The organism is Micromonospora sp. NPDC023869 (assembly GCF_055559695.1).
In genome coordinates this window covers 818,612-876,282 of sequence record NZ_JBVHKD010000001.1, presented here as the reverse complement: position 1 = coordinate 876,282, position 57,671 = coordinate 818,612, and the positions used below count along the sequence as shown (strand labels likewise).

Sequence of the window (57,671 nt, the reverse complement as noted above, 5' to 3'; positions counted from 1 at the left end):
TCACCGTCGATGATGCGGTGGTCGAAGGAGAGGCCGAGCGTGGTGACCAGGCGTGGCTTGACCTTGCCCTTGTGCACCCAGGGCATCTCCCGGACCGCGCCGAAGGCCAGGATCGCCGACTCGCCCGGCGGCAGGATCGGCGTACCGGTGTCCACCCCGAACACTCCGACGTTGGTGATGGTCAGGGTGCCGCCGGACATGTCGGCCGGCGAGGTCTTCCCGGCCTTGGCGGTCTGCACCAGGTCGGTCAACGCGTCGGCCAGCTCGCGCAGCGTGAGTCGACCGGCGTCCTTGACGTTCGGCACGATCAGGCCCCGCTCGGTGGCCGCCGCGATACCGAGGTTGACGTACTCCTTGACGACGATCTCGTCACCGGCCCACGTCGAGTTGACCATCGGGTGACGCTTGACCGCCAGCAGCACCGCCTTGGCGACCAGCAGCAACGGCGAGACGCGTACGTCCCGCCACTCCCGCCGACCGCGCAGCCGGTCCAGCGCCTTCATCGCCCGGGTCACGTCCACGGTCAGGAACTCCGTGACGTGCGGGGCGGTGAAAGCGGACCGGGACATGTTCTCGGCGGTGAGCTTGCGTACCCCCTTGACCGGGATGCGCTGCTCGCGGTCGGCGCCGAAGCTCGCCGCCGCCGGAGCCGAGGCGGTGACCGTGAGCGGCTCCGCCGCCGGGGTCGCCGCCCGCTGCACGTCCTCCCGGGTGATCGAGCCCGATGGCCCGGACCCGGTCAGCGTGCTCAGGTCCACGCCGAGATCCTTGGCGAGCTTGCGCACCGGCGGCTTGGCCAGCACCGCGCCCGCGAGTCGGCCGTTGCCGTTGACCGCCGGGGCGGGCGCGACCGGTGCGGCCGGAGCCGCAGCGGGCGTGACCGGGGCGGGCGTGACCGGAGCCGGGGCGGGCGTGACTGCGGCGGTGGCCTGGGCCGGGACGGCGCCCTTGCGGGGACGGCGCTTCGCCGTGGTGGTCCGTGGGCCGTAGCCGACCAGGACAGCGGTCCGGCCACCCGGTGCCGGGCCGCCGATCAGGCCCGGCTCCACCGCACCCTCGGCCGGCGCCACCTCGACGGCGGCCAACGAGGCCGCCGAGGGAGTGGGCAGGTCACCGGCGGGCGCGCCGGTCGTCGAGGACTCGACCGGCCCGGCGCCCGGGTCGGTGTCGATCGCGATGATCGGCGTACCGACCTCGACCGTGGTGCCCTCCGAGTGAAAGATTGCGTGCACCTGACCGGCCCACTTCGCCGGGATCTCCACCGCCGCCTTGGCGGTCTCCACCTCGACGATCGGCTGGTTCAGCTCGATGGTGTCGCCCACCTTGACCAGCCAGCCGAGGATCTCGCCCTCAGTCAGACCCTCGCCCAGGTCGGGCAGGTTGAACTCCTTGATCCGGGACATGCCGCTCACCAGCCGAAGGAGCGGTCGACGGCGTCGAGCACCCGGTCGAGGTCGGGCAGGAACTCCTCTTCCACCCGGGCCGCCGGGTAGGGGGTGTCGAAGCCGGTCACCCGCAGCACCGGGGACTCCAGTGAGTAGAAGCACTCCTCGGTGATCCGGGCCGCGATCTCCGCGCCGAGGCCCACGTTGGACGGTGCCTCGTGCACCACCACCGCGCGGCCGGTGCGCCGCACCGATTCGTAGACCACGCCGAGGTCCAGCGGGGAGAGCGTGCGCAGGTCGATGACCTCCAGCTCACGGCCGTCCTCGGCGGCGGCGGTCGCCGCGTCCAGGCAGGTCCGGACCATCGGGCCGTACGCGAGCAGGGTGACGTCGCTGCCGGCCCGCACCACCCGCGCCGAGTGCAGCGGGTACGCCTCGGACAGCGGGGCGTCCAGGTCGACCTGCCCCTTCTCCCAGTAGCGCCGCTTCGGCTCCAGGAACACGATCGGATCGTCCGAGGCGACCGCCTGCTGGATCATCACGTACGCGTCCTGCGGGCTGGCACAGGAGACGACCTTCAGCCCGGCGGTGTGCGCGAAGTACGCCTCGGGCGACTCCGAGTGATGCTCCACCGCGCCGATGCCGCCGCCGAACGGGATCCGGATCACCATCGGGATGTTCAGCTTGCCGCGCGAGCGGTAGTGCATCTTCGCCACCTGCGACACGATCTGGTCGTACGCGGGGTAGACGAAGCCGTCGAACTGGATCTCGCAGACCGGGCGGTAGCCGCGGATGGCGAGACCGACCGCGGTGCCGATGATGCCCGACTCGGCCAACGGGGTGTCGATCACCCGCTGGTCGCCGAAGTCCTTCTGCAGGCCGTCGGTGATCCGGAAGACGCCGCCGAGCTTGCCGACGTCCTCGCCCATGATGACGACCTTCGGGTCGTTCTCCAGGGCGCGACGCAGACCGGTGTTGAGGGCCTTGCCGAGGGTGAGCGTCTCCGTGGCCATCAGTGCGCGCTCCCCTCGAACGACTCCAGGTACCGGCTGAACTCCGCTCGCTGCTCGTCCAGCAGCGGCGACCCGTTGGGGTAGACGTGGTCGAAGAGCGTGGTGGGCTCCGGGTTCGGCATGGCCAGCACCCGCTCCCGCAGGTCCACGGCCTCGCGGCGGGCCTGCTCGTCCACCTCGGTGAAGAAGCCGGCGTCGGCGATCTTCTCGCGCTCCAGGAACGCCTTCACCCGGGCGATCGGGTCCTTGGCCTGCCAGGCCTCGACCTCGCTGGCGATCCGGTAGCGGGTCGGGTCGTCGGAGGTGGTGTGCGCCCCCATCCGGTACGTGTACGCCTCGATCAGGCTCGGGCCCTGCCCGTGCCGGGCGTTGTCCAGCGCGTGCCGGGTCACCGCGTACGTGGCCAGCACGTCGTTGCCGTCCACCCGGATGCCGGGGAAGCCGAAGCCGGCGGCGCGGCGGTAGAGGGGGATGCGGGTCTGCCGCTCCAGCGGCTCGGAGATGGCGTACTGGTTGTTCTGGCAAAAGAACACCAGCGGGGCGTTGAACACGCCGGCCCAGACGAACGACTCGTTGACGTCGCCCTGGCTGGTGGCGCCGTCACCGAAGTACGCGATGACCGCCTCGCCGTCGTCGGTGCCGGTCTTGCCGTCCATCGCGACGCCCATGGCGTACCCGGTCGCGTGCAGGGTCTGCGCCCCGATGACGATCGTGTACATGTTGAACTTGAACTCGTTCGGGTCCCAACCGCCCTGGTCGACCCCGCGGAACAGGCCCAGCGGCATGATCGGGTCGATGCCCCGGCAATAGAGCACGCCGTGCTCGCGGTAGGTGGGGAACGCCATGTCCTGGGTCCGCAGCGCCCGGCCGGAACCGACCTGGGCCGCCTCCTGGCCGAGCAGGCTCGCCCAGATGCCCAACTCGCCCTGCCGTTGCAGGGCGGTCGCCTCGGCGTCCAGCTTCCGCACCAGCACGAGGTCGCGATAGAGGCCGCGGTACTCCTCGTCGGTGAAGTCGACGCGGTACTCGACGCCGTCCGGGCCGGTCACGCTGTCGACGCGCGCACCCTCGGGGGTGAGCAGTTGTACGAGTTCCGGGTCGCCGGTCGCGGCTTTCCTGGATCGGGGTGCGGCTCGCCGGCCGCGGGGGCCGGCCCCGGGGTCGCCCTTTGCCATCCGTCTCTCCCTGTCGTGTCTGCGTCGGCACCGGGGGGTCACCCGGCCGCGCGACTCGTGCGCCCGCCCCGGCTGGTGCCGGGATCGGTTCCTGGCGGCCACGCATAGCCCCGGTGGGGGTTGCCGCGCGGCGTGAGCCGGATTCTTGGCCGAACCCGGTTCGGGAGCGCCGACGCCCAGTCGCGCCTACCGCGTGGGTGCGCGGAGGTCCCGGCTGCGCTGCCGTCGTGACTCCATATTCGCATCAGAGGTGAGCCGTCCCACACTCCACCTGCCCCGCGTCCCAGGATGGGCCCGGTTCGTTACCTGAAATACCGGGATGCCGGGTCGTGCGACGCGCGACCGATCCGGTGATGGTTTGCCACCATTCGGCCAGATAAGCGTGTCGACACGCGGTGTGGGGTTGGCCGACGCAGAGTCACTGAACCACGCTGGTCGGGCGGGCCCCCGAACCAGCTCAGGCGGTCCGCCGGGGCCGCGTCGACGGCCCCGGCCAGGGTCGACGACGAGGAGTGCGCGGTGTCCGAACCAGGTGAGGGTCCCGGGGGGCCGTTCCTCGGCCGACACCGGGCACCCGGCGGCTATCGCCGGGTGGTGGGCACCCACCGTGCCGCGCGTACCGCCACGCCGTCGCGGGGCTACCTGCTGACCGTGGCGCTGCTCGCCGGTACGGCCTCGATGCCGGTGCTGGCCGCGATCAGCACCGGGTCGGCGACGGTCGGCAGCACCGCCCTGCCGGGCAGCAGCACGCCGCCGTTCATCCCGACGCCCTCGGTCGGCCCGGTGGTGATCCCGCCGCCGCCCGGCGGTATCCCGACGACCGTGCCACCCGCGCTGCCGTCGGTCGGCCCGGCCGCACCGCCCGCCGACCCCGGTCCGGAGCGGCGTCCGATGCCGGCCGCCCTGCCGTACGCGCCGCCGCCGGGCCACCGCCCGGAGCCGCCGGCCCCGCTGCCCGCGCCCCGGCCGCCCGCCACCACGCCGGCCCCGGTGCCCACCCCGACGCCGAGCCATACGCCGAGGCCCACCCCCTCGCCGAGTCCGTCGCCGCCGACCGCCTCGCCCTCGCCGTCGCCCTCGCCGACCGATCCGCCCTCCTCCCCGACGGCGTCGGTCGACCCGAGCATCTCCACCGACCCGGGCACCACGCCGGACCCGTCGGAGTCCACCGGCCCGACCGCCTCGACCGATCCGACCGCCTCGACCGATCCGACCGCCTCGACCGATCCGACCGCCTCGGACGGACCGACGGAGACGGGTGACCCGCCGTCAGGCGGCCCGACCACCTCGGGTGACCCGGCCGATCCGATCGACCCGCCGTCCAGCCTCCTGCCCGGGCCGGTGCTGCCGCCGTTCGACGGCAACGGCCACGCCCGGTCGCGCGCCCGGTTCCGGCTGCGGAAGCGGGGGTGTGCGTCGGAGTCCACCGGGCCCGCGTCCGGGCGTTGAGGGCCGCCTGAACGGTCGGAGCCACGCGCGCACAAGCGCTGCGGGTCCGGTGCTTCAGCCCTCGCTCGGGCGTGGTGGGTCGGGTCGCAGCATCGGTGGGTGCAGGATCACGGCCGGTCCGCGTCGGAACAGTTGTGCCGGTCGACCCCGTTCGCCCTCGGTGGAGCGGCCGACCGGGTCCAGGAAGCCCGGTGTGCTGGTCACCTTGCGGTGGAAGTTGCGCGGGTCGAGGGACGTCCCCCAGACCGTCTCATAGACCGCCCGGAGCTGGGCCACCGTGAACTCGGGCGGGCAGAACGCGGCGGCCAACGGGGTGTACTCCAGTTTGGCCCGGGCCCGTTCCAGGCCGTCGGCCAGGATCCGCTCGTGGTCGAAGGCGAGCTGACCGGGGACCAGCCGCGCCAGCGGGAGCCAGTCGGCCGAGGCGGCGTCCGTACCGGCCACCGGGTTGGCCTGGTCGGGCAGGAGCGCCAGCCAGGCCACGGTGACGACCCGGCCGCGCGGGTCCCGGTCGGGACGGCCGTACGTGCCGAGTTGCTCCAGGTGCCCGGCCGGCTCGGCCAGGCCGGTCTCCTCGGCCAACTCCCGGGTGGCGGCGTCGGCCAGGTCCTCGTCGATCCCGACGAACCCGCCGGGCAGCGCCCACCTGTTCAGGTACGGCTCGATGCCGCGCCGGACCAGCAGGACGCAGAGCTGCTCCGCGCGCACGGTCAGCACGACCAGGTCGACGGTCACCGCGAACGGCGGGTACTCGGTCATCTCTTTATCACCACCTTGACGACAAAGTAGCAGACCCTTTATCGTCATGGAGACGACAAAGGGAGGCGAGAGTCATGGCCGACGTGACGAGGCGACTGTTCCTGCGCCACCTGCGTGGCACTCCGACCAGTTGGGTGCGCCTGCACGTGGGCGGCCGGATCCGTCGCGAAGGAGTGGGCCAGTCGTTCTGGTACCGCCCACTGCGAGCGGTGCTCAGCGAGGTGCCGGTGGACGACCGCGAGCTGCCGCTGCTCTTCCACGCCCGCACCGGCGACTTCGCCGACATCACCGTGCAGGCCACCGTCACCTACCGCGTCGCCGACCCGGCGCTGGCCGCCGGTCGGCTCGACTTCTCGGTCGACCCGCGCACCGGCAAGGCCCGGGCCCGCCCGCTGGACCAGGTGGCCACCCTGCTGGCCGAGCTGGCCCAGCAACCCGCGCTCGACCTGCTCGCCCGGGTGCCGCTGGCCGAGGCACTGACCACCGTCGCGCCGGTCCGCGAGGCGGTCTCCGACGCGTTGGCCACCGAGGCCCGGCTGGCCGACATCGGGGTGGCCGTGGTCAGCGCCCGGGTGGTGGCGATCCGGCCCGAGCCGGAGCTGGAACGTGCCTTGCAGACCCCCACCCGGGAGGCGGTGCAGGTCCAGGCCGACCGGGCTACGTACGCCCGTCGGGCGCAGGCCGTCGAGCAGGAACGCGCGATCGCCGAGAACGAACTCCAGAACAAGATCGAGCTGGCCCGGCGTGAGCAGCAGCTCGTCGAGCAGCACGGGGCGAACACCCACCGCCGGGCCGAGCTGGAGGCCGCCGCCGAACTGGCCGCCGCCCAGGGCCGGGCCGAGCGGGACAAGGTGACCGACGCCGCTGCCGCCGACCGGGCTCGGGTGCTCGCCGCCGCCGAGGCCGAGAAGGACCGGATGCTGGCCGCCGCGAAGGCCGAAGGCGTACGCGCCGTCGGGCACGCCGAGGCCGAGGCGGAGGCGGCCCGCCTGGCCGCGTACGCCGAGCTACCGCCGGAGGTGCTGCGGGCCCTGACCGTCCAGGAACTCGCCGGTCAGTTGCCGCAGATCGGCCAGCTCACCGTCACGCCGGACATGCTGACCGACCTGCTCGGTCGGCTGGCACCCGGCCGATGAGCGCCGACCGGGGCCCCGACGGGTGGGCCGGACCGGGGCTGGCCCCCCGCGTGGTGGTGGTCAGCCGACGCAGCGAGCTGGACGAGCTGCTGGCCCGGCACGGCACCCGGGCCGCCGCCGAGTGGTACCTGGCCGCCCGGGGACGGTCGCTGACCGAGGTGATCGACCGGCACGAGGCACTGGCGGCGGCGCTGACCACCGTCGGTGCCGCCGTGCCGGCGGACTGGCGACGCGGCGCGGTGGACCGCGACGACCTGCCGCGCTTCCTGTTCGCGCCGGAGGACGTCGTGGTCGCCGTCGGGCCGGACGGTCTGGTCGCGAACGTGGCGAAGTACCTGACCGGGCAGCCGGTGATCGGGGTCGACCCGGAGCCGGGCCGCAACGCCGGAGTGCTGGTCCGGCACCGGGCGGACGGGCTGGCCGCGCTACTGCCGGCGGTGGCGGCGCAGCGCGCGACGACCCGATCCCGGGCGATGGTCCGCGCCGCCCTGGATGACGGGCAGGAACTCCTCGGCCTCAACGAGGTGTACGTCGGCCATGCCTCCCACCAGTCCGCTCGCTACCTGCTCTCGGTGCCGGTGGACGGGCGGGAGCGCCGGGAACGGCACTCCTCCTCCGGCGTGGTGGTGGGCAGCGGTACGGGGGCGACCGGCTGGTGCGCGTCCATCGCGCGGGACCGTCCGGGGGCGCCGCGCCCACCCGCGCCGGAGGAGGCGGCCCTGTGCTGGTTCGTCCGGGAGGCGTGGCCGTCCCCGGTGACCGGGGTGAGCCTCACCGCCGGCCGCCTCGACGACGGCGACCGGCTGGAGTTGACCGCCGAGTCCGACGGCCTGGTGGTCTTCGCCGACGGGTTGGAGGCCGACCGGCTCACGCTCGACTGGGGGCAGCGCCTCACCGTCGACGTCGCACCCCGCCGACTCACCCTGGTCGAGCCGTGACGCGGTCAGCCGTCGTCGGCGAGGCGGTGCCGGTTGGCCTCGATCCAGGCGTCCAGGGCGGCCGGGTCGTCCGGGTCGACGCCGTCGGCCATCAACTGGGCGACGGCGGCGGTCGCCGGGCTGCGCCGCTCACCGGTGGCGTAGAGCCGGACGAACTCCGGCACCATCTCCTCGATCCCGGTGTCCGTCGCGGACACCGCCGACGCCGGCAGTCCCCGCTTGCGGGCCGCGTACGCGGTGAAGGCGCGCAACACCCGGGGCAGCATCGCCGCGTCGTCCATGTCCAGTACGGCCCGCCGGTGCACCCAGTCGAGCAGGAACAGCCCGGCCACGGTGGGGCTCCACCGCAGCGGGTCGGTGTCCGGGAAGGTGGCCGCGTGGTCGAGCAGCAGGCCCAGGCAGAAGTGCAGGGAAGCGAGATCCCCGCCGTCGATGCTGTCCAGCCCGGCCCGCGCCGCCTCCGGCGAGGCCAGGAAACGTCGGATCAGGTCGGACCGCTCGGTCTCCGTGAGCGGTTCGTCGTCCGGCCGGTCCGATGCCGACGGTGTGGCCGGTAGCAACGCCAGCCGGGCCCCGACCAGGGCGCGGTCGGTGGCGAGCGAGCCCGCGCCCGGCAACTGCCCCAGGCGGTCGGTCACCGCCAGGTGGCGGCCCACCTCGTCACGCATCCGGGCCGGTTCCTCCTCCCGGAACCAGGTCAGCTCGTCGTCGGCGCAGAGCTGCCGGACCTGGTCGAGGATCCGGGCGGCCGGCCCGCCGACGAAGACGTCCTTGGTGATGCCGATGTTGTGGTCGACCAGGGCCACCAGCGCGTGCTCCGGCCCGCCGGTGGCGTCGTCGTAGGCGAAGGTGGCCAGGTAGGAGGTCTGGTCGCCGTACACGTCGCCGTACGCCCAGGCGCCGGTGAGGTGCACCTTGCCGAGCTGCCCGGACCAGGCCGGTGCGGTGGCGCCGGGGCGTACCCGGTCGGCGCCGGTGGCGTCCGGGACCAGAGCGGCGAAGACCGCGCGGACGGTGGTCGCCGCGGCGGTCCGCCGTCGCGAGGTGGCGGCGAGGAAGCCGCCCACGAACTCGCGGATCGCCGTCTCCCGGTCGGTCTCCGCCACCTCGTAGACGCTGCCCAGCAGTGCCGCGCCGAGCATCTCCGCGTCCAGCGCCGTATCGAGCTTGGTCACGTCGCGAGCGGCATGCAGCACCGCGTCGTAAGGGGTCTGTGGCGTGGCCATGACCCGACACTACGCCGCCGGTCACGCAGTCATGTGCCGAGCCAACCGACCGGCGTGGCCCCGACCGAGGCTCAGCGGTGCCGGGCGACCTCCAGCACGGTCCGAGCGTCGGCGTGCGCGGCGATCACCGCTCGCACCGGTGACAGCACGTACTCGTCGCCGACCTGGCCCATCGCCCTGGTCAGCCGGTCCTCGGCCCGACGGCGCGCGCGGCGGGCGGCCCACCGGCTGATCGGCCGGGTCAGGGCGGCCAGCAGCAGCCCGGACAGCAACCCGCCGAGCAGCAGCAGCGTCGGCACTGGCACCGCGCCGACCATCGGATGCTCCAACTCGGGCAGCCCCAGGATCCGTAGCGCGTAGCCCAGGAACAGCCAGCCCAACCCGGCCACCGCAGCGATGGTCACCACCCACTGCAATCCGCCGACCAGGCGCCACCAGGTGCGGGGACGGTTCAGTCCCAGGTCGGTGCCGGCGAGCGCGCGGTCCAGCGCGTCCGGCAGGTCGGCGAGGCGCGAGCGGGCCGCCGCGCTCACCGCCGCCGGCCAGGCGCTCGGCAGTCCCTCACCGGCCCGCTCCGCCACCGTACGCAGCGCCAGGGCCAGCGCCGACTTGTCGGCCGCACCGGGCTCGGGTACGGACGTCGCGGCGGCCAGGACCTGCTCGGGGTCGTCGGCGCCGGGCTGCGGACCGGTCAGGTGCAGTCGGCGCAGCGGATCGGGGCGCAGCCGCCGCCAGAACCGCACCAGCGGCCAGCCGGTGCGCGACGCGGCCCGGTGCCGGTACGCCTGCTCGACCGCACTGAGCACGGTCGGCACCCCGGCCACCGCGCTCAACGCCCGGTCCAGCTTGGCCACTGCGGGATCGTCGGCGGCGAGGGCCGACCGGGGTGCCCCGACCATGCCGTCCAACGTGTCCACGACCGCGTCCAGGTCGCCGGTGAGGCGGCGCAGTGCCGCCTGCCGTTCGGCGACCGTGCGTTCCAACTCCGTCCGCAGCACCTCGTGGCCGCTCGGGTCGACGATCGTGGTGGCCAGCAGCGGCACGCCGTCCAGCCCGTCCGCGTCGAGCAGTCGGCGCAGGTCGGCCAGCACCCGGGGCACCTCGGCGGGGGGCAACCGGTCGGCCTGGTTGAGCACGACCAGGGTGACGTCCCGGTGCCGCTGGAACTCGCGCAGGTAGGCGGCGTGCACCACCCGGTCGGCGTACTTCTCCGGGTCGACCACCCAGATCACCAGGTCGACCAGGCCGAGCAGCCGGTCCACCTCCAGGCGGTGCGCGTGCTGCACCGAGTCGAAGTCCGGCAGGTCGAGCAGGATCAGCCCGTGCAGGGTGGACTCGTCGTCGCCGTCGAGCAGGCTCTCCCGGACGAACCGGTGCTTGGGCAGCACGCCGAGCCAGTCGAGCAACCGGGCGCCGCCGTCGAGCGGGCCCCACACGCAGGCGTGGGTCACACCGGTGGTCGGGCGGCGTACCCCGACCGGCGACAGGTTCCTGCCGGCCATCGCGTTGAACAGGCTCGACTTGCCGCTGCCGGTGGCACCGGCCAGCGCGACCACGGTGTGGTCACGGGAGAGCGACAACCGGGTGCCGGCCCGTTCCACCAGGGTGCGCGCCGGGCTCAGCGGGGTGTCGGGAAGGTATCCGTCGACGAGGCCGAGGAAGCGGTGCACCGCCTCCAACCGGGCCACCAACTGGTCCGCATCCACCCGTCCGTCGCTGATCCGCAACGCCTCGCGGAGGCGTCCCCCCATGCCCATCACGCCGCCGCCCCACTGCGATCGTCCGTGGCGAAACCGCTGCGCGTCCGGGCCGCCTCCACCTGGGCGGCCGCCTCGCGCAGCGCCGTCGCGTGCCGGGCCGCCGGCCGGGCCTGGTCGGTCCGGCCCAGATACCGGGCGGCCTCCTCGTCGAGCAGCGCGCGTACCCGGTCCAGCAGGTCCTCCCGAGCCTTCGCGGCCAGCGTACGCACGGCCTGGTCACCGAAGATCGCCTGAAGTACGGCCTGGCCGGCGACGGTGGTGCCGGCCCCGGTGGCGACCTCCAGGCCGGTCGGGATGAACGCCGTCGAGGCGAACACCGCGATCATGACGGCCAGCCCGGTGGCGTTGACCGCGTACGCCGCCGTGCGGGCCACGAAACGCCGGTCACCACCCTCGGCCCGGACCAGCTCCAGCACCCCGCGTTGCCAGTCCCGGACCAGCCGCTCGGCCCGCTCGGGCAGGTCGGCCGAGTGGTGTGCCAGATCCGGCGTGAGCAGTGCGGCACCCGCCGGATGCGCCTTCCACCCGGTGTGCGCGTGCTCGGCCGCCTCGGCCGCCACGCCCCGCAGCAACGTCGTCAACTGGGACTCGATGGCGTCGCGCAACTCCACGGCGGGAGCCGGACGTCGGCTGAACGTCGCCGTGAGGCGGTCGCGCAGCCGCCCGATCCGCGCTTCCAGGCTGCGGAAGAAGTCGCTGGTGCCGATGAACTCCTGCCACCGGGCCAGCACCTCGCCCCGGAGCAGCCGCCCGTCGCGCAGACCCTGCTCGACCATCCGGTTCGCGGCCCGGTAGGCGGCCAGCACCCGTTCGTCGAGGGCGTCGGCGGAGGTCACCTGCTCGTCGGCGGCGACGGCCAGACTCTCGACCGACGGCGCCAGCGCGGCCAGCGCGCCACCCAAGGTCTGCCGGACCACCGCCGCGCGGGCGTCCGCGTCGGCGGCCAGCCGGGCGAACCAGTCCGCCAGCGGCGCGGTGACCCGGTCCGGCAGCAGCCCCTGGCCGTCGACCCAGGTCTCCGGCAGGACGAACAGCGGTGCCGCGCCGAGGTCCTGCTCGGCCAGCATCTCGGCGAGATGGGCGGCGACCTCGTCGGTGGCCTCGGCGGGCACCCGGTCGAGCACCAGCGCGATGACCGCGCCCCGGGCCCGCGCCCCGTGTAGCAGCTCCCAGGGCACGGCGTCGGCGTACCGGGCGGCGGTGGTGACGAAGAGCCAGAGGTCGGCGGCGGCGAGCAGTTGGTTGGCCAGCGCGCGGTTGGCGTCGACCACCGAGTCGATGTCGGGGGCGTCCAGGAACGCCAGCCCGGGGGCCAGTGCCGGGGCGGTGACCAGATGCAGCGAGCGGGGGTCGTCGCTGGGCTGGTTGGTGCGGGTCAGCCCGGGGAGGAGCTCTCCGCGACGGAACCAGGGCGAGTCGGCCGGATTGCAGACCAGGACCGGCGAGCGGGTGGTCGGCCGCAGCACCCCGGCGGCGCTGACCCGCGCCTGGACCAGGCTGTTGACCAGGGTCGACTTGCCTGCGCCGGTCGATCCGCCGACGACCACCAGCAGCGGCGCGTCGAGGCGGGAGAGCCGGGGTATCAGGTAGTCGTCAAGTTGGTCGGCGAGAGCGGCGGCGGTCCGGCCGGCGGGCTCCGCCGAGGGCAGGACCAGCGGGAAACGCGCCGCTCCGATCGCGGCCCGCAGGCTGGTCAGCGCGTCGGGCAGGGCGTCGTCCCCGAATGCCGCGGGCCGGTCCTCCCCGCCGGTGGAGCCGGTGCGGGCTGCGACGGCGGGCGTGCCGAAAGGTGAGGCGGAATCGCCGTTCGTCGTCACCGCTAAAGCGTGCCCGACCGACACAAGGTAAGACAACCAGTCGGTATCGAACGGTGACTTGCGCCAACCCGACTCAACCTTGACTTGACGATTCCGGGAGGCGTGGCACTATTGAGTCAAGTTCACTCAACTTGAGGTGGGGTCGCTGTGGGCGGCGCCGCCGGTCAGGGCGACGGGGGGCCCGTCACCTGCACAACGTTACGAAGCGAGGAAGCGAAGATGGCACGTGCGGTCGGTATCGACCTCGGCACGACGAACTCCTGCGTCAGCGTCCTGGAGGGCGGTGAGCCCACCGTCATCGCCAATGCCGAGGGCTCGCGGACGACCCCGTCGATCGTCGCGTTCGCCCGCAACGGCGAGGTGCTCGTCGGCGAGGTGGCCAAGCGCCAGGCGGTGACGAACCCGGACCGGACGATCCGCTCGGTCAAGCGGGAGATCGGCACCAACTGGTCCGTCGACATCGACGGCAAGAAGTACACCCCGCAGGAGATCTCGGCCCGGACGCTGATGAAGCTCAAGCGGGACGCCGAGGCGTACCTGGGCGAGCAGATCACCGACGCGGTGATCACCGTCCCGGCGTACTTCAACGACGGCCAGCGTCAGGCCACCAAGGAGGCCGGTGAGATCGCCGGCTTCAACGTGCTGCGGATCGTGAACGAGCCGACCGCGGCCGCCCTGGCGTACGGCCTGGACAAGGGCTCCAAGGAGCAGACCGTCCTGGTCTTCGACCTCGGTGGCGGCACCTTCGACGTGTCCCTGCTGGAGCTGGCCGAGGGCGTCATCGAGGTCAAGTCGACCAGCGGTGACAACCTGCTCGGCGGTGACGACTGGGACCAGCGCATCATCGACCACCTGGTGAAGACCTTCCGGGGCGAGCACGGCATCGACCTGTCGCAGGACAAGATGGCGCTCCAGCGGCTCAAGGAGGCCGCCGAGAAGGCCAAGATCGAGCTGTCCGCCGCCACCACCAGCAACATCAACCTGCCGTACATCACCGCCGGCTCCGCCGGCCCGCTGCACCTGGACGTGACGCTCAGCCGCGCCGAGTTCCAGCGGATGACGCAGGACCTGCTGGACCGCTGCAAGGGCCCGTTCGAGCAGGCGGTCAAGGACGCCGGGATCAAGGTCTCGGACGTCGAGCACGTGATCCTGGTCGGTGGCTCGACCCGGATGCCGGCCGTGACCGAGCTGGTCAAGCAGCTCACCGGCCGCGACCCGAACAAGGGCGTCAACCCGGACGAGGTCGTCGCCGTCGGCGCCGCCCTCCAGGCCGGCGTGCTCAAGGGCGAGGTCAAGGACGTCCTGCTGCTCGACGTGACCCCGCTGAGCCTGGGCATCGAGACCAAGGGCGGCATCTTCACCAAGCTGATCGAGCGCAACACCACCATCCCGACCAAGCGGTCCGAGGTGTTCACCACCGCCGACGACAACCAGCCGTCGGTGCTGATCCAGGTCTTCCAGGGTGAGCGCGAGATCGCCGCGTACAACAAGAAGCTCGGCACCTTCGAGCTGACCGGTCTCCCGCCGGCTCCGCGTGGCGTGCCGCAGATCGAGGTCACCTTCGACATCGACGCCAACGGCATCGTCAACGTGCACGCGAAGGACCTGGGCACCGGCAAGGAGCAGAAGATGACCATCACCGGCGGCTCCTCGCTGCCGAAGGATGACATCGAGCGGATGCGCCGGGACGCCGAGGAGCACGCCGAGGAGGACAAGCGCCGTCGCGACGAGGCCGAGAGCCGCAACGTCGCCGAGGCCCTCCAGTGGCAGACCGAGAAGTTCCTCGCCGAGAACGGCGACAAGCTGCCCGCCGAGAACCGCGACAAGCTGAACGAGGCGCTCGGTGAGCTGCGCGGCGCACTCGGTGGCAGCGACATCGATAAGATCAAGTCGGCACACGAGCGGCTGGCGCAGGTCTCGCAGGAGGCGGGCTCGCTGCTCTACGCGCAGCAGGCCGAGCAGGCTCCGGGCGGCGAGGCGGGCGGCGCGGCCGGTGCTGCCGGTGCGGGAGCTGCCGGTGCCGGTGCGGCCGGTGCCACCGGCGGTCCGGCCGGCGGTGCACGGCCCGGCCAGGACGATGTGGTCGACGCGGAGATCGTGGACGAGGACAAGAAGTGACGGTCCTGGTCGAGGCGATCTGCACGGGCAAAGGGATGAGGTAGTCGTATGACGGAGAAGCCACGAGCCGCTGACCCGGGCGACACCGGGTCGGCGCCGGGTGGCTCGGCGTCCGAGCCGACCGCCGGCGAGACGCCGCGCGTCGTCATCCGCAACAACCGCAAGATCAACCAGACCCGCGAGCCGGAGGGGACGGCGGCTGACGCCGGCTCCGACGTGTCGGCCGAGGGGCTGGTCGAGGACGCCGAGGTCGTGGTCGACGCGATCGAGGTCGAGGCCGAGGCGCTGAGCGAGCCGACCACCGAGGGCCCGCCCGTGGTGGACTCCCCGGCCAAGCCGGTCGGGCAGCCGTCCGAGGCGGCCGGTCGCGGGCTCGGTGCCGAGGTGGAGGCGCTCCGCGCCGACCTGGAGGAGCGCACTCGGGACCTGCAACGGGTGACCGCCGAGTACGCCAACTACCGCAAGCGGGTCGAGCGGGACCGTGGTCTGGTCACCGAGCAGGCGACCGGCTCGGTGCTGGCCGCGCTGCTGCCGATCCTGGACGACCTGGACCGGGCCCGGGAACACGGCGACCTGGTCGGTCCGTTCGGATCGGTGGCCGAGCAACTCACCACCGCGCTGGGCAAGTTCGGGCTGACCCCGTTCGGCGAGCAGGGCGACCCGTTCGACCCGACGCTGCACGAGGCCGTGGCGCACCAGACCTCGGCCGACGTCACCGAGCCCACCTGCGTGCAGGTGATGCGTCGGGGCTACCAGATCGGTGAGCGGCTGTTGCGGCCCGCGATGGTCGCGGTCGCCGACCCGGAATAGTGCACGACGGTGACCGGGCCGTTCCACCCGCCGAACTCCGGCGGGCGGGACGGCCCGGAGCCGGAGGTGGGGAGGAGGTGGACGGTGAGTTCCAAGGACTGGATCGAGAAGGACTACTACGCGGTCCTGGGCGTGGCGAAGACCGCCTCCGCTGACGAGATCAAGAAGGTGTACCGCAAGCTCGCCCGCGAGTCGCACCCGGACCACAACCCCGGCGACCCCAAGGCCGAGGAGCGCTTCAAGTCGGTCTCCGAGGCGTACGCGGTGCTCGGTGACGACGCCAAACGCCGCGAGTACGACGAGATGCGCTCGCTGTTCGGCTCCGGCGCGTTCCGGCGCGGTGCCCGCCCGGGTGGCCAGCCCGGGGGCATGCCGTTCGACGTCTCCGACCTGTTCGGCAACGCGCAGTCGGCCAGCGGTGGCCGGTTCGCCGGTGGCGGCATCTCGGACCTGTTCAGCTCGATCTTCTCGGGCGGCGCGGGTGGTGCAGGCGCTACCGGCCCGGCCCGGGGACGCGACATCGAGACCGAGGTGGCGCTCGACTTCGACGACGCGGTCCGGGGGGTGACCCTGCCGCTGACGTTGCGGGCACCGGGGGTCTGCGACACCTGCCACGGCAACGGTGCGAAGCCGGGCACGGTGCCGAGGACCTGCCAGGTCTGCCACGGTGCCGGGGTGAACCACCGCAACCAGGGTGCGTTCAGCCTCGCCGAGCCCTGCCGCAACTGTCAGGGCGCCGGGACCGTGGTGGACGAGAAGTGCCCGGAGTGCCAGGGCACGGGCGGCGTCACCAAGGCCCGTACGCTCAACGTCCGTTTCCCGGCCGGAGTGGCCGACGGGCAGCGGATCCGGCTGGCGGGCCGGGGCGAGCCGGGCGAGCGCGGCGGCCCGGCGGGAGACCTGTTCGTGCACGTCAAGGTGCGGCCGGACGAGCTGTTCGGGCGCTCCGGGGACGACCTCACGCTGACCGTGCCGATCACCTTCACCGAGGCGGTGCTCGGCACCGACCTGCGGGTGCCGACGCTCGACGGCGCGGTGACCCTGCGGGTGCCGGCGGGTACGCCGAGCGGGCGGATCCTGCGGGCCCGGGGCAAGGGGGTCAGCCGCCGGGACGGCCAGACCGGGGACCTGCTCGTCACGCTCGACGTGGTGGTGCCGGCCCGGGTCTCCGACGAGGCACGCGCGGCCCTGGAGACGTTCGCCGCGCAGACCCCGCCGGCGGCGCGAGAACATCTCGACGCGCGGGTGCGTCGGAGCGGATGATGGGTGAAGCGGTGCGGAGGTGAACGGGATGGACGGGTTCGTCGGTTCGGATGACCCCACCTACGAGGCCAAGGTGCTGATGATCTCGGTCGCGGCGCGGATGGCGGGGATGCACCCGCAGACGTTGCGACAGTACGACCGGCTCGGCCTGGTGCAGGCCGGCCGGGCGGCCGGTGGCGGTCGCCGCTACAGCGTGCGGGACGTGGTCCTGCTGCGCGAGGTGCAGCGGCTCAGCCAGGACGACGGCGTCAACCTGGCCGGGATCAAGCGGATCATCGGCCTGGAGCGGCTGTTCGAGCAGGCACAGCAGCGGGTCGCCCACCTGGAGGCCGAGCTGGAGGCCGCGTACCGCCGGATCGCCGAGCTGGAGTCGCTGGCCCGCTTCCCCGGGCGCGACCTGGTGCCGACCAACCAGACCTCCACGGCCCTGGTGGTCTGGCGTCCCCGACGCAGCCCCGGCCGCTGACGATCGATATCCGGCCCCGACGCGGTGACAACCGCGCCGGGGCCGTCTCGTGTCTGCGCTCGGGGCGGGATCGTGTGTTCGCTAGGGGCGGGACCTTGTGTTCGCGGCCAGGACCCGGCCGAATCCACCCCGTCCCCAGCCCGTCTCCGTTACCCTGAAAATCAGGTCCAAACAACTCAATCCGGACTTCGGCGCTGGCAGGGGGAGCCATGACGGACGCGGCGAAGAAGGTGGCCGAGCAGGCGGAACACCGGCTCGACAGGTTGTCCGAGAACGTCCAACGGCGATTCGACCGGATCACCAAGGGACGGTTCGCCGACCAGGTCCGCAGCGGTCGTTTCAGCGGCCAGGGCGGCCGGTCCACCGGCCCCGCCCCGTCGGGCAGCCGGTCCGCCGGCCCGGACCAGGGCCGAGCCGGTCACGGTGCCGGCCGGGTGCGGACCGACCAGCACCGCCGAGAACACGGCGGCCCACCCCGCTGAGGGGCCACAACGTACGGGCCGGGAGCCACGGGGGCTCCCGGCCCGTTCTCGTTCCCGTTCCACCGCACGTAACGGCACTTCGCCTACCGCAAGCGGCACCCCCGCCCGGCCCCCGACAGACGTCAACCCTCCCGAGGCCGGCAGGCGACGGCACGTCCGCCAGTCAGGTGTGGCCCTACCGTGCCCGGCGCAGGGATCAAGCCTGACCGCCCGGAGCCGGGCACGGTAGGGCCACACCCCCACAGCAACGGTAGGGCCACACCCCCCACAGCAAGCACCTAAAGCCGCCGCCCCTCGCGAACCAACCCACCTTCGCACCACTCGCGATACACGAACAGCTCCGGCCGGGACAGCAACATCCGGCTGTTGTGCGCCCAGGTGCGCATCATCTCGTCGCCGTTGCGCTCGGCCTGGTCGACCAGCTTGCGGAAGCGTCGCTTCGGGTGGGCCCGGAAGTTCGTCCGGATCCCGTCGGCGGCATAGATGTAGAGGCAGTGTAGCGCGAACCGGCGGGCCGGGCAGTGCGCGTCCATCGCCAGGTCGAACAGCGTCATCACCAGCCGGTCGCCGGAGACCAGCAGGTCCCAGTCGGGTGGCATGGACGTCAACGGCACCGAGTCGGGCTGGTACGCCCACGATCGCAACTCCGCCGGACTCGGGTCGACGGGGTTGGCGAAGCCGTGGAACGTTGATTCCTGCACGCTCACCGGCCAACCTTCCGTTCGCGTCGGCGCCGAGGCGTCCGCCCCCCGCGAACCCCGGCTGCTGGGGCGAAACGGTAACGCGGTACCCGTGAGTACGGGTAGCCCCTACAGAAAGCAATTCGGCATCGGTTGCCTGGCTGGGGTGGCCCGGACGGCCTGCGATCACTTTCAGTCAAGGCATCGTTACCGGTCATGGTCGATCCGGCGTTGCCGCCCCGGCTTGCTGCGTCGCCGCCCGCCGCCGCGACCAGCGCTTGAACCAGGCGGCATCGGGCAGTCGGGCCAGCACCGGACCGGTCACCACCGTGATCAATACGTACGTGGCGGCCAAAGCGGCCAGTTTCGGCGAAACGGTGCCAGCGCTCACCGCGAGGCCGGCGATGACGATGGAGAACTCCCCTCGGGGCACGAGGGTCAACCCGGCCCGCCAGCGTCCCGGCTCGGTGATGCCGACCCGTCTCGCGGCCAGGTAGCCGGTCAGCGTCTTGGTGGCGATGGTGACCAGGGCGAGCAGGACTGCGGGCAGCAGCACCGGCGGAATGTGCCGAGGGTCGGTGGCGAGCCCGAAGAAGACGAAGAAGACAGCGGCGAACAGGTCGCGCAACGGCGTCAGCAACTCGGTGGCGTGGTGGGCCACCGGCCCGGAGAGCGCGATGCCGACCAGGAAGGCGCCGACCGCCGCCGACACCTGGAGCTTCGCGGCGACCCCGGCGACCAGCAGGGTCAGCCCGAGCACGCCCAGCAGCAGCGACTCGGGGTGGTCGGCGGACATGGCCCGGGAGACGAGATCCCCGTATCGGAGCGCCACCACCAGCACGACGACCACCGTCAGCACCGCGACGCCGAGCGCGACCCCACCCTTGACCAGCCCGACCCCGGCCAGCAACGCGGTCACCAGTGGCAGATAGAACGCCATCGCGAGGTCCTCGACCACCAGCACCGACAGGACCACCGGCGTCTCCCGGTTGCCGAGCCGGCCCAGGTCCGACAGGATCTTGGCGATCACGCCGGAGGACGAGATCCAGGTGATCCCGCCGAGCACCACCGCCGCCACCCAGCCCCACCCCAGCAGCAGCGCGAACGCGGCACCCGGCAGCGCGTTGAGCACCGCGTCGAGCACCCCTGCCGGTGCCGCCGCCCGCAGGTTGCCGACCAGTTCGTCGGCGGAGTACTCCAGGCCGAGCATCAGCAGCAGCAGGATCACGCCGATCTCCGCACCGATCGCGAAGAACTCCTCGCTGGCGTGCAACTCCAGCACGCCGCCGTGGCCGAGGACCAGACCGGCCAGCAGGTAGAGCGGGATCGGGGAGAGCCCGATCCGTCGGCCGAGCCGACCGAGCAGCCCGAGCAGGAACAGCAGCGCGCCGACCTGGATGAGCAGGTTGGTGAAGTCGTGCATCCGAGGCTCAGCCGACCGGTGAGCGCACGGCGGACGACCGGGACGCGCCGAGGACGTCCCGGCGGGAGAGTGCCCCCAGCGGGCGGCCGTATTCCGTCATCATGTCGTGGCGTACGCCGGTGCCCGGTTGAGCGGTCTGCTCGACGCGTGCTCGCACGGGCTCAGGCTACTCTCGCGACGGAGGCCGCATGACTGCCCGACGAACTCGTTGCCTGGCAGTTCTCCCGCTGTTCACGCTGCTGGCGGGATGCTCGATCGGCGACATCCGACGCAGCGCCCCCGCCCCCGAACCGCCGCAGGTCACCGCCGTTCCGGCGCCGGTCGCGGAGACTCGCACCACCCGCCTGGCCGTCCCGCAGCGGTACGCCCAACCGCAGATCGAGTTCGTCGACGCCGAGAACGGATACGCCCTCTTCGCCGCCTGCGACGACCAGACGCCCGCTCCGGACTGCCCGCCCCTGCTCTGGTCGACCCGGGACGGTGGCCGCTCCTGGCAGCAACTGCGCCACCCGCAGCCGGACACCACCCAGCAGCGGGACGGCGACGTCCAGCAGCTCTACACCGCCGAAGGGATCCTGGCCCTGCACGCCCCGCAGGTGGGATGGTGGACGTCCACCGATCGCGGAGACACCTTCCGGCACACCCCCGGTGAGGCCCCGCCCCGGGAGTGGCAGGCGGCCCAGGGGCGCTTCCAGCTCATCGAGAGCTCGGGAAAGGTGGGCCGCTGGACGGGACGCACACTCCGCCCGCTGCCTGTCCAGCCGAAGCTGCCGGTGGTGCAATCGATGGTGGAAACTGACTGGCAGTTCAACAGTAAGGAAAACTCGGGGCCGGTGGTGGCAGCCGGAGCCGACGACGACGGCCGGCCGCACGTCGCGATATCCATGGACGAGGGACGGAGTTGGCGGCCGACCTCGGTGAAGTTCGACGGTGCAGTGGGTGTGCTCCGAGTGGTGCGCGTACAGAGTGAGCTGTGGCTGGTCGGCGAGCGGCCCGATCGCACCGGGTTTCCGGCAGTGTGGCGGCATGGTCCCGTCTGGGAGAGGATGCCTGCCGAGGGACACCCGGAGACGGGGCAGGTCGTCCCGTTGGGTTTCGGAGTGGCTGCGGTCGTCGGTCCACGGGGCGCCGGTGCGCTGATCGGCAGTGGGTACGTCGACCTGCCCTGGCCGCTGACCAACGAACATCACCTGCGGATGCTCCCCGACAACACTCTCGTCGCCACTGGTCCGCAGTCCGTCCTGCTCGGCACCGGCCATGCCGGCGACCGCACCTGGACAGCAGTGATCATCGAGACGGAGTGACCCGCGTCGAGTAATCGCTCGGGTTCTACTCGGAACATCGCAGCCCCTGCACGACCCGGCTGCCGCGTTGACAGCACAGACGGTTCAGCTCGACAGGGCTCCCGGCAGACGTTGACCAGCGGCGGCGGTTCAGGAGGTCAGGCGTCGCCATGAGGCAGCCCTACCCAGGCCCTCCGACGCGATCGCGCCCTCTTGCCGTAGGCGATCCAGGGTGACGCGGATCGTCGGATCACTGACGCCGGGAAGGGCACGGCTCCAGCAGTGTCTGGTAGTAGGTGTCCGCACTCGTGGCGATCTGCTGCTCCAGGCTGACGTACCTGGGCACCGAGTAGCCCACGTCCATGAGTAGGGCGTTGGTGAGGGCTCGGGTCACCCTGCCGTTGCCGTCTTCGAACGGATGGACCACCAGAAGATCGAGAGCGAAGAGCCCGACCAGGAGTACGGGGTGATGCCGCTGCCCGGCGATCTCTGCCAGGTAGCGGTCGATCAGTTCGGCGACGAAGAACGGCGTGTCCGAGGCGCGGACCGGCCGGAACCGGACCGTCAGTTCGCCGCTGGCAGCCCTGTCCACGACCAGGTTGTCCTCGTCTTTGAACCGGCCTCCCTCAGCGGGGGTGTGCGCGAACAGCAGCCTGTGCAGGTGCAGCAGAAGTCCCGAGTTCAGTGGCTGCCACGACCGTTGGAACAGGTAGTCCTGGGCGTCTCGGTAGCCGGCGAGTTCCTGTTCGCTGCGAGTGCGGAGGTTGGCGACGCGTGCCCGGTCGGCCAACTGACTGAGGAGGCCCGGCAAACTACATAAAGTTCTGCCCCGATATGCAGATTATTAGTTTCTTTGGGTAGTTCCGCAGGGCTCGCGAATGGGGCGGAGTGGCGGATGTCACACCTCTGAGGTTGAGTGGAATAGGCTCAACTCTGGTTCTGTCGGTACCAGTGGACACACCGATCCAGGGGAGCCCATGAACACCGAACGCCTCACCACCAAGAGCCGCGAGACCATCACCGGCGCCGTCGCCCTGGCCAACCAGCGCGGCCACGCCACCGTGGAGCCGTGGCACCTGCTGCTGTCGCTGCTGGACACCGAGGGTTCGACCGCTGCCGGCCTGCTGCGCGCCGTCGGGGCCGACCCCGCCGAGCTGCGCCGGGCCGCACAGCGGGCGGTCGACGCGCTGCCCGCCGCGCGCGGCTCCAGCATCGCGGAGCCCACCCTGGCCCGCGAGTTCGTCAACGCCATCGGCGCCGCCGAGCAGATCGCCCGGCCGCTCGGCGACGAGTACACCTCCACCGAACACCTGCTGGCCGGGCTGGCCCGGGTCGGAGGCGCCGTCTCGGGTGCGCTCAAGTCCGCCGGTGCCACCGAGGAGACGCTGGTCGCCGCGTTCCCGACCGTGCGCGGCGGGGACCGTCGGGTCACCACCGCCGACCCGGAGCAGACCTACCAGGCGCTGGCCAAGTACGGCGTCGACCTGACCTCGAGCGCGCGGGACGGCAAGATCGACCCGGTGATCGGACGGGACTCCGAGATCCGCCGGGTGATCCAGGTGCTGTCCCGGCGTACCAAGAACAACCCGGTGCTGATCGGCGAACCCGGTGTCGGCAAGACCGCCATCGTCGAGGGCCTGGCCCAGCGGATCGTCGCCGGTGACGTACCCGAGTCGCTGCGGGACAAGAAGCTCGTCTCGCTCGACCTCGGTGCGATGGTCGCCGGTGCGCAGTACCGGGGTCAGTTCGAGGAACGCCTCAGGTCCGTCCTGGAGGAGATCAAGAACTCCGACGGGCAGGTCATCACGTTCCTCGACGAGTTGCACACGGTGGTCGGCGCGGGCAAGGGCGAGGGCTCGATGGACGCCGGCAACATGCTCAAGCCGATGCTGGCCCGGGGCGAGCTGCGCATGGTCGGCGCGACCACGCTGGACGAGTACCGCGAGCACATCGAGAAGGACCCGGCCCTGGAGCGACGCTTCCAGCCGGTGCTGGTCGGCGAACCCACCGTCGAGGACACCATCGGCATCCTGCGGGGGCTCAAGGAGCGCTACGAGGTCCACCACGGCGTACGCATCACCGACGCCGCCCTGGTCGCCGCCGCCGCGCTCTCCGACCGGTACATCACCGACCGGTTCCTGCCGGACAAGGCGATCGACCTGGTCGACGAGTCGGCGTCCCGGCTCCGGATGGAGATCGACTCCCGGCCGGTCGAGGTGGACGAGATCGAGCGGGCGGTACGCCGGCTGGAGATCGAGGAGATGGCGCTGGCCAAGGAGCCGGACGCCGCCTCCGCCGAGCGCCTGGAACGGCTGCGCAAGGAGCTGGCAGACAAGCGTGAGCAGCTCACCGTGCTCTCCGAGCGCTGGCACCTGGAAAAGAGCCACATCACCAAGCTCTCCACCGCCAAGGAGGAGCTGGAGCGGTTGGGTGGCGAGGCCGAGCGGGCCGAGCGTGACGGCGAGCTGGAACGCGCCGCCGAGCTGCGTTACGGGCGCATCCCCTCCCTCCAGACCGAGCTGACGAAGGCCGAGGAGGAACTGGCCCGGTTGCAGTCCGCAGGCGCGATGCTCAAGGAGGAGGTCGGCGCGGACGACATCGCCGCGGTCGTCGCCTCCTGGACCGGCATCCCCGCCGGTCGACTGTTGGAGGGCGAGACCGCCAAGCTGCTCCGGATGGAGGAGTCGCTGCGCGAGCGCGTCGTCGGCCAGGCCGAGGCGGTCGGCGCGGTCTCCGACGCGGTACGCCGGGCCCGTGCCGGTGTCGCCGACCCGGACCGCCCGACCGGCAGCTTCCTCTTCCTCGGCCCGACGGGTGTGGGCAAGACCGAGCTGGCCAAGGCGCTCGCCGAGTTCCTCTTCGACGACGAGCGGGCGATGGTCCGCATCGACATGAGCGAGTACGGCGAGAAGCACTCGGTGGCCCGTCTGGTCGGCGCTCCGCCCGGCTATGTCGGCTATGAGGAGGGCGGTCAGCTCACCGAGGCGGTACGTCGCCGGCCGTACTCGGTGATCCTGCTCGACGAGGTGGAGAAGGCTCACCCGGACGTCTTCGACATCCTGCTCCAGGTGCTCGACGACGGCCGGCTCACCGACGGTCAGGGTCGTACCGTCGACTTCCGCAACGCGATCCTGATCCTCACCTCGAACCTCGGGTCGGCGGTGATCAGCGACCTGACCCTCGCCGAGGAGCAGCGCCGGGAGGGCGTCCTCGCGGTGGTCCGTTCGCACTTCAAGCCGGAGTTCCTCAACCGGCTCGACGACATCGTGGTCTTCGCCGCACTCCAGGGCGACGACCTGCGCTCCATCGTGGACATCCAGTTGGCCCGCCTGCGCAAGCGACTGGCCGACCGCCGGCTCTCGCTGGACGTCACCGACGCGGCGCGGGGCTGGCTCGCCGAGCACGGGTACGACCCGATCTACGGTGCCCGGCCGCTGCGTCGACTGGTTCAGTCGGCGATCGGTGACCAGCTCGCGAAGGCGCTGCTCGCCGGCCAGATCCGCGACGGCGACACGGTGCGGGTGGAACTCGCCGCCGCCAAGGACGGCCTGTCGGTGAGCGCCGCCTGACCCGTACCCACGACGTCGGACCTCCGCCGCCGCCCCGCCTCAGCGGGCGGCGGCGGGCCGGCCGGGTGAGGATGGAGGCATGTTCGGGATCGGGCGCAAGAAGGACCCGGAGTTGACCGCTGCCGTCACGGCGCTCGCCGAGGCCGGTCGCGTCGCGTTCGGCGGGGTCGGGATCGCGGGCGCGACGCTGCCGGAGACCGAGGCCTACCAGCGCGTCGCGGCGATCGCGGCGGACCACCCCGACGAGGTACGCGAGCAGCTCGACCGCCTGCTCACCACCGGCTCCCCGGCGGCCCGGGTGTACGCCGCCACGCTGCTCGAACAGCTCGACCCGGCGGCCGGACGGACGGCCTGGACCAGGCTGAGTTCCGACCCGGCGGAGGTGGACACCGCCGTCGGTTGCGTGCTGGACCGCACCACGGTCGGCGAGTACGCCGCCCGACGACTCGACGATTCGTGATCTGACGGACGGTCGGCTCCGTCCGATCGGTGCTGCCGGATCTTGTCCGGTCCTCCTACGCTCCGTGCCATGACTGCGACCGCCGAGGATTCGGCCGCCGTACCTCCTCCGCCTCGCCCGCCTCGCCCCGGTACCGTCACCGCGGCCTTCTGGTTGCAGCTCACCATCGCGCTGATCCTCTTCGGACTCGTGGCGCTGGTGGTCGTCGAGGCGTTCCAATGGGATGCCGCGATCGACCGGGCGGCACGTCAGGTGCCGAACGCCGACCCCGACGAGGTACGCGCCGAGCGGGTCAGCAGCATCAGCATGTCGCTGGTCTTCGGCCTCCCCGCCCTGGCCCTGGGACTCTGGATGGCGCTGACCGCCGTCGGCGTCCGCCGGGGCAGCAACGTCGCCCGGGTGATGGTCTTCGCGGCCAGCGGTGCCGAGCTGCTGCTCTGCTTCTTCCAGGCGTGCGCCGGCATCTTCTTCGTCCCGTTCATCGCGTTCGCCGCCACCGGGGCGGTCGATGTCGGGGAGGCCCCACCGCCGGACGACGAGTTCTGGCAGGAGTCGGAGTTCTTCGAGGTGCTGTACGGCGAGCCGCGCACCTTCGAGATGGTGTTCTTCCCGCTGGCGGGTCTCGGTGTGCTGACGGTGCTGGCCCTCACCGTGGTGGTCGTGCTGCTGTTGACGATTCCGCCGGCCAACCGTTGGTTCGTGCCGAAGCCCGAGGCGGCCGTGCCACTGACCGCCGGAGGCGACATCCCGAACGCCTACCTCGCCACCTACCCCCTCCCGACGCCCTACCTCGCACCCGGGTATCCGGCACCCGGCTATCCCGCACCTGGCTATCCCGCACCTGGTTATCCCGCACCTGGTTATCCGGTGCCGCCCGGCTTCCCGGTTCCGCCCGGCCAGCCCGCGCCGTTCGGCGGTCCCGTCCCGACCGGCTACGTCGTGCCTCCGGGCTATCCGGTGCCTCCGGGCTATCCGGTGCCTCCGGGCTATCCGGTCCCCACGGGCTATCCCGTGCCTCCGGGCTATCCGGTCCCGGAAGCCGAGCCGGCCGCCCCGTCGGAGCCGCAGGCCGATCGGCCCGCACCGGCAGGCGAACAGTCCGCGTTGTCGGACGGACAACCTGCGCCGTCGGGTGAGCAGGCCGAATCCTCGGCCGCTGACCCGGGTGACGCTGACCGGGCCGACGGTGACCGAGGCGACGGTGGCCGGGGCGACGGTGGCCGGGGCGACCGATCGGCTCCGGATTCGGGCGGGAACGGGCGATAGTCGGCCGGCGACGACTCCACCCGCGCCGGTCACGGATACCGTCGTCACCGACGTACCTGGGGAGGTGACGGGTGGACGACGTGACGGCGTACCTGGTGATCGCGCTCGGGTGTCTGCTGGCCGCGCTGGCCGTCGTCGCGGTCGTGGCGCGGCGGCGGGGCCAGCGTCGGCCGACGGCCGGGCCCGGCCGGCGTGCCACCGGCGGGCCGAGGACCGATCCGCGTCGCATCGAGGTCGGCGACATCGTCGAGATCGGTGACCTGTCGTACGTGGTGCGCGGATCGATCCGGTTGGTCGAGGGCGAGTGGAGCTGGGCCGAGCACCTGCTCGACGACGACAGCGGGCGGTACCGGCTGTCGGTGGCCGAGAACCCGGAGTTCGAACTGGTGCTCTGGGAGCCCCAGCCGGGCAGGGTGCGGACCGTCGGGGCCCCGGCGGTCGACGCCGCCGGGCGACGGTACGTCTGGCACGAGTCCGGCCAGGCCCGATACACCGCGACCGGTGTGACCGGACTCGCCCCGAGCGGGACCGTGCGCTACCACGACTATCGGGCACCGGGCGGAGCGCGGCTCACCTTCGAGGCGTACGGCGAGTCGGGCTGGGAGGTCGCCCTCGGCCACCGGTTGGATCCGGGCGACGTGACCGTGTACCCGCAGGGGCGCGGCTCGTGAGAGCGGATCCGGTTCAGCTCGACAGCGACCTACGACGACATCACCGAGGACGGATCTGGGTACACCGCTCCTGAGCCGACGCGCCCGCCCAGACGGCGTCGTGCCGTGCCGGGTTGGCCAGCAGCCGATACGGTGAGTCGCGTTCCACGGAGGGAGAAAGATGGTCGACCCGCAGAACACCCCGGTCCGGCAGCGGCCGGGTGTGGTGACGATATCCACCTACTTGCTGTTGCTCTTCGCGATCTGCCAACTGATCAGTGTGGTCGTCACGCTGGCCACGATCGGCACGGTCCGTGACGTGATGGACGAGGCGTACCGCGGCACCAGTGTCGAAGGAGCGGAGAACCTCGCCGACGTCGCCGTCGTCTTCGGCGTCGCCACCGCCATCTTCCTGCTCGTCGTGGCGCTCGCGTTGTTCGGCCTCGGCCTGCTGAACCTGCGCGGAAAGAACGGTGCCCGGATCGCCACCTGGGTCGTCGGCGGCATCATGCTCTGCTGCACCGGTTTCAGCCTGCTCAGCGGGCTGGCCGGCGGCATGAGCATGCCCGGTGGCGAGACCAGCGGCGACATGCCGAGCGCCGACGAGGTCCAGCGCCGGATGGAGGAGGCACTGCCCGGCTGGGTCACCCCGGTCAGTCTCCTGCTCGGTGTGATCAGCCTGCTCGCGCTGCTGGCCGCGCTGATCCTGCTGGCGCTGCCGAAGGCGAACGAGTTCTTCCGCAAGCCGACCCAGCAGTGGGAGCCGCCCATGCCCGGCGGCAACTACCCGAACCAGCCCGGTTACCCGCAGGCGCCCGGCTACCCGGGTGCTTCGCCGCAGTCGGCCGACCCGGGCTACCCGCCCACTCCCGGTCAGCCGCCCGCCGGTGGCCCTGGTACGCAGCCTCCGCAGTCCGGCGGTCCGGGACACCCCGGCGATCAGCCGCCGACCGACCGGCCGAACTGACCGCCGGTGAGTTAGGCGCGACTGCGACGGTCCCTCCGAGTAGGTTGCAACCCGAACACCTACCGGAGGGACTCGTCGTGTCGTACCCCGAACAGGCGTCGCCGCGCCGGCCGGCCGTGGTCGTGACGGCCGTGGTGGTGCTGGCGGTGATGGCGGTGGGTGCGCTCGGGTACGCCGTGGCCGGCCTGAGCATCGTCGGTGGCACCGTGTCCCGGTTCCGCGCGGCGGCCGTGGGTACGTCGGCCGACTCCGCCCAGGTCGACGCGATGGTGACCCTGCTGCGGGGGGTGGTGGTCGGGGCCGCCGTGCTGAGCGTGCTCGCGGCCCTGCTCCTCGCCGGTCTCGCGGTGGGCCTGATCGGCGGTCGGCCCGCCGCCCGGGTCTCCACCTGGGTGGTCGCCGGGCTCGGGATGCTCCTCGGTTGCTGCGGCATCGGAACCCTCCTGGTCCAACGCGCCACCCCCCTGGACTTCGGCGACGACCAGGCCGCCGCCGAACTCGTCGCCCTGGTATCGGACGCCTACCCGTCGTGGTGGATTCCGATCACCACGACTCTTTCAGTCGCGCAGGTGCTCGGTTACCTTGTGGTAGCCGTACTGCTGGCGATGCCGTCCGCCCACGCCTGGTTCCGTCGCCGCCCGGTGCCCCCGCACCACCCCCAGCCGCCGTCGTACCCACCCGTGCACCACCAGCCGTCCGCGTATCCGCCGCCGGTCGTGCCGCACCAGACCTATCCGCCGCCCGGGGCGCCGCCATCGTCCCCGTACCCGCCGAGGTGAGCAGACCAGTGACGCCCGACCAGTCGAGCAGCGAGCGATGGGCGTTGATCACCGGCGCGACGGCGGGGATCGGAGCGGCCTTCGCCGATCGGCTCGCCTCCGACGGATGGCACCTGGTGCTGGTCGCCCGGGACGCTGAGCGACTCGCCGCGCAGGCCGCCGAGCTGACCGGCCGGTACGGCGTCGAGACCGAGACCGTGCCGGCCGACCTGTCCACCGACGACGGCTGCGCCGAGGTGGAGCGACGGCTCGCCGCCGCCCCGCCGGTGGGGCTTCTGGTCAACAACGCGGGGATCAGTCTGAACAAGCCGTTCCTCAGGTCGAGCCTTGAGGACGAGACCCGACTGCTCCGGCTCAACGTGCACGCGGTGATGCGATTGACACTCGCTGCGCTGCGTAACATGACCGAACGGCGAGATGGGGCAGTGATTAATGTCTCTTCCGTCGCTGGTTTCGGTGCGATCATGCCGGGATCGACGTACTCCGCCAGCAAGGCGTGGGTCACGAACTTCAGCGAGTCCGTCGGCCAGTCCGCCCGCCCCTTCGGCGTACGTGTGATGGCGCTCTGTCCCGGCTACACCCGGACCGAATTTCACCAGCGAGCCGGCATCGACATGTCGAAAACTCCCGAGTGGTTGTGGCTCGCCGCGCCCGACGTGGTCGAGGAAGCCTTGCGTGACCTGCGAAAAGGCAAGTTGGTCAGCGTTCCATCGTGGAAATACAAACTGGCCGTCGCCGGTCTGCGGCACGCCCCACGCGGATTGCTCGACCGGGTCGCCCGGGACACCCGTGGGCGCATCGGCCGCGATCGCGGTTGACCGCCACGCGTGGTCGACCGGTGCGGCGGCGGCGAGCGCGACATCACTCGATCCGAACCGCTGATCGACGTAGCGTAGTCGGACATCGCCACTCATCTGTCCCCCGGAAGGGTTGCCCGGGGTGGCCCGTCCACCCGGCACACAGACTTGCGCAGTACCCTCTATCGCCATGGGGGACCACGACGACCTGCGTAAATTCATCTCCGACCTGGCTGTGGTCCACGGCCGGGTAGTGCTCTCCTCCGGGCAGGAGGCTGACTGGTACGTCGATTTGCGTCGCATCACGCTCCATAACCGGGCGGCCCCCTTGGTCGGTCGGGTGATGCGGGAGTTGACCGCCGACTGGTCGTACGACGCGGTCGGTGGCCTGACATTGGGCGCCGATCCGATCGCCATGTCGATGCTGCACGCGACCGGCCGTCCGTTGGACGCGTTCGTGGTGCGGAAAGCGGGCAAGGCGCACGGATTGCAACGCCGAATCGAAGGCCCCGACGTGACCGGACGTCGGGTGCTGGCGGTGGAGGACACCTCCACCACCGGCGGAAGTGTGATGACCGCCGTCGAGGCCCTTCGCGAGGCCGGGGCCGACGTGGTGGGGGTGGCGGTTATCGTTGATCGTGGCGCCGGCGACGCGGTGCGAGCCGCCGGACTGCCCTATCGGGCGGCCTATACGTTGGCTGACCTCGGCCTTGTGGCGTAAAAGTCTGCCGATTCGGATCTGCTGATATGCAGCCGGATCGATGCTGCTGGTGGAAGGATGGAATACGTGGGAACTGCGTTGGCCGAAATGACTATGCCTCAGATCTCGCCGCTTGCCGGCGAGCCGATCGAACGCGCCGACGCCGAGCGGCTGGCAGGGGTCCTCAAGGCCCTTGCCGACCCCGCCCGGCTGCGGCTGCTCAGCCTGATCCAGTCGGCGCCCGAGGGTGAGGCGTGCGTGTGCGACTTGACCGCACCGCTCGGACTCTCCCAGCCGACCGTCAGCCACCACCTGCGTATCCTCACCGAGGCCGGCTTGCTGGAGCGGGAGAAGCGCGGTGTGTGGGCCTACTACCGGCTGGTCCCGAGCGCGATCGCGACGATCGCCGACCTGCTGACTCCGCCGCGGAAGCGGGCCACCAAGAAGGCTCGCTGAACCGAAACCGCTTGGTGGCCGCCCAGCCGGGCAGCCACCAAGCGGTGGACGTCAGCGCACCTGCGTCGGCTCGTACGCCTCGGTGAGCGCCTGGGCGGCCCGGTTCACCCGGCGCCGTTCGGCGATCACCATGGCCAGGACCACGGCGAAGCCCAGCAGGAACAGCGCGGTGATGGCCAGGATGCCGTCACCGGGCGCCTGCAGGGTCCGGTCCTCGGACTGCCATGGCCACAGCGAGCGCAGGCTGCCGATCAGCGCGCCGGACATCACCGCGAGAGTCATCCGGCGATGCTTGTCCAGCAGCCACTGGAGCAGCTTGACGAAGAGCGACAGGCCGATGACCATGCCGGAGGCGAAGATCGCCAGGTAGCCCCAGTCCCGGTCGTTGAGGGCGGCGATGGTCGGTTCGTAGAGACCGACGGTGAGCAGCAGGAACGATCCGGAGACGCCGGGCATCACCAGCGCGCAGACCGCCACCGCCGCCGCGATCAGCAGGATCATCGGGCGTGGTTCGAGGGTGGCCTGTGGCAGGCCGGTGAGCATGAACGCGGCCGCTGCGGCGATCACCAGGCCGACCACCTCCCGGGCGCGCCACGGTTTGCCGACCATCGAGACCGGCACCAGCACCGAGGCGAGCACCAGGCCGAGGAAGAGACCACGGGTGTGTTCGGGGTACTCGGCCAGCAACGGCTCCAGCAGCTTCGCGGCGAGCAGCAGGCCGGGCACCATCCCGATCATCAACGGGATCACCACGTCCCAGTGGGCCTGCCGCATCTGGTGTCCCGCCCGCGCCCAGCCACGCCCCCGAGGTACGTCCGACGCCGCGTACCGGACGGCGTTCACCACGTGGCCGGCGGACACGATCAGCCGCTCGTACACCCCGGTGACCAGCGCGATGGTGCCACCGCTGACCCCCGGCACGGCCTCCGCCACGCCGATGGCCCCACCGCGCAGGACATGGCCTACCCGTTCGCCCAATGCCATTAAGAATCGGTCTCCTGCCTCGCTCGCCCGGTCGCCTGGATGGCGCCCGCCACGGCCGCCCAGGTTACCGGGGTCGCGAGCCATGCCCTGGTGGCGTCAGAGGCGGGGGTCCACCGGCTCGGACTCGCATGCCAGGATCGCGAAAACCAACTCGTGCCGACGCCACAGCGGAGCGCCGTCGACCAACGCGTCCAACGCGGCCAGTCCGAGCCCGTGCTCCCGCAGCGCCATCCCGCGTTTGCGTCCCAGGGACCGCTTGCGCAGCGCGGCCAACTCTGCCGGCTCGGTGTAGCCGGGACCGTAGATGATCCGCAGGTACTCCCGTCCCCGGCACTTGATGCCCGGCTGGAGCAGCGAGCCCCGCTCGCTGCGGGCCGCCGGACCGGCGTACGGCTTGACCACCATGCCCTCGCCGCCGGCCTCGGTCAGCTCCAGCCACCAGCGGGTCGCGGCCTGGACCGCGTCCGCGTCGCCGAGGTCGACCACCTGGCGTCGGGTCGGGGTGAAGAACTCCGGGTCCGCCGCGCAGAGTCGGTCGGCCTGGGCCAGGTGCCAACCGTGGTCGCGGTCGGCGTACCCGGCAGAACCGCCGGCCAGCACCGCGAACGGAGCCAGCGTCACCCCGCGCAGTCCGTCGGTCGGCCCCACGTACGCCCGGTAGGCGGACGTGTAGGCGAGCACGTCGTCCAGGCGGCGGGCGGTCCGTTCGCGCAGCGCGGTCACGTCCAGCCCGCGCGCGGCGGCGGCGTCCACCGCGGCCAGTGTCGCCGGCAGGGCGGCCCGGCCGGCGGCACCCACCCCGGCGTACTGCTCCCGGATCAGGCCACCCGCCTTGGCCGACCAGGGCAGCAGCTCACAGTCGAGCAACAGCCAGTCGGTCTCCAACTCCGCCCACAGCCCGGCGGCGGTCACCGCCGCGCGGACCCGGTCGAGTAGCTCGGTGTCCAGCGGGCCGCCGAAGAACGGTCGTCCGGTGCGGGTGTGCACCATCCCGCCGCCCGGCCCGAACGGGCCGCCGTCCGGCTCCCGGCAGACCAGCACCACCGCGCGGGAGCCCATGTGCTTCTCCTCGCAGACCACCCGGTCCACCCCGGCCGCCCGGTAGTCGGCGAACGCCTCCGTCGGGTGTTCCAGGTAGCCGTCCAGACGGGACGTCGAGCTCGGCGCCATGGTCGGCGGCAACCAGACCAGCCAGCGCGGGTCGACCGCGAAGCGGCTCATCACCTCCAACGCGGCGGCGGCGTTCTCCGCCGGCACCGTCAACGAGCCGTACTTGTGCTCCACGTGCCGCCGCCCGGCCACGTCGGTCAGCTCCAGCACCGCGTCCGGGCGGGACGGGGCGGCGACGAGCGGGCGCACCGGCGCGTACCACTCGCGTTCCGCCGGCACCGAGACCAGCTCGCGCTCCGGGTAGCGCAGGGCGGTCAACCGCCCGCCGAAGACGCACCCGGTATCGACGCAGATGGTGTTGTTGATCCACTCCGGCTCGGGGGTGGGGGTGTGGCCGTAGATGACCGTGGCGGCACCCCGGTACTCGCGAGCCCACGGGTAGCGCACCGGCAGGCCGTACTCGTCGGTCTCACCGGTGGTCTCGCCGTAGAGCGCGAAGGCGCGTACCCGGCCGGAGGCCCGGCCCTGGTACTCCTCCTTGAGCCCGGCGTGCGCGACCACCAGCCGGCCGCCGTCGAGCAGGTAGTGGCTGACCAGCCCGTCGACGAAGGTGGCCACCTCGGCGGTGAACTCCGCCGGCTCGGCCGCCAACTGGTCCAGCGTCTCGGCCAGCCCGTGCGCCACCTTCACGTTGCGTCCGCGCAGCTTGCGCAGCAGCTTCTGCTCGTGGTTGCCGGGTACGCAGAGCGCGTGCCCGGCCGCGACCATCCCCATCACCAGACGGAGCACCCCGGGCGAGTCCGGGCCGCGGTCCACCAGGTCACCGACGAACACGGCGGTACGCCCCGACGGGTGGGTCGCGTCCACCGCGCGGCCCGCCTCGTCGTGGTGCAGCCGCCAGCCCAGCCGGAGCAGCAGCGTCTCCAGTTCGGCCCGGCAGCCGTGCACGTCACCGACGATGTCGAACGGCCCGGTCAGCTCGCGCCGGTCGTTGAACATCCGCTCGTACCGGATCTCGGCGCGGTCGATCTCGTCGGTCCCGCGCAGGACGTGCACCTTGCGGAAGCCCTCCCGGGCCAACTGGCCGTAACTGCGACGCAGGTCGCGGGACATCCGGGCGAGTACCTGCCGACCGAAGGTGCGGTCGCTGCGCGCCTCGGTACGCTCCCAGGCCAGCGCCTCCGGCACGTCCAGCACGATCGCCACCGGCAGCACGTCGTGTTCCCGGGCGACCCGGACCAGGGCGGCTCGGGCGTGCGGCTGGAGGTTGGTGGCGTCGACCACGGTGAGCCGACCGGCGCGCAGCCGCTTGGCGGCCACGTAGTGCAGCGCGTCGAAGGCGTCGGCGGAGGCCGACTGGTCGTTCTCGTCGTCGGCGACCATCGCCCGGAACGCGTCCGAGGAGAGCACCTGGCTGGGCGCGAAGTGCCGGCCGGCGAACGTGGACTTGCCGGAGCCGGAGACTCCGACGAGCGCCACCAGGGCCAGCTCGGGAATGTCCAGGACGCTCATCACCACTCCTGCTCGGTGGTAAGGAAGGGCACCTTATTAACGCCTCCGGTAGAGCAAGGGCCCCTTATTAACAGTCAGATCCGGGTGAACACGGCGAGTTGAGTGGGTGCGCCCACCTCCGGGTCGTCGTCGCCGACGCCGGACGAGGCAGCCGTGTAGCCGTACGTCGCGCAGACTCGGCGTACCCACTCGGCGAACTCGGCACGGGACCACTCGAAGCGGTGGTCGGGATGCCGGAAGGTACCCGGCGGCAGCCCCTCATACCGCACGTTGTGCTCGACGTTCGGCGTGGTCACCACGACCGTCGCCGGTCGGGCGTACCCGAACACGCTGTCCTCCAGCGCCGGCAACCGAGACGGATCGACGTGCTCGACCACCTCCATCAGCACCGCCGCGTCGTACCCGCGCAGCCGGTCGTCCCGGTAGGTCAACGCGGACTGCCGCAACACGACCCGGTCACGCTGACGCTCCGGGAGCCGGTCCAGCCGCAGCCGCCGGGCGGCCGACGCGAGCGCCTGGGCGGAGACGTCGGTGCCGACGATCTCGGTGAACCGGCGGTCCCCGATCAACGTGGCCAGCAACGCGCCGCCGCCACAGCCCAGGTCCAGCACCCGATGCGCCCCCGACTCCACCAGTGCGGCGTGCACCGCCGTCCGGCGTCGCGCGGCCAACGACGCCCGGTTCCCGGCACGGTGGGCAGACATCTCGTCCGCGTCGTCGTCCACCGCCGGCTCGTCGGCGGGCCGCTGGGCGGCCAGCCGCTCCAACGCCGCACCGGCCAGCGCCCGCTGGTGCGCCAGATAACGGCGGATTATCAGCGCCCGCTCCGGGTGCTCAGCGAGCCAGCCCGCACCCGCCCGCAGCAGCTTGTCGACCTCGTCCGGGGCCACCCAGTAGTGCTTCGCGTCGTCCAGCACGGGCAGCAGGACGTACAGGTGGTTGAGCGCGTCGGCCACCCGCAGCGTGCCGGTGAGGGTCAGGTCGACGTACCGGCTGTCGCCCCACTCCGGGAACTCCTCGTCGAGCGGAAGGGTGTTGGCGGTGACGTTCCAACCGAGCGGAGCGAAGAGGCGTACGGCCACGTCGGCGCCGCCCCGGCAGCGCAGCACCGGCACCCGTACCTCCAGCGGGATGGCCGTACCGGCCAACTCCGGGCGGTCCCGCGACTCGCCGCGCAGGGCCGACCGGAACACCCGCGACAGCGCCGAGGCGAGCAGGCTGGACGCGGCGTACTGTCGGTCGTTGACGTACCGCCCGAGGGTGAAGGTCTCCGGCGCGGTGGCCGAGTGCCGGCCGCGGCCCCGGCCCTGCGCGGCCAGCTTCGTCGGGTCGACGTCGAGCAGCAGCGCGGCGGTGCAGCGCCGCTCGTCGGCCTCGGGATAGAAGACGTGCGCGGTGCCGACGGGCACGTCGAAGGCGTGCGTCCGGTCGGGGTGCTTGACCAGCAGATGCCCCAGGTCGGTCGCGGGGTGGTGCGTCGTGGTCAGGGTGAGCAGCACGCGGCTCATCGTGCCAGGTTCGTCGATCTTGCGCTGTTTGGTTTTCTGTTAGGGGTGGTTGCGGTGGGGGTTTCCGGGGAGCCCCACCCGCTCCGGGCGGTCAGGCTTGATCCCTGCGCGGGTGGGGCTCCCCGGAAACCTGACGTGCGCCCTCGCCGTCGGAGGACGAGGGGGGTCGTGCTGCTCAGGGGGAGCTTGCAGGGTGGGCTGCTGGGTGGTGGGGAGTCTCGGGGGAGGGGAAGTGCGGGAGGGTCAGCGGTAGTCGTCTTCGTCGGGGGCTACCACCCGGGCCTGCTCCATGGCGTCCCAGTCGTCGACCTCCAGGCCGCGGTGCGGTTCGTCCTCGACCTCCGCAGGGTTGACCACCGTGGCCTGCTCGACCGCGTCGGCCGGCTCGGCCTCCAGGTCGCGTTCGTCAGCGGTGAGGTGGTCGCCGGGGGCGAAGTCCTCGCCGGGCTGGCCCATCGGTGCCTCCGGGATGTCGGTGGACGGTACCCGCTCCACGGTACGGGCTGTGCCGGTGTCGCGCTGGGAACCGGCACGCCAGCCGGCGGGGCGAAGGGTACGCGGGGGGTACGGCCCAGTCGGGCGAATCGCCCCACCGGCGGCTCGCCCCGATGCCAGGATGGTCCCGTGGGCTTCCTCATCCGGCTGGTGACGACCGCCGTCGCGCTGTGGATCACCACTCTGATCGTGCCCGGGGTCGAGGTGACCGGGCGGACCGGCTACGACACCGTGTTCACCCTGTTGATCGTGGCGCTGATCTTCGGCGTGGTCAACGCGGTGCTCAAGCCGTTGATCAAGGTGGTGGGCTGCGTCTTCTATCTGTTGACCCTGGGCCTGTTCGCGCTGGTGGTCAACGCGCTGTTGTTCCTGCTGACGGACTGGATCGCTGGCACTCTCCGCCTGCCGTTCCACGTGGACGGCTTCTGGCCCGCCTTCTGGGGAGCCATCGTGATGGCGGTGGCCACCTGGCTGATCAGTGTCGTGGTGCCGGACCGCGCGGACCGTCGGTGAGCCGTCCGGCACCGGGCCGGTTGTGCCGGGCCGGTCCAGCTACGGGATACTTCCCGCGTAGGACAGCGCGGTCCGGCGCACCAATGGAGATCAGGCGGCCATCCGGCCGACCGCCAACGGAGTTTCGCGCGGCTGCCCGGCCGACCGTCGACAGGCGGCCGATCGGCCGGCGCAAGAAGAGCGGCGGCCGCACGGCCGTCAGCGGCAAGTAAGGAGCGTTCGACATGCCCATCGCTTCCCCCGAGGCTTACGCCGAGATGCTGGACCGCGCCAAGGCCGGCCGGTACGCGTACCCGGCGATCAACGTGACGTCGTCGCAGACGCTCAACGCGGCGCTCAAGGGCTTCGCCGACGCGGAGAGCGACGGCATCATCCAGGTCTCCACCGGTGGCGCCGAGTACCTCTCCGGCCCGTCGGTGAAGGACATGGTCACCGGCGCGGTGGCGTTCGCCGCGTACGCGCACGAGGTGGCCAAGAAGTACCCGGTCAACATCGCGCTGCACACCGACCACTGCCCGAAGGACAAGCTGGACAAGTTCGTCCGGCCGCTCATGGCCATCTCGCAGGAGCGGGTTAAGAACGGCCAGGAGCCGCTCTTCCAGTCGCACATGTGGGACGGCTCCGCCGTGCCGGTCGCGGAGAACCTGGAGATCGCCGAGCAGCTTCTCGCCGAGGCCGCCAAGGGCAAGATCGTCCTGGAGATCGAGGTCGGCGTCGTCGGCGGTGAAGAGGACGGCGTCGAGAACGCCATCAACGACAAGCTCTACACCACGGTCGAGGACGGTCTCGCCATGGTCGAGGCGCTCGGCCTGGGTGAGAAGGGCCGCTACATGGCCGCCCTGACCTTCGGCAACGTGCACGGTGTCTACAAGCCGGGCAACGTCAAGCTGCGGCCCGAGGTGCTGAAGCAGATCCAGGACGCCGTCGGTGCCAAGTACGGCAAGGACAAGCCGCTCAGCCTGGTCTTCCACGGTGGATCCGGCTCGCTGCTCTCCGAGATCCGCGAGTCGCTGGACTACGGTGTGGTGAAGATGAACATCGACACCGACACCCAGTACACCTTCTCCCGTCCGGTGGCGGACCACATGTTCCGCAACTACGACGGCGTACTCAAGGTCGACGGCGAGGTCGGCAACAAGAAGCTGTACGACCCGCGGGTGTGGGGCAAGGCCGCCGAGGCCGGCATGGCCGCCCGGGTCGCGGAGGCCTGCGAGCACCTGCGCTCGACCGGCACCACGATGACCAAGTGACGTCCTGACGCCGACGACGGCGGCCGGTTCCTCCCACGGAGCCGGCCGCCGTCGTACTTCTGGGCTTCGTGTGTAAGGAGGGGACCCCTACTAACGCCTGGTGTATAGCAGGGGTCCCTTCCTTGCACCCAGGTCCGTCACGACGACGAGCGGAGGAGCAGGCGGACCGCCTCGTGCACGTCGTCGGTGAGGTGCACGGTGCCGGACAGGTCACCGAAGGGTGACGTGGCCAGCAGCGGCTTCAGCAGCGACTCCACCGGCAGTTCGGTCGTCCAGTACTCGCGGTCCAGGAACACGTACGCCCCGCTGGCCCCGTCCGTGCCGTAGTAGGTCTTGGTGGCCGCCTGGAACACCTCCTGCACGGTGCCCGCCCGACCGGGCGCGAAGACGATCCCGCCCCGGGCCAGCCGCAGGATGGTGTCCTCGCGGATGGCGTTGGAGAAGTACTTGGCGATCCGGCCGGCGAACAGGTTCGCCGGTTCGTGGCCGTAGAGCCAGGTCGGCACGGCCAGCCCGCCGCAGTTGGCCCAGTCCAGGTCGCCGGTGGTCAGCGCGGCCGAGTCGGCCCGGTACGCGACGGCCGGCTCGGCGCCGTCCTCCGGTGGCGTGACCGAGCGACCGTACAGCTCCCGGACCCGCAGCGCCGCCGCCGTGTAGCGGTCGTGGTCGGTGAAGTCGGGTGCGGTGGCGAGCAGGTCGATGGCGGCGGTCAGGTCCTCGGCTGGTCGGGTCGACAGGTACGCGCCCAGGTTGGCGGCCTCCATCACACCCGGGCCGCCGCCGGTCACCACCAGGCGGTGGGCTCGCGCCAGCTCCCAGCCCAGCACTGCGGCCGTCCGGTACGGCCCGCTGCCCCGGCGTACCGCGTGCCCGCCCATCACCCCGACCACGGACTGCGGCCCGTGCGTGGTCAGCCAGGCCCGGGTGGCGTCGGCCAAGGCGTTGTCCACGCCGTGGTCGTGCAGCCGCTGACCGAGCGCCTCACGTACGTCGGGCTGCGCCCCGCCGTGGTCGCGGAAGTGCGCGTACACGCGGCTGTCGTACATCGCCTCGAAGCCGCCCTCGGCGAAGCCGGCGGCCAGTTCCTCCGGGGTGTAGAGGTGCGGCGGCTGGGTCGGGTAGGGCAGGCCGGAGAAGGGCGGCACCACGTTCGCGCCCCGCCGGACCAGATCGGCGCCGACCTGCCGGGAGACGAAGCGGCAGCCGACGAAGAGGGTTCCGGCGACCTCGATGCCGCTGAGGTCGGGGACCGGGTCCAGGTCCAGCCGGAGCCCCTGGACGGTCAGCCCGACCAGGGTTCCGTCGGCGAGCCGCCGGTCGAGTTCGGCCCGGGTCTGGATCTCGTTCAACCAGGTGTGCGGCTCGATGACGTCCGCAGGGGGTGGGGTCGGCACCCGGCCATCCTGCCCGGTTGCCGCAACCGCGCCCGAGCTGGCCCCGGCCCGACGAGACAATGGGGCGGGAGCCCGGCGGCCTGGCCGAGCTCCCGCAACTCCGGTTCCTGGGGAGGCTCCGGTCATTTAGTTGTAGTGGAAAGGACCGGGCGGCGGCATGGGCCGCAGGCGTGACGGACCTCTCGGCCGTTCAGTCAGCCGGCTCGCCGGACCCCCTCGCGGGCTCTGGCCGGAAGCGGGTTGAATGGGACGATGCAGAACCTCTTGCCGGAGCCCCCGGCCACGCTCCTGCCCGCACACGACGAGGCCGACTCCACGCTGGCCACGGCCGAGCAGGACGGCGGCGACGAGGCGTTGGCCGCGGTGGCCGCCCGGTTCCCGACGCACAGCGCCGCCTGGGCCGCGTTGGCAGCCAAGGCCCTCGCCGAGGGCCAGGTCGTCGCCGCGTACGCGTACGCCCGCACCGGTTACCACCGGGGACTCGACCAGTTGCGCCGCAGCGGCTGGAAGGGGCACGGGCCGGTGCCCTGGTCGCACGAGCCGAACCGGGGCTTCCTGCGCTGCCTCTATGTGCTGTCCCGTGCCGCCGACGCGATCGGTGAGGCGGACGAGGCCGCCCGTTGTGCCCAGTTCCTCCGCGACTGTGACCCGGCTGCCGCCGACGCGCTGGCCAGTAACTGAACCGTCCGCCGAGCCGCCGGCTCGGAGCAGATGCTCCGGGGGCCGGCGGTTCGACGTGACGCCCACCGCCGAGACTGCGCGGTCGGGGTCTGGAGCGGTCTAGAGCCCCTCGGCGACCGAGGCGGCGATCTTGAGCCAGGCGTCCCGGGTCGCCGACGAGAGCTGGGCGTACCGGATCGGCTCGCCGGTGTCGATGAGCCGCTCGTACGGAGCCAGCAGCACGCCCCGGGTACGCGCGGCGAAGTGCTCCTGGATCGCGGGCAGGTCGATCTCCTTGCGGGACGGCGGCATGGAGACCACCGTGACCGCCTGCCGGACCAGCCGTTGCCGACCGCTCTGCTCCAGGTGGTCGAGCATCCGGGCAGCGGTCTCGGCCGAGTCGTTACGGGCCGACATGGTGACCACCAGTTGGTCGGTGGCGTCCATCGCGGCCTGCCAGTTCTGGGCCCGGACGTTGTTGCCGGTGTCCACGAAGATCAGCTTGTAGAAGCGGCTGACCACCTCACGGATCTCGCCGAAGGCCGAGGCGGTGAGCATTTCGCCGCCGGTGGCCGACTCGTCGGAGGCGAGGACGTCGAACATCCCCTCGCCCTGCGAACGGACGTACTGCGACAGGTCACCGACCCGCCCGTGGGCGCCGTGGAACTGCCCCAGGTCGCGTAGCAGGTCCCGCACCGTACGCGAGTGGAAGTCCTGCTGGGCACGCATGCCGAGGGTGCCCTGGGTCTCGTTGTTGTCCCAGGCCAGCACGTACCCGCCGCGCTTCTGACCGAACGTCATCGCGAGCAGCAGGATGGCGACGGTCTTGCCCGCCCCACCCTTCGGGTTGACCACGGTCACCTGCCGGAGTCCGCCGAAGTTGCGGCGGACCGTCTCGATGTCCCGCTTGAGTTCCAGCTCCTGCCGGCCGGGCGGCAGTTTCACCAGCCCGGTGCGGTTCACCACCGCCCGTACGCCCATGGTGGCGACCGGGTCGGCGGGACGGACCTGCCGCCGCCGGGCGAAGTCCTCGGCGGTCGGCGGGACGCCCGGCTCGGCCGGGTTCCAGGCCGGGTCCGGGTAGCCGACGGGCGTCGGGTTCGCGGCCGGGTGGGGCAGTTGCGGTGCCGGGGGTGTCGCCGTCGGGGGCGGCGCACCCTGCTGCCAGGGTGCCGGGTTCCAGGCCGGCTGCGGCGGGAACGGGCCGGGCGGAGAGTCCGCCTGGTGCTGCGGCACCGGGTACCCCGAGCCGTCCGCCTGGTGCGGTGCCGGGTACGCCGAGAGGTCCGGCTGTGGCGGCACCGCGCCGGGCTGGGGCGGCAGCGCACCAGCCTGCGGTGGCACTGCACCGGGTTGCGGCGGTACCGCCCCGGGCTGGGGCGGGAACAGGCCGGGCTGGGGCGGCGGCATGGGTACGCCGTGCTGCGGCACGGGCGGCCCCGCCGTGCCCTGGTGCTCGGGGAGCGGGCCGACATGCGGCGTCGGGATCGCGTCCCGGTGCGGCGGCGGCACCGGGGTGCCGTGCTGCGGTGCGGGCACGGGGTACGTCCCGGCCTGCGGCGGCACCGGCCGACCGGGCCCGGCCGCCGACGGCACCGGCGGGAGCGGCTGCACACCGGTGGCCCAGCCGGGACGTGACGCACGGTCAACGATCCCGGACGGGTCGCTGCCCTCCGGCGAGCCGGCGGTGGTGCGCTGTGGTGGTTGCGCCCAGGGCGACTCCGTCGACGGCCGAACCGGCGGCGGGCCGTCGCCGTCGCCGTCGAGGTGGTCGCCACCGTTCGCCGAGGTCTCCGCCGTCGCCGCCTCGGGTCCGCCGTCCAGGTCCGGCCCGCCGGCGGCGGCAGGGTCGGAGTCGGTGGCGGTATGCGGGCCGGGAACGGCCGTCGCACCAGCATTGCCGGGCGTGTCGTCGCGCGCGGGCGCGACCGAGGTCGGCCGGTCGAGAGTGAACGGCAGGTCCAGGTCGACCCGGCCGTGCTCCGGCTGCGGCGGCACGGGTGCCCAGCCGGTGGGCGGCGGCACACTCGCCCGTCCGCCGACCACGGGTGGTGGCACACTCGCCTGCCCGCTGGCCATGGGCGGCGGCACACTCGCCTGGCCACCGACGGGGGGCGGCGCGGGTGACCATCCGGGACCCGGCGTCGCACCCGACTCGCCGCCGACACCGGCGGTCAGCGACGGGTAGTCGGCGGGCGAGGGCGGCCCGGCCGGTTGGCCGCTGGACGGCAGGTGACCCGGCTGACCGGCGGTCGGCGGCACCGGGTAGGCCGACCGGTCAGGAGCGGACGGCGCGGTGGGCGGCGTCGGCGGAGTCGCCCATGCGGGCGTGCCGAAGCCCTCGACCTGATCCGGCGGCCAGAGTGGTTCGATGTCCCGTTCCGGCACCCCTTGCTGGCCGGGCACGTGCGCCCGGTCGGCGTTCTCGTCCACCACGGTTCCTCCCCCATTCCCTCTGCCGAGGATAGGCCCACCGGCCGACCTCGGCCGCCGACGCGGGGTGGGGTCAGACGGCCCAGACCGCCCAGGCGCCCGACTCGGTCCACCAGGAACGCTTACGGGTCAACTGCCCCTCCACGCCGTCGTCCAGATACGGCAGCGCACCCTCGTCCCGGGGCAACACGGACACCGCCCGGCCCCGGGCCCGGCGCACCTCCAGGCGTACCCGTCGGCGACCCAGCCGCGACCGGGTCACCACCGGGACCGCCACCGCCACCTCGACCAGCCCGTCCGTGGGGTCGGGCGCGGCGAGCAGGGTGACGTCGTCGAGCCGGGCGTACCCGGCGGCGTTGCCGATCGCGCAGGCCAGCAGCGGGTCGTCGCCGTGCGAGAGCACCGCGTCGTCCACCTCCACCCGACCACGCCAGTGCAACGGGCGTCCGTCCTCGGCGGCGGCACCGAGCAGCGCCCCGTCCAGCGTCACCGAGCCGCCGTCGTTGCGCAGCAGGTCCAGTCGGCGGGGCGTGCCGTCGAGCACGGCGGCGGCCACCGCCGCGGGATCACGGGGGAGGCCGAGCTGCGCGGCGAGGTCCCGGTGCGTCGTGCTGCGGGCCGGGTCCAGCGGCAGTACGCCGACCGGCGGCAGGTCCGGCACGGTCCGGCCGTCGGCCAGGTCGGCCGGACGACGACTCGGCGGTGGGGCGTACCGCCGGACCAGCCGGCGTATCACGGCCCGCAACTGTGCGTCACCGGCGACTGCCACCACGAGACGGACCTTGGAGTCCGGGTCGGGCCAGGTGAGCCCGTCCGGACGCGGGGGCGCGTCCAGTCGGGCCAGCACCTCGTCGATCTCCGCGTCCGAGCGGGCGGTCACCGTCTCGACTCGCGCGCCTCGGGTGGTCAGTGCATCCGCGCAGGCCAGCACCGGTACGCGCGGAGTCTCGCAGCGTTCCGGGCGGTCCGGGGCAGCCTCGGGCGCTCCGCCACAACAGGCTCCGCCGCTGCCACACCCGGCCCCGGGAGCGTCCCGCTCCGAGCCGAGGGTGAGCAGCACCACGTCGTACACGGGTAGGCCCCTCCTGCCTCTCGGCGCGACCCCTGCCGGTCGTGCCGTCACTACTTGTTAACCTGACACCCCGGGCTCGCTGACCGGTCGCCATCTGGCACCCGAGCCTTCTGGAGGCGAAGAGATGCCAGCGATCGTGCTCATCGGCGCTCAGTGGGGTGACGAGGGCAAGGGCAAGGTTACCGACCAACTGGGTGAGCGGGTCGACTACGTCGTGCGCTACTCCGGCGGAAACAACGCCGGGCACACCGTGATCACCCCTGACGGCCAGAAGTACGCGCTGCACCTCATGCCCTCGGGCGCACTCTCCCCGAACGCCGTCATCGTCATCGGCAACGGCGTGGTCGTCGACCCGAAGGTGCTGCTGTCCGAGATCGACGGGCTCGCCGAGCGCGGCGTGGACGTCTCACGGCTGCGCATCTCCGGTGACGCGCACCTGATCATGCCGCACCACCGGGCGCTGGACCGGGTGGTCGAGCGCTACCTCGGCAGCTCCCGCATCGGCACCACCGGCCGGGGCATCGGCCCCGCGTACGGCGACAAGGTCGCCCGGATGGGCATCCGGGTGCAGGACCTGCTCGACCCAGGCATCTTCCGCAAGAAGCTGGAACTCGCGCTGCGCGAGAAGAACCAGGTGCTGTTCAAGGTCTACAACCGCAAGGCGGGGGACGTCGACGCCACCATCGAGGAGTACCTGGAGTACGCGGAGCGGCTGCGGCCGTACATCGCGGAGACCCGGTCGATGCTCTGGGACGCCCTGGACCGTGGCGACACCGTACTGCTCGAAGGCGCCCAGGCCACCATGCTCGACATGGACCACGGCACGTACCCCTTCGTCACCTCGTCGAACCCGACGGCCGGTGGCGCGTGCGTGGGCGCCGGCATCCCGCCGACCGCGATCACGAAGGTGATCGCGGTGAGCAAGGCGTACACCACCCGGGTCGGTTCGGGTCCGTTCCCGACCGAGCTGTTCGACGACAACGGCGCGCACCTGCGCAAGGTCGGCCACGAGTACGGCACCACCACCGGCCGGGAGCGCCGCTGCGGCTGGTTCGACGCGGTGGTGGCCCGGTACGCCTGCCGCCTCAACGGCGTCACCGACCTGGTCGTCACGAAGCTGGACGTGCTCACCGGACTGGCGACCGTGCCGATCTGCGTCGGCTACGAGATCAACGGCAAGCGCGTCGACGACATGCCGATGACCCAGACCGACTTCCACCACGCCACGCCGATCTACGAAGAACACGACGGCTGGTGGGAGGACATCACCAAGGCGCGGACCGAGGACGACCTCCCCGAGAACGCCCGGCGCTACATCGCCCGCATTGAGCAGCTCTGCAACACCCGCGTCAGCGTCGTAGGCGTAGGCCCCGGCCGCGAGGAAAACGTAACCCGCCACCCCCTCCTCCCCTAACCGCCTCCCTCCCCACCCACCCCCCCTCTCCGCCCCACCCACCCCCCCTCTCCGCCCCACCCACCCCCCTCCGCGTTGATCAAGAAGTTTTGGTCGCGGTGAGGGGGCCCGGGTGACCCAAATCCCTTGATCAACCCCGCTGGTGGCGGAGGTTGTCCACAGGGGGCGGCGGGTTATCCACAGGGGTGGAGAAGTGGGGGGTGTGGGCGGTGGGGTGGGGGGATGGGGGAGACGGGATTCGGGGCGCGAAGCGGTGTGGTGACGGTGGAACAGGCGCTGTCGGCGGGGTTCACCCGGGGGCAGATCCGTCACCTGGTCCGGTCGGGGCGTTGGGTCAGGCTGGCCCGAGGGCGCTTCGCGCCGTCCACCGAACCTGACCCGTTGGCGCTCCGACGGGCCCGGATCCGGGCGGCCGTGGACAGCCTGGGGCCGGGGGCGGTGGCCGTACTGGGGACCGCCGCCGAGTTGCACGGGATCGCCGGGCTGCGTGCCGCGTCCGAGATCCACGTCTCGGTGCCGGTGCAGTGCCCGCGCCCGCAGCGACGTACCGATCCGGAACTCGTCGTACACCAGTTGACGTTGGGTCCGGACGATGTCGACGTGCTGGCCGGTGTGCCGGTCGCCACCGCGGTGCGTACCGTCGCCGACGTCATCCTGCGCGCGGACCGGTACCCCGCCGTCTGCGTCCTGGACTCGGCGCTCAACCGGCGGCTGCTCACCGAGGCGGACCTGGCGTCGATCCCCGCTCTGATCGCCGGACGGCGCGGTGCGGTCGCCGCCCGGCGGCACCTCGCCGAGGCGGACGGCCGGGCCCAGTCGCCGCTGGAGACGCGTGCCCGGCTGCGGTGCGTCGACGGCGGTGTCCCGCCGGACGTGCTCCAGGTGGAGGTGCGTGACGAGGACGGCTGGCTGCTGGGGGTCGGTGACCTGGGCTGGCGCCGGGCTCGCCTGATCGCCGAGGCCGACGGCAGAGGGCCGCACGACGGACCGCAGGCGGTCTACGCGGACCGGATGCGACAGAACCGTCTGGTCAACGCCGGCTGGCGCATCCTCCGTTTCACCTGGTCCGACACCCTCCAACCCGACTACATCCCACAAACCGTCAAACAAGCCCTCCGCACCCCCCACTAACCCCACCCCCACCCCCCCACCCCCCCACCCCCCCCGCCCACCCACCCCCCGCCCCAGCCTCACGCGGCGCCCACGCCCTGTTGATCAAGAAGTTTGAGCGTCGAGACGCCGAAATTGAGACGCGAACTTCTTGATCAACAGGGATGGCGGGGGCGGTGGGTAGGATGCCGGCTGTGCGTGTTCTGTTGCTGGGTAGTGGTGGACGGGAGCACGCGCTTGCGCTGCGGCTCACCGAGGATCCGACCGTCGAGCAGGTGATCGCGGCACCGGGGAATCCCGGGATCGCAGGCGTGGCCGAGCTGCGGGAGGTCGTGGCGACCGATCCCGAATCCGTGGCGGGGCTGGCGGTCGAGGTGGCTGCCGACCTGGTCGTGATCGGGCCGGAGGCGCCGCTGGTCGCCGGAGTCGCCGACGCGCTGCGGGCCAAGGGCATCGCGGTGTTCGGTCCGTCGGCCGAGGCGGCGCAGTTGGAAGGCTCCAAGACGTTCGCCAAGGACGTGATGACGGCCGCCGGGGTGCCCACGGCCCGCGCCCACACCTGCACCGACGCGGCGGGCACGGCCGCGGCCCTGGACGAGTTCGGACCGCCGTACGTGGTGAAGAACGACGGACTCGCCGCCGGCAAGGGCGTGGTGGTGACCGAGGACCGCGAGGCCGCGCTGCGGCACGCCGCCGAGTGCGGTCGGGTGGTCGTTGAGGAGTACCTGGCCGGCCCGGAGGTCTCGCTGTTCGTGGTGACCGACGGCGAGGCCGCCGTGCCGCTGCTGCCGGCGCAGGACTTCAAGCGGGTCGGTGACGGTGACAGCGGTCCGAACACCGGCGGCATGGGTGCGTACGCGCCGCTGCCCTGGGCGCCGTCCGACCTGGTCGACGACGTGATGCGCGACGTCGTGCACCCCACGCTGGCCGAGATGCGGCGTCGGGGCAAGCCCTTCGCCGGCCTGCTCTACGTCGGGCTGGCGATCACCGCCGACGGCCCCCGGGTGATCGAGTTCAACGCCCGCTTCGGCGACCCGGAGACCCAGGTGGTGCTCGCCCTGCTGGAGACGCCACTGGCCGGCCTGCTGCACGCCGCCGCCACCGGCACGCTGGCCGAGCACCCGCCGCTGCGCTGGCACGACGGCGCGGCGGTGACCGTGGTGGTCGCGGCCGAGGGCTATCCGGCCCCGCCGCGTACCGGTGACGTGATCACGGGCGCGGACCGTCCGGGCGTCATCCACGCCGGCACCGCCCGCCGGGCCGCCGACGGTGCCCTGCTCTCCGCCGGCGGTCGGGTCCTCTGCGGTACGGCCACCGGCCCCGACCTGGCCGCCGCGCGCGACGCCGCCTACGAACTGGTACGCGGTATCACGCTGGCCGGGTCGCACCACCGTGGTGACATCGCGTCGTCCGCGATCGACGGCAGGATCACGCTCCCCGCCTGAGCCCACCGAACCAGCGACGGCCGCTCCGGCCGCCCCGGCGGTGTGTCGACCGGCCCTGGCGGCATCGCCCAGACCGGTGGCGTCGGCCGGGCCCGGTGGCGTCGGCCGGTCCGGTGGCGTCGAACGGCCCGGCGGTGTGTCGATCGGGCTCGGCGGCCTCGCCACAGTCCGGCGGCCTCGCCCAGTCCGGCGGCGTCGACCGGGATCGGCGGTCCGACTGGGCTCGGCGGTCCGACCAGGATCGGCGGCCCGACCGGTCGGCTGTCCGGCTGCCCTGATGGTGCTGATCCGGTTCGTCGGGCGAGCCGCCGCGCCGGACGTCGGTGGCCGAACGGTCGGCGGTTCTGGTCGACGGGCCGCAACGCAACGACCTCCCCGCAGCGTATTTAGTGGCGAGGGAGGTGGGATGGAAGCCGACGAGTTCGAGACGTTCGTCCGCCGGTCCGCTCCGGCGTTGCGCCGGTACGCACGGGCGGTCGCCGCCGACCCGGACCAGGCGGAGGATCTCCTCCAGGAGGCCTACGTCCGGGTGGCCGGGGTGTGGCATCGCGTGTTCGCCGACGGCAACCCGTTCGAGTACGCGAAGAACACGATAATCCGACTGCACATCGGTCGGCTCCGGACGCTGGTCCGCCGCATCCGGCTCACTCCGAGTACGCCGAAGGTGCCCTTGAAGCAGCCGGCAGCGTCACCGCTGGTCGCCGCCGGTAGGTCCGGCAGCAGCACCGAGGTCGGTCTCGACCGCGTCACCGGGCATGGGTCCGACCGCGTCACCGGGCATGGGTCCGACCACGTCGACGACGGCTGGTCCGGCGACCGCGTCGAGGACGCAGACCTGCTGCGTCGACTGCTGGCCGGGTTGCCGCCCGCGCAACGGGCGGTGCTCGTCATGGCGTACCTCGACGATCTGGACGACGCGGCGATCGCCGAGGCGATCGGGCGACGACCGGCGACCGTCCGGTCGCTGCGGCACCGGGCGCTCGACGCGATTCGCCCGGGTCTGTCGGGCGTCCGGGCCGAAGCCGGTCGGAAGGTGGCGGGATGACCGACGTCCGGGACGCGCTCCGCGAGGTCTGGGAGGACGAGCCCGCCCGGTACCCGTCGGGCCCGGATCCGCTGCCGGCGGTGCGGGCCCGCCTGCGTCGTCGTCGCCGTCTCCAGGCCGTCGCCGTGGCGCTGGCCTTGTGCACGGTGGTCGGCCTGGGGGTCTTCACCGTGGTGACCGCCGGCCGACCGGCACCCGCGCCGCAGGTCGCGGCACCCGCCGTGCCCGAACTGCGTGGCCTGCCGGCCTATCTGCGACCGGCCGATCCCGCCGAGGCGGTGCTGCGGATGGCCCGCCCGCAGGCGGTGCCGAGCGGCGACCGGGTGGCGTACGAGGGTGCCGGCCCGGTGATCCGGGTGGTCGCGGTCTTCGACTTCGAGGCGGCGCTGGGACTGCCCGGGGTGCCCCGCGAGGTGACCGTGGCGACTGTGGCGCAGGTGTTGGCCACGGACGACGTGGCGACCTCGACGGCGTACCTGTCGGCGTGGCTTCCCGACGGGCGTACCCTGTTCGTCTCCGTGACCGGGGACACGCCGCAGGTCCGTGCGGCGACGCTGGATGCGCTCGTCGAGGCCAACCTGGGCTGATCTTGGCCGGTCAGACCGGGTGGACCGGCCGATCGGCCCTGACCGTGCGGTTGACATCCCGTGTCACGATCATCGTGCCGGTGGCCTGGTCGGGCCGCCGGGTGCGGGGAGGAGGACAAGGTGACCGGCTTTCTGGCCACGGCACTCAGTTTCCCCACCGTGCTGTTCAGCTTCCTGCTCGTGGTCGTCGTCGGCTACTGGTTGCTGGTGCTGACCGGGGTGCTGGATCTGGGCGACGACCTGGACGTCGACGGCGGACCCGGTACGTTCCTCGCCGGGCTCGGGCTCGGCGGCGTACCCAGTGCGATCATCTTCTCCCTGCTCGTCGCGGTGGCCTGGTTCGTGAGCCTGGCCGGTACCGCGCTGCTCGACGGCATCGGGCTCGGCGCCGGCACCCGGATCGCGGTCTCGGTCGGCGTGCTGCTGGCCGCCGCGTTCTGCGCGTACGCGGTGACCCGGCTGATCGCGGTGCCGTTGGGACGTCTCTTCCCGACCGACTCGGACGCCAGCCGGAACACCTTCGTCGGCCGCCTCTGCGTGGTGCGGACTGGTACGGTCACCGCCGACTTCGGTCAGGCCGAGGTGACGGCGGCGGACGGCTCGTCGGCGGTGGTGCAGGTCCGGCAGTCGGGCGACGAGAAGATGACGGCCGGCAGTTCCGCGTTGATCTACGACTACGACACCGAGGGTGAGTTCTTCTGGGTGATGCCCGCCGGGCCCACCTTCGACCCCCTGAGACATGCCCCCGAGTAATCGCCCCTGGTGAGTCCGCTTCCGCGCGGATCACCCCGACCTCATCCGAGGCGGCCGGTGCGAACCCCCTTCGTCCGGCCCGTCCGCCACGCTGCCCCTGACATCCCTCGAAAGGAGGATGCGCGGCGTCCCGCCCCGGCCCCGCCGCCGGCTGCCGCCGTCCGCGCGCCCAACCATGGAAGTGATCACCACCGGAATCGGTGTACTCCTCGCCGTCGTCCTGCTCGTCGCGCTCGGCGTGGTGTTCATGGTCAGTCGGCTGTTCCGCAAGGTCGAGCAGGGCAAGGCACTGATCATCTCCAAGATCCGGCGGGTCGACGTGACCTTCACCGGTGCGGTGGTGATGCCCGTGCTGCACAAGGCCGAGGTCATGGACATCTCGGTCAAGACGATCGACATCGAACGGACCGGCAACGAGGGTCTGATCTGCCGCGACAACATCCGGGCCGACATCCGGATCACCTTCTTCGTTCGCGTGAACAAGACGAACGAGGACGTCATCAAGGTGGCGCAGGCGATCGGCACCGCGCGGGCCAGCGACCGGGAGACCCTCCAGGAGCTGTTCAACGCGAAGTTCTCCGAGGCGCTGAAGACGGTCGGCAAGCAGCTCGACTTCGTCGACCTCTACACCAAGCGTGACGAGTTCCGCGACCAGATCATCCGGGTCATCGGCACCGACCTCAACGGCTACAGCCTGGAGGACGCGGCGATCGACTTCCTCGAGCAGACGCCGATGTCGCAGCTCGACCCGAAGAACATCCTCGACGCGCAGGGCATCCGGAAGATCACCGAGCTGACCACGCAGGAGCACGTCCGGACGAACGAGTTCCGGCGCAGCGAGGAGAAGGAGATCACCCGCCAGAACGTGGACGCCAAGGAGGCGATCCTCGAACTGGAGCGGCGGCAGGCCGACGCCGAGGCCAAGCAGCAGCGCGAGATCGAGACCGTGCGGGCCCGCGAGCAGGCCGAGATCACCCGGGTACGCGCCGAGGAGCGGCTGCGGGCCGAGACGGCGAACATCCGTACCGACGAGCAGTTGGGCATCCAGCACGAGAACCGGGCTCGGGAGATCGCGGTCGCGGAGAAGAACCGCGAGCGGGTCATCGCCATCGAGACCGAGCGGATCGAGAAGGACCGCATGCTGGAGGTCATCGGCCGGGACCGCGAGACCGAGCTGAGCACGATCGCCAAGGACAAGGAGGTCGAGGCCGAGAAGCGGGCCATCGCCGAGGTCGTCCGGGAGCGGATCGCGGTGGAGAAGACCGTGGCCGAGCAGGAAGAGAACATCAAGCGGCTGCGTGTGGTCGAGGAGGCCGAGCGGACCCGCCAGGCGCTGGTCATCCAGGCCGAGGCCGAGGCGCAGGAGAGCCTGGTCAAGGACATCAAGGCGGCGGAGGCCGCCGAGGCGGCGGCGAAGCACAAGGCCCGCGAGGAACTGGTGCTGGCCGAGGCCCGGCAGCAAGCCGCGGAGCTGGACACCCGGGCGAAGATCCGACTGGCCGAGGGCATCCAGGCCGAGTCGGCAGCTGCCGGCCTGGCCGAGGTGCAGGTGCAGGAGCGCAGCGCCGAGGCGATCGAGAAGGTCGGTCGGGCCGAGGCCGCCGTGGAGCGCGAGAAGGCGGTGGCCGCCGCCGAGGCGGTGCGCGAGAAGCTGAAGGGCGAGGCCGAGGGTCTCACCGAGAAGGCCGCCGCGATGGCCGCGCTGGACGACGCGACCCGCGAGCACGAGGAGTACCGGCTGCGTCTGGAGCTGGAGAAGGAGGTCCGGCTCGCCGGGCTGGACACCCAGCGGCAGGTCGCCGAGGCGCAGGCCACGCTGGTCGCCACCGGGCTGGAGAAGGCGAACATCGACATCGTCGGTGGGGACAGCGTCTTCTTCGACCGGCTGCTCAGCTCGATCTCGTTCGGCAAGAGCGTGGACAGCTTCGTGGCCCACTCGGACGTGGCGAAGAACCTCACCCAGCCGTGGCTGGACGGCAGCGCCAGCTTCACCGACGACCTGACCCGGATGATCGGTTCGCTGAACACCGCCGACGTGCAGAACCTCACGCTCTCGGCGTTCCTGGCGCAGCAGATGCGCTCCGGCGGCGCCGACAAGGGCAAGCTCCAGGAGCTGCTGAAGGCCGCGCAGCGCCTGGGTGTGGCGGACACCCCGGTCGCCGCCCTGACCGGTTCGCGGCAGTCCGCCGGTGAGTGAGCCGACCGCCGGTCCGGCGACCACCGGGCGTATGCCCGGTGCCGCCGGGCCGGCCCCGGCGGGCCGGTCCGGCGACGGACCCGATCCGGCCGAGGTCGTGTCGGACGGCGGTACCCGGCCCGGGTTGGACGACGGCAGCTACGAGGTGCTGCGCAAGCGCCTCGCCGGACAGGCCGCCGAGCTGGCCCGGCGGGCCGAGTCGCTCAACGCCCGCCGCTTGGAGGTCTTCGGCAGCACCGAGCTGCGGCTGCTGAGCACCGAGCGGATCCGTACCGAGCACAACTGCGTGCCCCGGGACATCGTCCCGGTCGGCGGGTTGATGCTGTTCGGCTACAACGTCTTCATCGGCCTGAAGCCGGAGACGACCGTCGACGACGTCTTCTCGCTGCACCGATTCACCCGCGAACAGCGCGAGGGTGAATCGGAGGAGGTCGCCTTCCGGTTCGACGAGGCCGGTCAGGACGAGCTACCCGGCCTGCTGCGTCACCCGCAGTTCGTTCGGGACTTCAGCGAGCTGTACCGCTACTACCGGCAGGCGCGCCTGCTGCAACTGCGCCGGGTCGACGCCCGGCTGCTGGCGGTGTTCCAGACCGGGCCGCGTACCGAGGACATCCGGGTGCTGCGCTGGCAGGTCGGCGTGGACGGCATCCCGGAGTACCTGGACAGCCGGGGGGAGCGGGACCACGTCTTCCCGCCGAGCCACGACTTCGAGTGGATCGAGACGACCCGGCAGGACCACGTCCTCGGCCGGCACCCGCACATCGACATCGACGGCGAGATCTTCGTCGAGACGGTGGGCGGCACGCTGACCGTCAAGGTGGAGAACAACACCGAAGACGGCGAGGGCATCTACAGCGAGCCGGTGGACGAGCCGTTGCAGAGCCTGGCCGACGCCGACGTGCAGTGGGCGCGGGTGGGGCCGTTGATCCTGCTGCGGATCCTGCCGTACAAGGAGACGCAGTGGCGGCACCTGGTCTTCAACACGCTCAGCCGGGAGGTGGTCCGCCTCGACGGCATCGGGGTGGCCTGCCAGCGGCTGCCCGAGGACCACGGCATCATCTTCCCGGGCGGCTACCACCTGGCCACCGGCGTCACCCGGACCTTCGACACCGAGGTCGCCGACCTGGAGTTCGAGCGGGCGGTGCGGTCGCCGAACGGTGAGGACGTGCTCTACGTCTTCCACGCCCGGGCCGAGGGCCGCTCGCTGCTGCTGCCGTACAACGCGATCCGCAAGGAGGTGGCCGCGCCGATCCCGTGCCACGGCTTCTCCCTCTTCGACGACGGCACGCTCGTGGTGTTCCGGGCCGTCTCCGAGGAGCCGACCCGGGTCCACCCGATGCAGATCTGGCAGACGCCGTACGTCTCCGACGCGTACGCGGCGGCGCAGCCGGCCGGCACCGGTCCGCTGGAGCGGATCGGCAACGCCGACCTGGTACGCGGCATCTCGGACTGCCTCTCGGCGGCGCGGATGGTGCAGGGCAGCGCCACCGCCGGGGTGTACGAGGCGCTGATCGCGGCCTGTGCCCGGATCACCGACCACTACCACTGGCTCGGCGAGGACGAGCTGGGTGACCTGGCCACCCCGCTGAGCGGCCTGCGGCGTACCGCCAGCTCCGTGCTGGAGGAGCACGAGAAGGTCCGAACGCTCACCGAGCAGGCCCGCGCGGAGCTGGACGAGAGCGCCGAGCAGATCGCCTCGCTGGCCCGCCGGGCCCGGGGCGAGGCGCCGCTGACCGCCGACGACTGGGTCACTCAGCTCGGTGGGTTGCGTCGGGCGCGCGGACACCTGGAGTCGCTGCGCGAACTGCGGTACGTCGACCACGACCGAATCGACGAGCTGGCCGCCCGGCTGGACGAGGAACTGTCGGTCGCCGGTCGGCGCGCGGTCGAGTTCCTCCGCCGTGACGAGGCGTTCACCGGCTACCAGCAGGAGGTGGAGCGACTCGCCGCGCGGGCTGCCGAGATCGGCACGGTTGCCGAGGCCGGCACCGTCCGCGACGATCTGGCCGCCCGTACCGACGGCCTGCAGACCATCACCGACGTGGTGGGTGGGCTGGACATCGCCGACGCGACCGTGCGGACCGGCATCCTGGGCCGGGTCGGCGAGGTGCTGGGCGCGGTCAACCGGGCCCGGGCGGTGCTCGACAAGCGGCGTCAGGAGCTGGCCGCGGTCGAGGGCCGGGCCGGTTTCGCCGCCGAGTTCGCCCTGCTCGGGCAGGCGGTCACCGGGGCGCTGGCGGCGGCGGACACCGCCGAACGCTGCGACGAGCAACTCGGTCGGCTGCTACTGCGGGTGGAGGAGCTGGAGTCCCGGTTCGGGGAGTTCGACGACTTCCTCACCGAGCTGTCGACCCGACGTACCGACATCTACGAGGCGTTCTCGGCACGCAAGCAGGCCCTGCTGGACGAGCGGTCCCGGCGGGCCGACCGGCTGGTCGCCTCGGCCGAGCGGATCCTGGTCAGCGTGCAGCGGCGGGCCGGCACGCTCGACTCACTGGACGAGATCAACACCTACTTCGCGGCCGACCCGATGGTGGGCAAGCTCCGCTCGGTGGTGGAGGAGCTGCGTACCCTCGGCGACGCGGTGCGGGCCGAGGAGCTGGACGGCCGGATCCGGGCCGCTCGCCAGGAGTCCGGACGCGGTCTACGCGACCGCCTCGACCTGTACGCCGACGGTGGTGAGACGATCCGGCTGGGCCGGCACCGCTTCGCGGTGAACACGCAACCGGTGGACGTGGCGGTGGTGCCGGCCGAGGGCCGCATGGTGGTGGCGGTGACCGGCACCGACTACCGCGCACCGGTGCGCGACGAGGAGTTCCAGCAGACCCGGCGGTTCTGGGACCAGCTGCTGGTCTCCGAGTCGGCGCAGGTGTACCGGGCCGAGTACCTGGCCACCGCGATCCTGGCCGCCGCCGAGGCGGGCCGCGACGGGCTCACCCTGGACGCGCTGCACAGCGCGGCGGTGGACGCCAACGGGCTGCGGGACCTGGTGCGGCGGATCGCCGAGACCCGCTACGACGAGGGGTACGAGCGCGGCGTGCACGACCACGACGCCGCCGAGATCCTGCGGGTGCTGCTGCGCCTGCACGCCGGTGCCGGGCTGCTTCGTTATCCGCCGGCCGACCGGGCCGCCGCGCAGTTGTTCTGGCGGTACGGCACCGACGAGCCGACCCGGTCCGCCTGGACCGCCCGGGCCGCCTCGCTGGCCCGCGCCCGGCAGCGGTTCGGCCGTCCCGAGGGCGAGGACGCCGCCGACCGGCTCGGCGCACAGCTCGCCGAGGCGGCCGAGACGTTCCTGCGGTCCGCCGGACTTCCGGTGCCGCCCGGTGGGACGGCGGTGGCCGGCGAGTACCTGTTCGAGGAGTTGTCCTCACCGCCGGTGCGGTTCGTCACCGGCGGCGGGGCTCGCGCACTGCTGGACCGGTTCCGCCGGGCACTCGGCGGCCCGCAGTCGCGCTCGTCCCGCGAGTTCGACGACGACCTGCGGGCCCTCGGTGACGACCTCGCTGGCCGTCACCAACTGGTGGAGGCGTGGCTGACCGCGTTCCTGGCCACCGACGACGGCAACCTCTCCGGGTACGACCTGCCGGAGGCGGTCGCCGTCGAGCTGTGCGGTGCCGAGCCGGCCCGGCAGGACAGCACCGCGACGATGACCGAGACGGTCGGCGGGCTGCTCGGCGCGCACCCGCGAATCGACGGCTCCACGCTCGACGTACGGCTGGACGAGATGCTGGCCCGGACCCGGGCGTTCCGCACCGACCTGGTCCCCGCATACCGGGACTACCAGCGGCGACGCAACGCCCTGGTGGACGCCGAGCGGGACCGCCTGCGGCTGGAGGAGTACCGGCCGAAGGTGATGAACGCGTTCGTCCGCAACCGGCTGCTCGACGAGGTGTACCTGCCGCTGATCGGCGACAACCTGGCCCGGCAGCTCGGTGCCACCGGCGACGGCAAGCGGGTCGACCAGTCCGGCCTGCTGCTGCTGATCTCACCGCCCGGGTACGGCAAGACGACTCTGATGGAGTACGTGGCCAGCCGACTCGGACTGGTCTTCGTCAAGGTCAACGGGCCGGCCCTGGGCACCAAGGTCACCTCGCTGGACCCGGCCGAGGCGCCCGACGCCACCGCCCGGCAGGAGGTCGAGAAGATCTCCTTCGCCCTGGAGCTGGGCAACAACGTGCTGCTCTACCTGGACGACATCCAGCACACCAACCCGGAGCTGTTGCAGAAGTTCATCTCGCTCTGTGACGGGCAGCGCCGGATGGAGGGTGTCTGGGAGGGGCGCACCCGCACGTACGACCTGCGCGGCAAGCGGTTCGCGGTCTGCATGGCCGGTAACCCGTACACCGAGTCGGGAAAGCGGTTCCGGATCCCGGACATGCTCGCCAACCGGGCCGACGTGTGGAACCTCGGTGACGTGCTCTCCGGGCGGGAGGAGGCGTTCGCGCTCAGCTACATCGAGAACGCGCTCACCGCCAACGCGGTGCTGGCACCGCTCTCCGGGCGGGACCGGGGCGACCTGGAGCTGCTGGTCCGGATGGCGCGCGGGGACGACTCGGTCCGCGCCGACCAGCTCTCCCACCCGTACCAGCCGGTGGAGCTGGAACAGATGGTCTCGGTGCTGCGCAAGATGCTGCGGGTGCAGCAGGTGGTGCTGGCCAACAACCAGGCGTACATCGCCTCGGCGGCCCAGTCCGACGACGCCCGCACCGAGCCGCAGTTCCAGCTCCAGGGTTCGTACCGGAACATGAACAAGCTCGCCGAGCGGATCGTGCCGGTGCTCACCGACGAGGAGCTGGAGGCGGTGATCGACGACCACTACCTGGGCGAGGCGCAGACGCTCGCGGCGGGTGCGGAGGCGAACCTGCTCAAGCTCGCCGAGCTGCGCGGCCGGCTCACTCCCGAGCAGGCCGCCCGGTGGGCCGAGGTGAAGGACGCCTTCCAGCGGTCGAAGGCCCTGGGCGGGGGAGGCGACGATCCGGTCGACCGTGCGGTGGGCGCGCTCGGCCTGCTCGCCGACCGGGTCAGCGGAGTCGCCGCCGCGATAGGTCGGGCCAGCGAACGCTGAGGTCTGATGTGTAAGGAGGGGTCCCCTGCTAACGCCTCCGGTATAGCAGGGGACCCCTCCTAACATTGCGGGTATCGGGTGCGGAGCGTCCTGCCATCCGTCCGGCCTGGATGCTGCCGGTCATCGCCTCCACGTGCCGGTACGACGGCGGGTGGAACGGGAGCCGGATGGCCGGCGGGCGTACGCGGCGGCGACACCGAACGCGGCTGTCATGATCGTTCCGACCGCCGCGATCCCGGCGACGGCCGTACCGTTGGTCTTGCTGCAACCGCCGAGAACCGTCAACAGCACCAC

48 protein-coding genes (2 of these 48 running past the window's edge) are annotated in these 57,671 nt (G+C 72.0%); 28 read left to right on the top strand and 20 right to left on the bottom strand.

All coding sequences use genetic code 11. The features are described 5' to 3' along the window. The 5 genes from ACZ31C_RS03730 to ACZ31C_RS03710 form a co-directional block, all read right to left on the bottom strand. On the bottom strand, positions 1-1,403 hold the 5' portion of the coding sequence (locus tag ACZ31C_RS03730; RefSeq protein ID WP_465794040.1) for a dihydrolipoamide acetyltransferase family protein. Its footprint begins 76 nt before the window's first position; the window shows 1,403 of its 1,479 coding nt (coding positions 1-1,403); its start codon is at positions 1,401-1,403; its stop codon lies beyond the left edge, outside the window. Between the two features lie 5 nt (positions 1,404-1,408). After that, positions 1,409-2,398: an alpha-ketoacid dehydrogenase subunit beta gene (locus ACZ31C_RS03725; protein ID WP_465794039.1), complete on the bottom strand. Its 990-nt coding sequence runs from the start codon at positions 2,396-2,398 to the stop codon at positions 1,409-1,411. Beyond that, positions 2,398-3,573 carry a pyruvate dehydrogenase (acetyl-transferring) E1 component subunit alpha gene (gene pdhA, locus ACZ31C_RS03720; protein WP_396744038.1) on the bottom strand — a complete coding sequence of 392 codons (1,176 nt, stop codon included), beginning with the start codon at positions 3,571-3,573 and terminating at the stop codon, positions 2,398-2,400. Before pdhA ends, ACZ31C_RS03725 begins: the two co-directional genes overlap by 1 nt. Positions 3,574-4,211: 638 nt before the next feature. Continuing rightward, complete coding sequence (locus ACZ31C_RS03715; protein WP_465794038.1) at positions 4,212-5,000, bottom strand: hypothetical protein; 789 nt, start codon at positions 4,998-5,000, stop codon at positions 4,212-4,214. 76 nt (positions 5,001-5,076) lie between these two features. Continuing rightward, positions 5,077-5,781, bottom strand: coding sequence for an NUDIX hydrolase (locus ACZ31C_RS03710; protein WP_465794037.1), 705 nt, complete (start codon positions 5,779-5,781; stop codon positions 5,077-5,079). Positions 5,782-5,855: 74 nt separating this feature from the next. Between ACZ31C_RS03710 and ACZ31C_RS03705 the strand changes: the two genes are divergently transcribed. Both ACZ31C_RS03705 and ACZ31C_RS03700 read left to right on the top strand, forming a co-directional pair. After that, entirely contained in the window at positions 5,856-6,917 is a 1,062-nt protein-coding gene (locus ACZ31C_RS03705) for an SPFH domain-containing protein (RefSeq protein WP_465794036.1), read from the top strand. Continuing rightward, the gene (locus tag ACZ31C_RS03700) at positions 6,914-7,855 is read left to right on the top strand and encodes a hypothetical protein (protein ID WP_396744050.1); all 942 of its coding nucleotides are present in this window, start codon (positions 6,914-6,916) and stop codon (positions 7,853-7,855) included. The genes ACZ31C_RS03705 and ACZ31C_RS03700 overlap by 4 nt, the downstream gene beginning before the upstream one ends. Positions 7,856-7,860: 5 nt before the next feature. On the opposite strand, the gene ACZ31C_RS03695 is transcribed toward ACZ31C_RS03700, so the two are convergent. From ACZ31C_RS03695 to ACZ31C_RS03685, 3 genes are all read right to left on the bottom strand, one after another. Then, positions 7,861-9,081, bottom strand: a complete 1,221-nt coding sequence (locus tag ACZ31C_RS03695; protein ID WP_465794035.1) for a hypothetical protein — start codon at positions 9,079-9,081, stop codon at positions 7,861-7,863. A gap of 71 nt (positions 9,082-9,152) precedes the next feature. Continuing rightward, on the bottom strand, positions 9,153-10,832 hold the full coding sequence (locus ACZ31C_RS03690) for a GTPase family protein (RefSeq protein WP_465794034.1): 1,680 nt from the start codon (positions 10,830-10,832) through the stop codon (positions 9,153-9,155). Between the two features lie 5 nt (positions 10,833-10,837). Further along, on the bottom strand, positions 10,838-12,658 hold the full coding sequence (locus ACZ31C_RS03685) for an ABC transporter (RefSeq protein ID WP_465794033.1): 1,821 nt from the start codon (positions 12,656-12,658) through the stop codon (positions 10,838-10,840). Between the two features lie 219 nt (positions 12,659-12,877). On the opposite strand from ACZ31C_RS03685, the gene dnaK reads away from it, so the two are divergent. The 5 genes from dnaK (at position 12,878) to ACZ31C_RS03660 (ending at position 17,797) form a co-directional block, all read left to right on the top strand. Beyond that, on the top strand, positions 12,878-14,776 hold the full coding sequence (dnaK, locus tag ACZ31C_RS03680; protein ID WP_465794032.1) for a molecular chaperone DnaK: 1,899 nt from the start codon (positions 12,878-12,880) through the stop codon (positions 14,774-14,776). 48 nt (positions 14,777-14,824) lie between these two features. After that, positions 14,825-15,586, top strand: a complete 762-nt coding sequence (gene grpE, locus ACZ31C_RS03675) for a nucleotide exchange factor GrpE (RefSeq protein WP_465794031.1) — start codon at positions 14,825-14,827, stop codon at positions 15,584-15,586. An 84-nt stretch (positions 15,587-15,670) separates the two neighbouring features. Further along, entirely contained in the window at positions 15,671-16,849 is a 1,179-nt protein-coding gene (gene dnaJ / locus ACZ31C_RS03670; protein ID WP_465794030.1) for a molecular chaperone DnaJ, read from the top strand. Positions 16,850-16,877: 28 nt separating this feature from the next. Next, positions 16,878-17,315 carry a heat shock protein transcriptional repressor HspR gene (locus ACZ31C_RS03665; protein WP_350697629.1) on the top strand — a complete coding sequence of 146 codons (438 nt, stop codon included), beginning with the start codon at positions 16,878-16,880 and terminating at the stop codon, positions 17,313-17,315. Positions 17,316-17,524: 209 nt separating this feature from the next. Continuing rightward, positions 17,525-17,797 (top strand): hypothetical protein, encoded by a 273-nt coding sequence (locus ACZ31C_RS03660; RefSeq protein WP_465794029.1) that lies wholly within the window; start codon positions 17,525-17,527, stop codon positions 17,795-17,797. A gap of 278 nt (positions 17,798-18,075) precedes the next feature. On the opposite strand, the gene ACZ31C_RS03655 is transcribed toward ACZ31C_RS03660, so the two are convergent. The 3 genes from ACZ31C_RS03655 to ACZ31C_RS03645 form a co-directional block, all read right to left on the bottom strand. Then, a complete protein-coding gene (locus ACZ31C_RS03655; protein WP_465794028.1) occupies positions 18,076-18,504 on the bottom strand; it encodes a hypothetical protein in 429 nt (142 codons plus the stop codon). A gap of 187 nt (positions 18,505-18,691) precedes the next feature. Continuing rightward, complete coding sequence (locus tag ACZ31C_RS03650) at positions 18,692-19,900, bottom strand: cation:proton antiporter (RefSeq protein ID WP_465794027.1); 1,209 nt, start codon at positions 19,898-19,900, stop codon at positions 18,692-18,694. 7 nt (positions 19,901-19,907) lie between these two features. Beyond that, the gene (locus tag ACZ31C_RS03645; protein ID WP_465794026.1) at positions 19,908-20,057 is read right to left on the bottom strand and encodes a hypothetical protein; all 150 of its coding nucleotides are present in this window, start codon (positions 20,055-20,057) and stop codon (positions 19,908-19,910) included. A gap of 31 nt (positions 20,058-20,088) precedes the next feature. Here ACZ31C_RS03645 and ACZ31C_RS03640 point away from each other — a divergent pair, with 31 nt between their 5' ends. Next, entirely contained in the window at positions 20,089-21,204 is a 1,116-nt protein-coding gene (locus tag ACZ31C_RS03640) for a hypothetical protein (RefSeq protein ID WP_465794025.1), read from the top strand. Positions 21,205-21,433: 229 nt separating this feature from the next. On the opposite strand, the gene ACZ31C_RS03635 is transcribed toward ACZ31C_RS03640, so the two are convergent. Continuing rightward, on the bottom strand, positions 21,434-21,994 hold the full coding sequence (locus ACZ31C_RS03635; RefSeq protein ID WP_465794024.1) for a Fic family protein: 561 nt from the start codon (positions 21,992-21,994) through the stop codon (positions 21,434-21,436). 166 nt (positions 21,995-22,160) lie between these two features. Between ACZ31C_RS03635 and clpB the strand changes: the two genes are divergently transcribed. The 9 genes from clpB (at position 22,161) to ACZ31C_RS03590 (ending at position 30,827) form a co-directional block, all read left to right on the top strand. Further along, positions 22,161-24,752, top strand: coding sequence for an ATP-dependent chaperone ClpB (gene clpB, locus ACZ31C_RS03630; RefSeq protein WP_465794023.1), 2,592 nt, complete (start codon positions 22,161-22,163; stop codon positions 24,750-24,752). 79 nt (positions 24,753-24,831) lie between these two features. Continuing rightward, positions 24,832-25,212: a hypothetical protein gene (locus ACZ31C_RS03625; protein WP_465794022.1), complete on the top strand. Its 381-nt coding sequence runs from the start codon at positions 24,832-24,834 to the stop codon at positions 25,210-25,212. A 69-nt stretch (positions 25,213-25,281) separates the two neighbouring features. Then, the gene (locus ACZ31C_RS03620; RefSeq protein WP_465794021.1) at positions 25,282-26,478 is read left to right on the top strand and encodes a hypothetical protein; all 1,197 of its coding nucleotides are present in this window, start codon (positions 25,282-25,284) and stop codon (positions 26,476-26,478) included. 71 nt (positions 26,479-26,549) lie between these two features. Beyond that, the gene (locus ACZ31C_RS03615) at positions 26,550-27,149 is read left to right on the top strand and encodes a DUF4178 domain-containing protein (protein WP_465794020.1); all 600 of its coding nucleotides are present in this window, start codon (positions 26,550-26,552) and stop codon (positions 27,147-27,149) included. Positions 27,150-27,309: 160 nt separating this feature from the next. Continuing rightward, the gene (locus tag ACZ31C_RS03610; protein WP_465794019.1) at positions 27,310-28,095 is read left to right on the top strand and encodes a hypothetical protein; all 786 of its coding nucleotides are present in this window, start codon (positions 27,310-27,312) and stop codon (positions 28,093-28,095) included. A gap of 77 nt (positions 28,096-28,172) precedes the next feature. Then, complete coding sequence (locus ACZ31C_RS03605; protein ID WP_465794018.1) at positions 28,173-28,874, top strand: hypothetical protein; 702 nt, start codon at positions 28,173-28,175, stop codon at positions 28,872-28,874. A gap of 8 nt (positions 28,875-28,882) precedes the next feature. Beyond that, on the top strand, positions 28,883-29,692 hold the full coding sequence (locus tag ACZ31C_RS03600; protein WP_465794358.1) for an SDR family NAD(P)-dependent oxidoreductase: 810 nt from the start codon (positions 28,883-28,885) through the stop codon (positions 29,690-29,692). 169 nt (positions 29,693-29,861) lie between these two features. Beyond that, on the top strand, positions 29,862-30,392 hold the full coding sequence (locus ACZ31C_RS03595; RefSeq protein ID WP_131055681.1) for an orotate phosphoribosyltransferase: 531 nt from the start codon (positions 29,862-29,864) through the stop codon (positions 30,390-30,392). Between the two features lie 57 nt (positions 30,393-30,449). Next, entirely contained in the window at positions 30,450-30,827 is a 378-nt protein-coding gene (locus ACZ31C_RS03590; protein WP_007454255.1) for an ArsR/SmtB family transcription factor, read from the top strand. Positions 30,828-30,878: 51 nt separating this feature from the next. Here ACZ31C_RS03590 and ACZ31C_RS03585 read toward each other — a convergent pair whose 3' ends face one another. The 4 genes from ACZ31C_RS03585 to ACZ31C_RS03570 form a co-directional block, all read right to left on the bottom strand. Beyond that, positions 30,879-31,811, bottom strand: coding sequence for a DUF368 domain-containing protein (locus ACZ31C_RS03585; RefSeq protein ID WP_465794017.1), 933 nt, complete (start codon positions 31,809-31,811; stop codon positions 30,879-30,881). Between the two features lie 96 nt (positions 31,812-31,907). Further along, entirely contained in the window at positions 31,908-34,433 is a 2,526-nt protein-coding gene (locus tag ACZ31C_RS03580) for a polynucleotide kinase-phosphatase (protein WP_465794016.1), read from the bottom strand. Positions 34,434-34,507: 74 nt separating this feature from the next. Next, the gene (locus tag ACZ31C_RS03575; RefSeq protein ID WP_465794357.1) at positions 34,508-35,932 is read right to left on the bottom strand and encodes a 3' terminal RNA ribose 2'-O-methyltransferase Hen1; all 1,425 of its coding nucleotides are present in this window, start codon (positions 35,930-35,932) and stop codon (positions 34,508-34,510) included. 252 nt (positions 35,933-36,184) lie between these two features. Beyond that, entirely contained in the window at positions 36,185-36,397 is a 213-nt protein-coding gene (locus ACZ31C_RS03570) for a hypothetical protein (protein ID WP_449944203.1), read from the bottom strand. 168 nt (positions 36,398-36,565) lie between these two features. On the opposite strand from ACZ31C_RS03570, the gene ACZ31C_RS03565 reads away from it, so the two are divergent. Then, a complete protein-coding gene (locus ACZ31C_RS03565; protein ID WP_350697608.1) occupies positions 36,566-36,949 on the top strand; it encodes a phage holin family protein in 384 nt (127 codons plus the stop codon). A 224-nt stretch (positions 36,950-37,173) separates the two neighbouring features. Beyond that, on the top strand, positions 37,174-38,199 hold the full coding sequence (gene fbaA / locus ACZ31C_RS03560; RefSeq protein ID WP_350697607.1) for a class II fructose-bisphosphate aldolase: 1,026 nt from the start codon (positions 37,174-37,176) through the stop codon (positions 38,197-38,199). Positions 38,200-38,336: 137 nt separating this feature from the next. Here fbaA and ACZ31C_RS03555 read toward each other — a convergent pair whose 3' ends face one another. Then, a complete protein-coding gene (locus ACZ31C_RS03555) occupies positions 38,337-39,593 on the bottom strand; it encodes an LOG family protein (RefSeq protein WP_465794015.1) in 1,257 nt (418 codons plus the stop codon). Between the two features lie 252 nt (positions 39,594-39,845). Between ACZ31C_RS03555 and ACZ31C_RS03550 the strand changes: the two genes are divergently transcribed. Further along, on the top strand, positions 39,846-40,274 hold the full coding sequence (locus ACZ31C_RS03550) for a DUF3151 domain-containing protein (RefSeq protein ID WP_396744127.1): 429 nt from the start codon (positions 39,846-39,848) through the stop codon (positions 40,272-40,274). A 99-nt stretch (positions 40,275-40,373) separates the two neighbouring features. Here ACZ31C_RS03550 and ACZ31C_RS03545 read toward each other — a convergent pair whose 3' ends face one another. Together ACZ31C_RS03545 and ACZ31C_RS03540 are read right to left on the bottom strand one after the other, a co-directional pair. Next, positions 40,374-42,332, bottom strand: a complete 1,959-nt coding sequence (locus ACZ31C_RS03545; protein WP_465794356.1) for a MinD/ParA family ATP-binding protein — start codon at positions 42,330-42,332, stop codon at positions 40,374-40,376. A 427-nt stretch (positions 42,333-42,759) separates the two neighbouring features. Continuing rightward, positions 42,760-43,758, bottom strand: coding sequence for a diacylglycerol kinase family protein (locus tag ACZ31C_RS03540; protein WP_465794014.1), 999 nt, complete (start codon positions 43,756-43,758; stop codon positions 42,760-42,762). A 124-nt stretch (positions 43,759-43,882) separates the two neighbouring features. Here ACZ31C_RS03540 and ACZ31C_RS03535 point away from each other — a divergent pair, with 124 nt between their 5' ends. From ACZ31C_RS03535 to ACZ31C_RS03500, 8 genes are all read left to right on the top strand, one after another. Further along, positions 43,883-45,172 (top strand): adenylosuccinate synthase, encoded by a 1,290-nt coding sequence (locus ACZ31C_RS03535; protein ID WP_396744136.1) that lies wholly within the window; start codon positions 43,883-43,885, stop codon positions 45,170-45,172. Between the two features lie 222 nt (positions 45,173-45,394). Continuing rightward, on the top strand, positions 45,395-46,303 hold the full coding sequence (locus ACZ31C_RS03530; protein WP_465794013.1) for a type IV toxin-antitoxin system AbiEi family antitoxin domain-containing protein: 909 nt from the start codon (positions 45,395-45,397) through the stop codon (positions 46,301-46,303). 173 nt (positions 46,304-46,476) lie between these two features. Then, on the top strand, positions 46,477-47,727 hold the full coding sequence (gene purD, locus ACZ31C_RS03525) for a phosphoribosylamine--glycine ligase (RefSeq protein WP_465794012.1): 1,251 nt from the start codon (positions 46,477-46,479) through the stop codon (positions 47,725-47,727). Positions 47,728-48,133: 406 nt separating this feature from the next. Continuing rightward, on the top strand, positions 48,134-48,772 hold the full coding sequence (locus tag ACZ31C_RS03520) for an RNA polymerase sigma factor (protein WP_465794011.1): 639 nt from the start codon (positions 48,134-48,136) through the stop codon (positions 48,770-48,772). Beyond that, entirely contained in the window at positions 48,769-49,359 is a 591-nt protein-coding gene (locus ACZ31C_RS03515) for a hypothetical protein (RefSeq protein ID WP_465794010.1), read from the top strand. The genes ACZ31C_RS03520 and ACZ31C_RS03515 overlap by 4 nt, the downstream gene beginning before the upstream one ends. Before the next feature lie 120 nt (positions 49,360-49,479). Next, positions 49,480-50,112, top strand: coding sequence for a hypothetical protein (locus ACZ31C_RS03510; RefSeq protein WP_465794009.1), 633 nt, complete (start codon positions 49,480-49,482; stop codon positions 50,110-50,112). Between the two features lie 175 nt (positions 50,113-50,287). Continuing rightward, positions 50,288-52,309 (top strand): flotillin family protein, encoded by a 2,022-nt coding sequence (locus tag ACZ31C_RS03505; protein WP_465794008.1) that lies wholly within the window; start codon positions 50,288-50,290, stop codon positions 52,307-52,309. Beyond that, a complete protein-coding gene (locus ACZ31C_RS03500; protein ID WP_465794007.1) occupies positions 52,302-57,377 on the top strand; it encodes a DNA repair ATPase in 5,076 nt (1,691 codons plus the stop codon). Before ACZ31C_RS03505 ends, ACZ31C_RS03500 begins: the two co-directional genes overlap by 8 nt. Positions 57,378-57,497: 120 nt before the next feature. Here ACZ31C_RS03500 and ACZ31C_RS03495 read toward each other — a convergent pair whose 3' ends face one another. Then, positions 57,498-57,671: the 3' portion of a hypothetical protein gene (locus ACZ31C_RS03495; protein ID WP_465794006.1), read on the bottom strand. It continues 108 nt past the right edge of the window; only the last 174 of its 282 coding nucleotides appear in the window; its start codon lies off the right edge, out of view — the gene reads right to left on this strand; it ends in the stop codon at positions 57,498-57,500.

Excerpts from the sequence above, each read along its gene's own strand:
- ACZ31C_RS03505 (WP_465794008.1), top strand. The coding sequence starts at position 50,288 with ATGGAAGTGATCACCACCGGAATCGGTGTACTCCTCGCCGTCGTCCTG.
- ACZ31C_RS03695 (WP_465794035.1), bottom strand. The coding sequence starts at position 9,081 with ATGGCCACGCCACAGACCCCTTACGACGCGGTGCTGCATGCCGCTCGC.
- ACZ31C_RS03535 (WP_396744136.1), top strand. The coding sequence starts at position 43,883 with ATGCCAGCGATCGTGCTCATCGGCGCTCAGTGGGGTGACGAGGGCAAG.
- ACZ31C_RS03640 (WP_465794025.1), top strand. The coding sequence starts at position 20,089 with ATGACTGCCCGACGAACTCGTTGCCTGGCAGTTCTCCCGCTGTTCACG.
- fbaA (WP_350697607.1), top strand. The coding sequence starts at position 37,174 with ATGCCCATCGCTTCCCCCGAGGCTTACGCCGAGATGCTGGACCGCGCC.
- ACZ31C_RS03660 (WP_465794029.1), top strand. The coding sequence starts at position 17,525 with ATGACGGACGCGGCGAAGAAGGTGGCCGAGCAGGCGGAACACCGGCTC.
- ACZ31C_RS03595 (WP_131055681.1), top strand. The coding sequence starts at position 29,862 with ATGGGGGACCACGACGACCTGCGTAAATTCATCTCCGACCTGGCTGTG.
- clpB (WP_465794023.1), top strand. The coding sequence starts at position 22,161 with ATGAACACCGAACGCCTCACCACCAAGAGCCGCGAGACCATCACCGGC.
- ACZ31C_RS03690 (WP_465794034.1), bottom strand. The coding sequence starts at position 10,832 with ATGGGGGGACGCCTCCGCGAGGCGTTGCGGATCAGCGACGGACGGGTG.
- pdhA (WP_396744038.1), bottom strand. The coding sequence starts at position 3,573 with ATGGCAAAGGGCGACCCCGGGGCCGGCCCCCGCGGCCGGCGAGCCGCA.
- ACZ31C_RS03585 (WP_465794017.1), bottom strand. The coding sequence starts at position 31,811 with ATGGCATTGGGCGAACGGGTAGGCCATGTCCTGCGCGGTGGGGCCATC.
- ACZ31C_RS03580 (WP_465794016.1), bottom strand. The coding sequence starts at position 34,433 with ATGAGCGTCCTGGACATTCCCGAGCTGGCCCTGGTGGCGCTCGTCGGA.
- ACZ31C_RS03710 (WP_465794037.1), bottom strand. The coding sequence starts at position 5,781 with ATGACCGAGTACCCGCCGTTCGCGGTGACCGTCGACCTGGTCGTGCTG.
- ACZ31C_RS03545 (WP_465794356.1), bottom strand. The coding sequence starts at position 42,332 with ATGGCCAGCGGGCAGGCGAGTGTGCCACCACCCGTGGTCGGCGGACGG.
- ACZ31C_RS03610 (WP_465794019.1), top strand. The coding sequence starts at position 27,310 with ATGGTCGACCCGCAGAACACCCCGGTCCGGCAGCGGCCGGGTGTGGTG.
- ACZ31C_RS03570 (WP_449944203.1), bottom strand. The coding sequence starts at position 36,397 with ATGGGCCAGCCCGGCGAGGACTTCGCCCCCGGCGACCACCTCACCGCT.
- ACZ31C_RS03620 (WP_465794021.1), top strand. The coding sequence starts at position 25,282 with ATGACTGCGACCGCCGAGGATTCGGCCGCCGTACCTCCTCCGCCTCGC.
- ACZ31C_RS03625 (WP_465794022.1), top strand. The coding sequence starts at position 24,832 with ATGTTCGGGATCGGGCGCAAGAAGGACCCGGAGTTGACCGCTGCCGTC.
- ACZ31C_RS03590 (WP_007454255.1), top strand. The coding sequence starts at position 30,450 with ATGGAATACGTGGGAACTGCGTTGGCCGAAATGACTATGCCTCAGATC.
- ACZ31C_RS03725 (WP_465794039.1), bottom strand. The coding sequence starts at position 2,398 with ATGGCCACGGAGACGCTCACCCTCGGCAAGGCCCTCAACACCGGTCTG.
- ACZ31C_RS03520 (WP_465794011.1), top strand. The coding sequence starts at position 48,134 with ATGGAAGCCGACGAGTTCGAGACGTTCGTCCGCCGGTCCGCTCCGGCG.
- ACZ31C_RS03665 (WP_350697629.1), top strand. The coding sequence starts at position 16,878 with ATGGACGGGTTCGTCGGTTCGGATGACCCCACCTACGAGGCCAAGGTG.
- ACZ31C_RS03700 (WP_396744050.1), top strand. The coding sequence starts at position 6,914 with ATGAGCGCCGACCGGGGCCCCGACGGGTGGGCCGGACCGGGGCTGGCC.
- grpE (WP_465794031.1), top strand. The coding sequence starts at position 14,825 with ATGACGGAGAAGCCACGAGCCGCTGACCCGGGCGACACCGGGTCGGCG.
- ACZ31C_RS03530 (WP_465794013.1), top strand. The coding sequence starts at position 45,395 with ATGGGGGAGACGGGATTCGGGGCGCGAAGCGGTGTGGTGACGGTGGAA.
- ACZ31C_RS03515 (WP_465794010.1), top strand. The coding sequence starts at position 48,769 with ATGACCGACGTCCGGGACGCGCTCCGCGAGGTCTGGGAGGACGAGCCC.
- ACZ31C_RS03650 (WP_465794027.1), bottom strand. The coding sequence starts at position 19,900 with ATGCACGACTTCACCAACCTGCTCATCCAGGTCGGCGCGCTGCTGTTC.
- ACZ31C_RS03550 (WP_396744127.1), top strand. The coding sequence starts at position 39,846 with ATGCAGAACCTCTTGCCGGAGCCCCCGGCCACGCTCCTGCCCGCACAC.
- ACZ31C_RS03705 (WP_465794036.1), top strand. The coding sequence starts at position 5,856 with ATGGCCGACGTGACGAGGCGACTGTTCCTGCGCCACCTGCGTGGCACT.
- dnaK (WP_465794032.1), top strand. The coding sequence starts at position 12,878 with ATGGCACGTGCGGTCGGTATCGACCTCGGCACGACGAACTCCTGCGTC.